The 57,671-nt window shown below is 60.3% G+C and carries 47 protein-coding genes and 2 pseudogenes (1 of these 49 running past the window's edge); 20 read left to right on the top strand and 29 right to left on the bottom strand.

Going from position 1 to position 57,671, the window contains the following annotated elements; genetic code table 11:
* From ubiE to PMI01S_RS32520, 11 genes and pseudogenes are all read left to right on the top strand, one after another.
* Positions 1-740: the 3' portion of a bifunctional demethylmenaquinone methyltransferase/2-methoxy-6-polyprenyl-1,4-benzoquinol methylase UbiE gene (ubiE, locus tag PMI01S_RS23520; protein ID WP_007948968.1), read on the top strand. The gene continues 31 nt to the left of window position 1, outside the view; 740 of the gene's 771 nt are visible here — the last part of the coding sequence; its start codon lies beyond the left edge, outside the window; it ends in the stop codon at positions 738-740.
* Entirely contained in the window at positions 740-1,363 is a 624-nt protein-coding gene (locus PMI01S_RS23515; protein ID WP_084322541.1) for a ubiquinone biosynthesis accessory factor UbiJ, read from the top strand. The genes ubiE and PMI01S_RS23515 overlap by 1 nt, the downstream gene beginning before the upstream one ends.
* The gene (ubiB, locus tag PMI01S_RS23510; protein ID WP_084322540.1) at positions 1,360-2,964 is read left to right on the top strand and encodes a ubiquinone biosynthesis regulatory protein kinase UbiB; all 1,605 of its coding nucleotides are present in this window, start codon (positions 1,360-1,362) and stop codon (positions 2,962-2,964) included. The genes PMI01S_RS23515 and ubiB overlap by 4 nt, the downstream gene beginning before the upstream one ends.
* A gap of 80 nt (positions 2,965-3,044) precedes the next feature.
* Positions 3,045-3,446, top strand: coding sequence for a phosphoribosyl-AMP cyclohydrolase (hisI, locus tag PMI01S_RS23505; protein WP_084322539.1), 402 nt, complete (start codon positions 3,045-3,047; stop codon positions 3,444-3,446).
* Positions 3,439-3,771 (top strand): phosphoribosyl-ATP diphosphatase, encoded by a 333-nt coding sequence (locus PMI01S_RS23500; protein ID WP_007899279.1) that lies wholly within the window; start codon positions 3,439-3,441, stop codon positions 3,769-3,771. Before hisI ends, PMI01S_RS23500 begins: the two co-directional genes overlap by 8 nt.
* 25 nt (positions 3,772-3,796) lie before the next feature.
* Entirely contained in the window at positions 3,797-4,075 is a 279-nt protein-coding gene (locus tag PMI01S_RS23495) for a twin-arginine translocase TatA/TatE family subunit (protein ID WP_084322538.1), read from the top strand.
* A 10-nt stretch (positions 4,076-4,085) separates the two neighbouring features.
* Positions 4,086-4,529: a Sec-independent protein translocase protein TatB gene (tatB, locus tag PMI01S_RS23490; protein ID WP_084322537.1), complete on the top strand. Its 444-nt coding sequence runs from the start codon at positions 4,086-4,088 to the stop codon at positions 4,527-4,529.
* Positions 4,526-5,320 (top strand): twin-arginine translocase subunit TatC, encoded by a 795-nt coding sequence (gene tatC / locus PMI01S_RS23485; protein WP_084322536.1) that lies wholly within the window; start codon positions 4,526-4,528, stop codon positions 5,318-5,320. The genes tatB and tatC overlap by 4 nt, the downstream gene beginning before the upstream one ends.
* Positions 5,317-6,024, top strand: coding sequence for a 16S rRNA (uracil(1498)-N(3))-methyltransferase (locus PMI01S_RS23480; RefSeq protein ID WP_084322535.1), 708 nt, complete (start codon positions 5,317-5,319; stop codon positions 6,022-6,024). The genes tatC and PMI01S_RS23480 overlap by 4 nt, the downstream gene beginning before the upstream one ends.
* 132 nt (positions 6,025-6,156) lie before the next feature.
* Positions 6,157-7,215: pseudogene (locus PMI01S_RS32525) on the top strand (methyl-accepting chemotaxis protein); the annotation flags it as partial.
* Positions 7,201-8,073 carry a methyl-accepting chemotaxis protein gene (locus tag PMI01S_RS32520; protein WP_371850936.1) on the top strand — a complete coding sequence of 291 codons (873 nt, stop codon included), beginning with the start codon at positions 7,201-7,203 and terminating at the stop codon, positions 8,071-8,073. The pseudogene PMI01S_RS32525 and the gene PMI01S_RS32520, both read left to right, overlap by 15 nt.
* Before the next feature lie 156 nt (positions 8,074-8,229).
* Here the strand turns inward: PMI01S_RS32520 and PMI01S_RS23470 are convergent, their stop codons facing one another.
* The 20 genes from PMI01S_RS23470 to hutC form a co-directional block, all read right to left on the bottom strand.
* Positions 8,230-8,964 carry an amino acid ABC transporter ATP-binding protein gene (locus tag PMI01S_RS23470; protein WP_084322533.1) on the bottom strand — a complete coding sequence of 245 codons (735 nt, stop codon included), beginning with the start codon at positions 8,962-8,964 and terminating at the stop codon, positions 8,230-8,232.
* On the bottom strand, positions 8,957-9,916 hold the full coding sequence (locus PMI01S_RS23465) for an amino acid ABC transporter permease (protein WP_084322532.1): 960 nt from the start codon (positions 9,914-9,916) through the stop codon (positions 8,957-8,959). Before PMI01S_RS23465 ends, PMI01S_RS23470 begins: the two co-directional genes overlap by 8 nt.
* 155 nt (positions 9,917-10,071) lie before the next feature.
* Positions 10,072-10,869, bottom strand: coding sequence for a transporter substrate-binding domain-containing protein (locus PMI01S_RS23460; RefSeq protein ID WP_084322554.1), 798 nt, complete (start codon positions 10,867-10,869; stop codon positions 10,072-10,074).
* A 189-nt stretch (positions 10,870-11,058) separates the two neighbouring features.
* Entirely contained in the window at positions 11,059-13,629 is a 2,571-nt protein-coding gene (gene mdoH / locus PMI01S_RS23455) for a glucans biosynthesis glucosyltransferase MdoH (RefSeq protein ID WP_084322531.1), read from the bottom strand.
* The gene (locus PMI01S_RS23450; protein WP_084322530.1) at positions 13,622-15,436 is read right to left on the bottom strand and encodes a glucan biosynthesis protein G; all 1,815 of its coding nucleotides are present in this window, start codon (positions 15,434-15,436) and stop codon (positions 13,622-13,624) included. Before PMI01S_RS23450 ends, mdoH begins: the two co-directional genes overlap by 8 nt.
* Before the next feature lie 321 nt (positions 15,437-15,757).
* Positions 15,758-16,195 (bottom strand): D-aminoacyl-tRNA deacylase, encoded by a 438-nt coding sequence (gene dtd, locus PMI01S_RS23445; RefSeq protein WP_084322529.1) that lies wholly within the window; start codon positions 16,193-16,195, stop codon positions 15,758-15,760.
* A complete protein-coding gene (pip, locus tag PMI01S_RS23440) occupies positions 16,192-17,163 on the bottom strand; it encodes a prolyl aminopeptidase (RefSeq protein WP_017336093.1) in 972 nt (323 codons plus the stop codon). The genes dtd and pip overlap by 4 nt, the downstream gene beginning before the upstream one ends.
* An 81-nt stretch (positions 17,164-17,244) precedes the next feature.
* Positions 17,245-18,198, bottom strand: a complete 954-nt coding sequence (locus PMI01S_RS23435) for an alpha/beta hydrolase (protein ID WP_084322528.1) — start codon at positions 18,196-18,198, stop codon at positions 17,245-17,247.
* 119 nt (positions 18,199-18,317) lie between these two features.
* Positions 18,318-19,265, bottom strand: a complete 948-nt coding sequence (locus tag PMI01S_RS23430) for a choline ABC transporter substrate-binding protein (protein ID WP_084322527.1) — start codon at positions 19,263-19,265, stop codon at positions 18,318-18,320.
* Between the two features lie 238 nt (positions 19,266-19,503).
* On the bottom strand, positions 19,504-20,307 hold the full coding sequence (hutG, locus tag PMI01S_RS23425) for an N-formylglutamate deformylase (protein ID WP_084322526.1): 804 nt from the start codon (positions 20,305-20,307) through the stop codon (positions 19,504-19,506).
* 10 nt (positions 20,308-20,317) lie between these two features.
* Positions 20,318-21,523, bottom strand: coding sequence for an imidazolonepropionase (gene hutI, locus PMI01S_RS23420; RefSeq protein ID WP_084322525.1), 1,206 nt, complete (start codon positions 21,521-21,523; stop codon positions 20,318-20,320).
* Positions 21,524-21,623: 100 nt separating this feature from the next.
* The gene (hutH, locus tag PMI01S_RS23415; RefSeq protein WP_084322524.1) at positions 21,624-23,156 is read right to left on the bottom strand and encodes a histidine ammonia-lyase; all 1,533 of its coding nucleotides are present in this window, start codon (positions 23,154-23,156) and stop codon (positions 21,624-21,626) included.
* Between the two features lie 120 nt (positions 23,157-23,276).
* Complete coding sequence (hutH, locus tag PMI01S_RS23410; RefSeq protein ID WP_084322523.1) at positions 23,277-24,800, bottom strand: histidine ammonia-lyase; 1,524 nt, start codon at positions 24,798-24,800, stop codon at positions 23,277-23,279.
* A gap of 170 nt (positions 24,801-24,970) precedes the next feature.
* The gene (locus PMI01S_RS23405) at positions 24,971-25,801 is read right to left on the bottom strand and encodes a quaternary amine ABC transporter ATP-binding protein (RefSeq protein WP_084322522.1); all 831 of its coding nucleotides are present in this window, start codon (positions 25,799-25,801) and stop codon (positions 24,971-24,973) included.
* Positions 25,798-26,649 (bottom strand): ABC transporter permease, encoded by an 852-nt coding sequence (locus PMI01S_RS23400; RefSeq protein WP_008058061.1) that lies wholly within the window; start codon positions 26,647-26,649, stop codon positions 25,798-25,800. Before PMI01S_RS23400 ends, PMI01S_RS23405 begins: the two co-directional genes overlap by 4 nt.
* 70 nt (positions 26,650-26,719) lie before the next feature.
* The gene (locus PMI01S_RS23395; protein ID WP_084322521.1) at positions 26,720-27,688 is read right to left on the bottom strand and encodes an ABC transporter substrate-binding protein; all 969 of its coding nucleotides are present in this window, start codon (positions 27,686-27,688) and stop codon (positions 26,720-26,722) included.
* Between the two features lie 69 nt (positions 27,689-27,757).
* Positions 27,758-29,230 (bottom strand): purine-cytosine permease family protein, encoded by a 1,473-nt coding sequence (locus PMI01S_RS23390; RefSeq protein WP_084322520.1) that lies wholly within the window; start codon positions 29,228-29,230, stop codon positions 27,758-27,760.
* A 126-nt stretch (positions 29,231-29,356) separates the two neighbouring features.
* Positions 29,357-31,039 carry a urocanate hydratase gene (hutU, locus tag PMI01S_RS23385; protein WP_084322519.1) on the bottom strand — a complete coding sequence of 561 codons (1,683 nt, stop codon included), beginning with the start codon at positions 31,037-31,039 and terminating at the stop codon, positions 29,357-29,359.
* A 446-nt stretch (positions 31,040-31,485) separates the two neighbouring features.
* Positions 31,486-32,055, bottom strand: a complete 570-nt coding sequence (locus PMI01S_RS23380; protein ID WP_084322518.1) for a HutD/Ves family protein — start codon at positions 32,053-32,055, stop codon at positions 31,486-31,488.
* Positions 32,052-32,762: a histidine utilization transcriptional repressor HutC gene (hutC, locus tag PMI01S_RS23375; RefSeq protein ID WP_174602685.1), complete on the bottom strand. Its 711-nt coding sequence runs from the start codon at positions 32,760-32,762 to the stop codon at positions 32,052-32,054. Before hutC ends, PMI01S_RS23380 begins: the two co-directional genes overlap by 4 nt.
* A gap of 305 nt (positions 32,763-33,067) precedes the next feature.
* Between hutC and PMI01S_RS23370 the strand changes: the two genes are divergently transcribed.
* Entirely contained in the window at positions 33,068-34,432 is a 1,365-nt protein-coding gene (locus PMI01S_RS23370; protein ID WP_084322516.1) for a formimidoylglutamate deiminase, read from the top strand.
* Positions 34,433-34,538: 106 nt separating this feature from the next.
* On the opposite strand, the gene PMI01S_RS23365 is transcribed toward PMI01S_RS23370, so the two are convergent.
* Together PMI01S_RS23365 and PMI01S_RS23360 are read right to left on the bottom strand one after the other, a co-directional pair.
* Positions 34,539-35,108 (bottom strand): lipocalin family protein, encoded by a 570-nt coding sequence (locus tag PMI01S_RS23365; protein ID WP_084322515.1) that lies wholly within the window; start codon positions 35,106-35,108, stop codon positions 34,539-34,541.
* A gap of 31 nt (positions 35,109-35,139) precedes the next feature.
* Positions 35,140-35,394: a hypothetical protein gene (locus PMI01S_RS23360; protein ID WP_007907841.1), complete on the bottom strand. Its 255-nt coding sequence runs from the start codon at positions 35,392-35,394 to the stop codon at positions 35,140-35,142.
* Positions 35,395-35,675: 281 nt separating this feature from the next.
* Between PMI01S_RS23360 and PMI01S_RS32515 the strand changes: the two are divergent.
* Together PMI01S_RS32515 and PMI01S_RS32510 are read left to right on the top strand one after the other, a co-directional pair.
* Positions 35,676-36,710, top strand: a pseudogene (locus PMI01S_RS32515) (HAMP domain-containing protein); the annotation flags it as partial.
* A 93-nt stretch (positions 36,711-36,803) separates the two neighbouring features.
* The gene (locus PMI01S_RS32510) at positions 36,804-37,568 is read left to right on the top strand and encodes a methyl-accepting chemotaxis protein (protein ID WP_371850935.1); all 765 of its coding nucleotides are present in this window, start codon (positions 36,804-36,806) and stop codon (positions 37,566-37,568) included.
* A 117-nt stretch (positions 37,569-37,685) separates the two neighbouring features.
* On the opposite strand, the gene PMI01S_RS23350 is transcribed toward PMI01S_RS32510, so the two are convergent.
* The 5 genes from PMI01S_RS23350 to PMI01S_RS23330 all read right to left on the bottom strand — a co-directional run bounded on the left by PMI01S_RS23350 (position 37,686) and on the right by PMI01S_RS23330 (position 47,310).
* Positions 37,686-38,288, bottom strand: a complete 603-nt coding sequence (locus PMI01S_RS23350) for a DUF924 family protein (RefSeq protein WP_084322513.1) — start codon at positions 38,286-38,288, stop codon at positions 37,686-37,688.
* Between the two features lie 3 nt (positions 38,289-38,291).
* Complete coding sequence (locus PMI01S_RS23345) at positions 38,292-39,302, bottom strand: class 1 fructose-bisphosphatase (RefSeq protein WP_007933966.1); 1,011 nt, start codon at positions 39,300-39,302, stop codon at positions 38,292-38,294.
* A 302-nt stretch (positions 39,303-39,604) separates the two neighbouring features.
* Positions 39,605-40,978: a DUF3999 domain-containing protein gene (locus PMI01S_RS23340; RefSeq protein WP_084322512.1), complete on the bottom strand. Its 1,374-nt coding sequence runs from the start codon at positions 40,976-40,978 to the stop codon at positions 39,605-39,607.
* On the bottom strand, positions 40,975-44,577 hold the full coding sequence (locus PMI01S_RS23335; RefSeq protein WP_084322511.1) for a DUF2339 domain-containing protein: 3,603 nt from the start codon (positions 44,575-44,577) through the stop codon (positions 40,975-40,977). Before PMI01S_RS23335 ends, PMI01S_RS23340 begins: the two co-directional genes overlap by 4 nt.
* 282 nt (positions 44,578-44,859) lie before the next feature.
* Entirely contained in the window at positions 44,860-47,310 is a 2,451-nt protein-coding gene (locus tag PMI01S_RS23330; RefSeq protein ID WP_084322510.1) for a glycogen/starch/alpha-glucan phosphorylase, read from the bottom strand.
* A 259-nt stretch (positions 47,311-47,569) separates the two neighbouring features.
* Here PMI01S_RS23330 and PMI01S_RS23325 point away from each other — a divergent pair, with 259 nt between their 5' ends.
* Positions 47,570-48,010 (top strand): YkgJ family cysteine cluster protein, encoded by a 441-nt coding sequence (locus PMI01S_RS23325; protein WP_090473876.1) that lies wholly within the window; start codon positions 47,570-47,572, stop codon positions 48,008-48,010.
* A gap of 212 nt (positions 48,011-48,222) precedes the next feature.
* Here the strand turns inward: PMI01S_RS23325 and typA are convergent, their stop codons facing one another.
* Together typA and thiI are read right to left on the bottom strand one after the other, a co-directional pair.
* On the bottom strand, positions 48,223-50,043 hold the full coding sequence (gene typA / locus PMI01S_RS23320) for a translational GTPase TypA (RefSeq protein ID WP_084322509.1): 1,821 nt from the start codon (positions 50,041-50,043) through the stop codon (positions 48,223-48,225).
* A 139-nt stretch (positions 50,044-50,182) separates the two neighbouring features.
* A complete protein-coding gene (gene thiI / locus PMI01S_RS23315; protein ID WP_084322508.1) occupies positions 50,183-51,637 on the bottom strand; it encodes a tRNA uracil 4-sulfurtransferase ThiI in 1,455 nt (484 codons plus the stop codon).
* A gap of 330 nt (positions 51,638-51,967) precedes the next feature.
* Between thiI and glnA the strand changes: the two genes are divergently transcribed.
* The 5 genes from glnA to ntrC all read left to right on the top strand — a co-directional run bounded on the left by glnA (position 51,968) and on the right by ntrC (position 57,532).
* A complete protein-coding gene (gene glnA, locus PMI01S_RS23305; protein WP_017336068.1) occupies positions 51,968-53,374 on the top strand; it encodes a glutamate--ammonia ligase in 1,407 nt (468 codons plus the stop codon).
* A gap of 279 nt (positions 53,375-53,653) precedes the next feature.
* Positions 53,654-54,166 carry a DUF4124 domain-containing protein gene (locus PMI01S_RS23300; protein WP_084322505.1) on the top strand — a complete coding sequence of 171 codons (513 nt, stop codon included), beginning with the start codon at positions 53,654-53,656 and terminating at the stop codon, positions 54,164-54,166.
* Positions 54,163-54,783, top strand: coding sequence for a DUF4124 domain-containing protein (locus PMI01S_RS23295; protein ID WP_084322503.1), 621 nt, complete (start codon positions 54,163-54,165; stop codon positions 54,781-54,783). Before PMI01S_RS23300 ends, PMI01S_RS23295 begins: the two co-directional genes overlap by 4 nt.
* A 230-nt stretch (positions 54,784-55,013) precedes the next feature.
* The gene (gene glnL, locus PMI01S_RS23290; RefSeq protein ID WP_084322501.1) at positions 55,014-56,099 is read left to right on the top strand and encodes a nitrogen regulation protein NR(II); all 1,086 of its coding nucleotides are present in this window, start codon (positions 55,014-55,016) and stop codon (positions 56,097-56,099) included.
* Positions 56,096-57,532 (top strand): nitrogen regulation protein NR(I), encoded by a 1,437-nt coding sequence (gene ntrC / locus PMI01S_RS23285; RefSeq protein ID WP_084322499.1) that lies wholly within the window; start codon positions 56,096-56,098, stop codon positions 57,530-57,532. The genes glnL and ntrC overlap by 4 nt, the downstream gene beginning before the upstream one ends.
* The last annotated feature ends 139 nt before the right edge of the window (positions 57,533-57,671 follow it).

The raw sequence follows: 57,671 nt of genomic DNA, 5'->3' as shown, positions 1-57,671 counted from the left end.
AACCCACCACTCACTTCGGTTTCAAAAACGTTCCGGAAAGCCAAAAAGCGGAAAAAGTCGCTGAGGTTTTCCACTCGGTAGCCGCCAAGTACGACTTGATGAACGACCTCCTGTCGGGCGGCATGCACCGTCTGTGGAAGCGTTTCGCGATCGAGCTGTCGGGCGTGCGCACCGGCAACCGCGTGCTGGACATTGCTGGCGGCACCGGCGACCTGACCAAAAAATTCTCGCACCTCGTGGGGCCAACTGGCCAGGTAGTGTTGGCCGACATCAACGAATCCATGCTTAAGGTCGGCCGTGACCGCCTGCTGGATCTCGGCGTGGCCGGCAACGTTGAATTCGTCCAGGCCGATGCTGAAAAGCTGCCGTTCCCGGACAACCACTTCGACTGCGTGACCATCGCGTTCGGTCTGCGCAACGTGACGCATAAAGAAGACGCCCTGCGTTCGATGCTGCGCGTACTCAAGCCGGGCGGCCGTTTGCTGGTGCTGGAATTCTCCAAACCGACCAACGCGCTGATGTCCAAGGCCTACGACGCCTACTCGTTCGCCTTCATGCCACTGATGGGCAAGCTGATCACCAACGACTCGGAAAGCTATCGCTACCTCGCCGAATCGATCCGCATGCACCCGAATCAGGAAACCCTGAAGTCGATGATGGTCGAGGCCGGCTTCGACCGCGTGACCTACCACAACATGACCGCAGGCATCGTCGCCCTGCACCGCGGCATCAAACCCTGATGTTGCTGGCCGGACTGCTCGCCAGCGTTGAACTCGGCCTGAACCGGGTGCTGCGCCTCGACAGCACGGCGCTGCCGCGGCTGGGGCATTTGAGCGGCAGAGTGATTGCCGTCGACTGCCGCAGCCCGGCGTTGCAATTGTTCATCCTGCCCAGCGACGAAGGCCTGATGCTCGCATCCCACTGGGAAACCGGTGCCGACTGCACCTTGCGTGCACCGGCCTCAAGCCTGCTGAAACTGGCGATGAGCAAGGACAAGACCTCGGTCCTGCATGAACCTCAAGTTGAACTCGACGGCGACAGCGGCGTGCTGCTGGAGCTGGCGGCGATCCTTCAGGACCTCGAACTGGACTGGGAGTACGAACTCTCGCGCTGGCTCGGCCCGGTCGCCACGCAACTGGTCGGCGGTCACCTGCGCAGCCGCGCACGCTGGTATCGGCAAGGGTTCGCCAGCCTCAATCAGAACCTGGGCGAATACCTGGCCGAAGAGTCGCGCACCCTCGTCGGTCAGCGCGAAGCCGAAGCCCGTTTCAGTGAACTGGACCAGATCAAACTCGATCTGGAACGTCTCGAGGCGCGTTTCGAGCGCCTTTCCCGATCCCTCGACCCAAGCGATAACGCATGAAGCTGCTTGCCGTCCGCCGTTTGTTGCGCATCCAGCGCGTTGTGATTCGCTACCGCCTCGATGACTTGCTGTTCGCCCTCCCGCTGCCGTGGTTTCTGCTGGCGCTGCGCTACGCCTTGCCGTGGCGCTGGTTCCCACGCAAGACGCTGGACCTGAGCCGCGGCGCCCGATTGCGCCTGGCGCTGCAGGACCTGGGCCCGATTTTCATCAAGTTCGGGCAGATCCTGTCCACTCGTCGCGACCTGCTGCCGGAAGACATCGCCGACGAACTGATGAAGTTGCAGGACCGCGTACCGCCGTTCGATTCGCAAGTGTCGGTCAGGCTGATCGAAGAACAGCTCGGCAAGAAAATCAGTGAAGTGTTCAGCCGCTTCGACGTCGAACCACTGGCTTCTGCTTCGGTGGCGCAGGTGCATGCCGCGCAGCTGAAAACCGGTGAAGAAGTCGTCGTCAAAGTCATCCGCCCCGGCCTGAAACCCATCATCGCGCAGGATCTGGCGTGGCTGTTCATCCTCGCTCGCGCCGCGGAAAAACTCTCCGCGGACGCACGCTTGCTGCACCCGGTGGACGTGGTCAGCGACTACGAAAAAACCATCTACGACGAGCTCGATCTGCTGCGCGAGGCCGCCAACGCCAGCCAGTTGAAGCGCAACTTCGACGGTTCGCCGCTGCTGTACGTGCCGCAAGTCTATTGGGACTGGTGCCGGCCGAAAGTGCTGGTGATGGAGCGCATCTACGGGATTCAGGTGACCGATCTGGCGACCCTCGCCGACCAGCGCACCGACATGAAAATGCTCGCCGAGCGCGGTGTGGAGATCTTCTTCACCCAGGTGTTCCGCGACAGTTTCTTCCATGCCGACATGCACCCCGGCAACATCTTCGTCAGCACCGTGAATCCGTGGAGCCCGCAATACATTGCGATCGACTGCGGCATCGTCGGCAGCCTGACCCCTGAAGACCAGGATTACCTGGCGCGCAACCTGTTCGCGTTCTTCAAGCGTGACTACCGGCGTGTCGCGCAATTGCACATCGACTCGGGCTGGGTGCCGGCGGAAACCAAACTCAACGAATTCGAAGCAGCGATCCGTACGGTGTGCGAGCCGATTTTCGAAAAACCGTTAAAAGATATTTCCTTCGGCCAGGTGCTGATGCGCCTGTTCCAGACTGCTCGACGCTTCAACATGGAAGTGCAGCCGCAACTGGTGCTGCTGCAGAAAACCCTGCTGAACATCGAAGGCCTGGGCCGTCAGTTGTACCCGGACCTTGATTTGTGGAACACCGCCCAGCCGTTCCTCGAACGCTGGATGCGTGAGCGCGTCAGCCCTAAAGCCTTGCTCGGCAACGTGCAGAGCCAGTTCGAACAACTGCCGCACCTGGCCAATATGGCCCGCGATCTGCTCGAACGCATGTCCCAGCCCCACGCCTACGACCCGCCACCACCGTGGCATCGTCGCCGGGACGACTGGTTCCTGCGGCTGCTCGGCACGGCTCATCTGGCCGGCGGCGCGATACTCGCCATTGGCGGGCCGTTGAACGAACTGGCTTACTGGCCGGCCGGAATCATGATGGCCGTCGGTTTGTATCTGGTCGTTCGCCGATAGCCAGTTGTGTGATCCACTGGCACACTGTTTGAACGTTGGGCTCTGCTAATGAAGTGCGGGGTCCGCTGTCGGAGTCGAAGATGAAAAACTGGCTGGACGAAATCAAGTGGGACGCCGATGGCCTGGTGCCGGCAATTGCCCAGGATCACAAGACCGGGCGCGTCCTGATGATGGCCTGGATGAACCGTCAAGCGCTGGAACTGACCGCCGCCGAAAACCGTGCCATTTACTGGTCACGTTCCCGTGGCAAGCTGTGGCGCAAGGGTGAAGAGTCCGGCCACGTGCAGACCCTGCATGAGATGCGCCTGGACTGTGACGCCGACGTGATCATCCTGATGGTCGAACAGATCGGCGACATTGCCTGCCATACCGGTCGCCAGAGCTGCTTCTACCGCGTCTTCGAGAACGGCGACTGGAAAACCGTCGACCCGGTCCTGAAAGATCCGCACGCCATCTACTCCGCAGGACATACCCATGAGTGACACCCTGACCCGTCTGGCCCAGGTGCTGGAAGAGCGCAAAGGCGCCGCCGCCGACAGCTCGTATGTCGCCAGCCTGTACCACAAGGGCTTGAACAAGATTCTGGAAAAAGTCGGCGAAGAGTCGGTCGAAACCATCATTGCCGCCAAGGATGCCGCCATCAGCGGTGACTGCAGCGATGTGATCTACGAGACCGCCGACCTATGGTTCCACAGCATGGTCATGCTCGCCCAACTGGGGCAGCATCCACAGGCTGTACTCGATGAACTGGACCGTCGTTTCGGTCTGTCCGGACACGCCGAGAAAGCCTCGCGCCCGTCCGCCTGAACAATTATTAGAGAGGAGCAGCAACATGGGCATTTTTGACTGGAAACACTGGATCGTCATCCTGGTTGTTGTCGTTTTGGTCTTCGGCACCAAGAAACTGAAAAACCTCGGCACTGACGTGGGCGAGTCGATCAAGGGCTTCAAGAAAGCCATGAGCGATGAAGACAAACCGGTTGACCCGACAGTGACCCCGGCCCAACCGGTGCCACCGGTTCAGCCACAGACCACACAGTCCGTGAACCAGCCGCACACCATCGACGTGCAGGCGCAAAAAGTCGAAGAGCCGATCCGCAAAGACGTGTGAGCACTGACTAATGTTTGGTATCAGCTTCTCTGAACTGCTGCTCGTCGGCCTCGTGGCCCTGCTCGTGCTGGGCCCCGAACGTCTGCCGGGTGCTGCGCGCACGGCGGGCCTGTGGGTCGGGCGCCTGAAGCGCAGCTTCAACGCGATCAAACAGGAAGTTGAACGTGAAATCGGTGCCGACGAGATCCGTCGGCAACTGCACAACGAGCACATTCTGTCGCTGGAACAGGAGGCGCGGAAGATCTTCACGCCGACTCAGCAGGAAGCCACACCGGTTCAACCTGTTGAGCCTGTAGCGGAGCAGACGATCCATGCTCCAACCGCTGCACCTGTTGCAGTGGCTGTAGAACCAGCGCCCGTCGTTGCAGCCACACCGGTTGAACCCGTTACTCCTGCGGCTGCGCCTGTTGCGCCGGCCCCTCATGACCCAACACTGCCGCCGCGAGCCCCATGAGCGATCTCCCAGAAAACGACCAGCACATGCCGCTGGTTTCGCACCTCACCGAGTTGCGTACCCGTCTGCTGCGCTGCGTAGCGGCGATCTTCATTATCTTCGCCGGGTTGTTCGCCTTCACCCAGCAGATCTACACCTTCGTCTCCACGCCACTGCGGCAATACCTGCCGGTGGGCGCGACGATGATCGCCACCGACGTGTCGTCGCCGTTCCTCACGCCGCTGAAGCTGACCATGATGGTGTCGCTGTTCCTGGCGATCCCGGTGATCCTGCATCAGATCTGGGGTTTCATTGCGCCAGGCCTGTACAAACATGAAAAACGCATCGCCGTACCCTTGCTGGTATCGAGCATCATGCTGTTCTACGCCGGCATGGCGTTCGCCTACTACCTGGTGTTCCCGCTGATCTTCAAATTCTTCGCCGCCGCCACCCCGGCCGGCGTGGAGATGATGACCGACATCAGCAGCTACCTCGACTTCGTCATGACGCTGTTCTTCGCCTTCGGCGTGGCGTTCGAAATCCCGGTGGCGGTGGTGCTGCTGGTATGGATCGGCGTGGTCGACGTCAAATACCTGAAAAAAATCCGCCCGTACGTGATCATCGGCTGCTTCGTGGTCGGCATGATCCTGACGCCACCGGACATCTTTTCGCAGACGCTGCTGGCCGTACCGATGTGGCTGCTGTTTGAAATCGGCATCCTGTTCGGCGGCCTGATCAGCAAGCGTGGCGAGCACCCGGACGACCAGCCGGTTGACGATCACAACGACCAGCCGCCAGCGACCCAGCCGTGAACCTGTTGCTCCTCATCGAGGCCGATTTCATTGCGGCCGACCGGGCGATCCTGCGTGATCGCCGGTTGACCCACATGCAGGAAGTTCACCGCTGTGAAGTGGGTGACACCCTGCGCGTCGGGCGTATCGGCGGCCTGATGGGTTCGGCCGAAGTGCTGCGCCTGGACGCCGATGAAGCCGAACTGCGCGTCACGCTCGATCAACCGCCTCCGGCCAAGCTGCCGCTGACCCTGGTATTGGCCCTTCCGCGGCCCAAAATGCTCCGTCGGGTGTTTCAGACCGTGGCGGCCATGGGTGTGCCGCGGATCGTGCTGGTGAACAGCTACCGCGTCGAGAAGAGCTTCTGGCAGACACCGTTTCTCGAACCTGAAGCGATTCGCGAGCAACTGATCCTCGGCCTCGAGCAGGCCCGGGACAGCGTGTTGCCTGAAATCGTCATCGAAAAACGCTTCAAACCGTTCGTCGAAGATCGCCTGCCGGCCATCACCGAAGGCACCCTTGGCCTGGTCGGTCACCCCGGAAATTACCCGCCCTGCCCCCGCGGCCTGGACGAACCGGTAACCCTGGCCATCGGCCCGGAAGGCGGCTGGATTCCTTACGAAATCGATTTACTCGGCAAATCCGGCCTGCAACCGGTGCAGCTCGGCGAGCGCATCCTGCGCGTCGAGACTGCCGTCACTGCATTGCTCGCACGTCTGTTCTAAACACCGCCGCTCCCATAAGTCATCTTTCACTTCGAATATTGCTGGCCGCACATCGGCCTGCACCTACAGAACCCCGCACCCCTGCCGATATACCTCCCATAAAACCAATTTGTGGTCCGAGGGAGTTGCAGCATGTACCGATGGCTAGCCGAGAAACTGGGAAACGTCAGCGTCAATCGCAAACTGGGTGTCGGCTTCGGTCTGGTACTGCTACTCACCTTGTTGATCACCTTCACCGGCTGGACCGGCCTGAGTGACGTCATCAGTCGCGGCGACAAACTGGGGTTCATTGCCAGTCTCAATGACCTGACCAAAGACTTGCGCCTGGCCCGCCTGGATTACGAAATGCGCCGTGGCGAACAAGGCCCGGGGGCCGTCAACGACCTGCTCGGGCAACTCGACACCGGGCTGAAGACCGCGCGTACACTGATCGAACAACCTGCCGATGCGGCCATGGTCGACCAGCAGTTGGCCGCGGTCAGCGAGTACAAACAAGCCTTTGCCGCCATGGTCCAGGCCGGCGCCAGCCGCGAAGATGCGCGCAGCAAACTCGGCGCCAACGCCGATAACGCCGTAGCACGCGTGACTGAAGTCGAGAAAGCCATGCAGCAGGGCGACAGCGTCGCCGATTTCAACAGTGTGGTTGAAGTCAGCAAATTACTTCAGCAAGCCCGCTATCAAGTTCGCGGCTACACCTACAGCGGCAAGGCCGACGCTGAACAACCGGCGCTGGATGCCATTACCAATGCCCTGAACAGCCTCGACAGCCTGCCATCGAAACTGCCGCAACAGCACACGGCCAATCTGCAACAGGCCAGCGAATCGTTCAAAGCCTATCGCGCCGCCGTCAGCCAGTTCCGCGACTCTCAAGTCGCCAGCGCCGCCGCACTCACACGCATGGCCTCCCAGGGCAACATCCTGCTCGACGTCAGCAAAAAGCTCACCGGCTCGCAAACCGTCGTACGCGACACCGACGCCGCGCACGCCAAGAACATGCTGTTGCTGGCCACTGCCCTGGCCTTGATCTTCGGTCTTTTCGCGGCATGGGCTATCACCCGACAGATCGTCATTCCACTGAGCCAGACGCTGAAAGTGGCCGAGCGCATCGCCGCCGGCGACCTGAGCCAGAACCTCGTGTCCGAGCGTCAGGACGAACTCGGTCAACTCCAGCGCGCCATGCAGAGCATGACCCTGGGCCTGCGCGAATTGATCGGTGGCATCAGCGACGGCGTCACGCAAATCGCCAGCGCCGCCGAAGAACTGTCCGCAGTGACCGAGCAGACCAGCGCCGGGGTCAACAGCCAGAAGGTCGAGACCGATCAGGTGGCAACCGCGATGAACGAAATGACTGCCACCGTGCAGGAAGTCGCGCGCAACGCCGAAGAAGCCTCTGAAGCCGCCCTTGCCGCTGACCAGCAGGCCCGCGAAGGTGACAAGGTCGTCGGCGAAGCCATCGCCCAGATCGAGCGCCTGGCCCTCGAAGTCGGTAATTCCACCGAAGCCATGGGTCACTTGAAACGCGAAAGCGACAAGATCGGCAGCGTGCTCGACGTGATCAAATCCGTCGCCCAGCAAACCAACCTGCTGGCGCTCAACGCGGCCATTGAAGCCGCCCGCGCCGGTGAAGCCGGACGTGGTTTTGCGGTGGTCGCCGACGAGGTTCGCAGCCTGGCCCAGCGCACCCAGAAGTCCACCGAAGAAATCGAAGAGCTGATCGTCGGCCTGCAAAGTGGCACCCAGCAAGTCGCGACCATCATGGACAACAGCCGCAGCCTGACCGACAGCAGCGTCGAACTGACCCGTCGAGCGGGTGGCTCGCTGGAAAGCATCACCCGCACCGTGTCGGCGATTCAGTCGATGAACCAGCAGATTGCCGCAGCGGCCGAGCAGCAGAGTGCGGTGGCTGAAGAGATCAACCGTAGCGTGCTCAACGTGCGCGATGTGTCCGAGCAGACCTCGGCAGCCAGCGAAGAAACCGCGGCCTCCAGCGTCGAGCTGGCGCGGTTGGGGACGCATTTGCAGATGCTGGTGGGCAAGTTCAGGGTTTGAGGTGATGCGGGGGCCTCGGTTCACTCAGGACCGAGGCGATGCCTTCGCGAGCAAGCCCGCTCCCACAGAGTTTTCGGTGTTCACTCTTTTTACGTTCCACCGTTAAACCCTATGGGAGCGGGCTTGCCCGCGATTACCATCTAACAGGCGCTGAAGCTATAGGACCTGACGAAGGAAAGCCTGAGCCCGCGGATCCTTCGGCGCATCGAAGAACTCGGCTGGCGAGGCGTCTTCCAGCAATTTGCCGTGATCGAAGAACAGCACCCGATCCGCCACTTCCCGCGCAAAGCCCATCTCATGGGTGACGCAGACCATGGTCATGCCTTCCACGGCCAGGGTTTTCATCACGTCCAGCACTTCACCGACCATTTCCGGATCCAGCGCCGAGGTCGGCTCATCGAACAGCATGACCTTGGGTTCCATCGCCAACGCCCGGGCAATCGCCACGCGCTGTTGCTGGCCGCCGGACAGGCGCGACGGATACTCGTTGGCCTTCTGCGCGATTCCAACCTTTTCCAGCAGCGCCAGCGCCTTGGCCTCACGCTCTTTCTTGCCGCGCTTGCGCACGACTTTCTGCGCCAGGCAGAGGTTTTCCAGCACGGTCATGTGCGGGAACAGGTTGAAATGCTGGAACACCATGCCGACTTCGCGACGGTAGGCATTCACGTCGGTTTTCGGGTCGGCCAGTTGCAGGCCGTCGATGCTCACCGAGCCTGAATCGAATTCTTCCAGGCCGTTGAGGCAGCGCAGGAAGGTCGACTTGCCGGAACCGGACGGGCCGATCACCACCAGCACTTCGCCCTTGGCCACGGCCGTGCTGACGTTGTCCACCGCGCGTACCACTTGGCCGCGGGTGTCGAAGACTTTTACCAGATCGCGGACTTCAATCACTTTGCGCGAGCCTCCGCTCAAGCCGGCTGGCGATTTTCGACAGCGGCAGGTTGATCAACAAATACAGGCCGGCCACGCAGAACAGGATTTCGAATGGCGAAAACGAGGTAGTGATGACTTCACGACCGCTTTTCAACAGCTCGGTAATCGCAATCACCGACACCAGCGAGGTGTCCTTAACCAGGCTGATGAACTGCCCGGCGAGCGGCGGCAGCACGCGTTTGAACGCTTGCGGCAGCACCACGTGGCGCATCGACTGGCCGGCGCTAAGGCCGAGGGAGCGTGCGGCTTCGTTCTGGCCGCGGGCAATCGATTGCACGCCGGAGCGGATGATCTCTGCCACGTACGCGCCGGTGAACAGAGAGAGCGCGGCGATCCCGGCGAATTCCCGTGACAGGTTCATCACGGTGCCGATGAAGAAGTAGAAAATGAAAATCTGCACCAGCAGCGGCGTACCGCGCACCAGTTCGACGTAGATCGTCGAGAGGTCACGCAGGGTCGGGTTGTTCGACAGACGACACAAGCCGGTGGCCAGGCCAATCAACAGGCCAAGCACGCCCGACACCACGGACAACCACAAGGTGGTCCAAAGCCCCCACATCAGGGGGCCTGCGGCCCAATGGCGAGTCACGCCGATCACGTCGCCCTCAGCCACGTCATCGCCCTGGGCAACTTGCAGGCTGTTGTCGTCGACGGTCAGATGCTGCTCGTCACCCGCGTCGTTGCGCAGGGTGACCTCAGCCTTGTCGCCCTTGCGCACCAGTTCGCTGACAGTGGAGATGTCGGCGGCGCGCTGGGATTCTTCGGCGTGGTAGGCGAAGTACTGTGGCACACGGTTCCAGCGCCATTCGTAGGACATCAGCGAGGTGGCGTAATACAACGCGCCGGCCAGGCCGATCAGCACCAGCACAGTCAACACGTGCCAGGGCCATTGGGCTTTTTTCTGTTTCATCAGGTAAGCAGGTTCCGGATTCTATGTCGCCAGGGAGGCCGCCATCGCCAGCAAGCCGGCTCCTACCGTTGATCCGGGTGAACACAATAGGTGTGTCCGACGCTAATCCTGTAGGAGCCGGCTTGCTGGCGATTGACGCGACTCGGTCTGAAGCCTTATTCCATGTCTTTCTGCCAAGCGGTGTCTTTGAACCACTTGTCATGGATGCGATCGTAGGTGCCGTCTTCGTGGATCTGGTGCAGGAAGTTGTTGATGAAGTTGATGCTGTCGTAGTCACCCTTCTTCAGACCAAAGGCCAGCGGCTCGTAGGTGAACGGCTTGTCGAGGAACACCAGCTTGCCGTTGCCGAACTTGTTCACCGCCACTACGTTGTAAGGCGCGTCATAGATAAAGGCGTCGGCCTTGCCGTTGACCACATCGAGCACGGCTTCCTGCTCGTTGTCATAACCGTGGTACTTGGCTTTGGAGATCAGCTTTTTGGCAACCATTTCGCCGGTGGTGCCAAGCTTGGAGGTGATGCGGTAGTCGGTGGTGTTCAGGTCTTTGTAGGACTTGATGGTGCCCTCCAGCTCCTTGCGGATCAGCAAGGTCTGGCCGACCACGATGAACGGTTCGCTGAAGTTCAGGCGCAGGTTGCGCTCCTGGGTCAGGGTCATGCCGCTGCCGATCATGTCGAACTTGTCAGTGAGCAGGGCCGGGATGATGCCGTCGTAACCGGTGGACACCAGCTCCAGCTTGACGCCCATGGCCTTGGTCATGGCTTTGAGGATGTCGACTTCGAAACCGATGATCTCGCCGCGCTTGTTGGTCATCTCGAACGGCATGTAGGTCGGGTCCATGCCGACTTTCAGCGTGCCGCGCTTGACTGCGTCATCGATGGCACCGGCCTGCGCCGCGCTGACTGCAACCAATGCCGTGACGCCGACCAGCAGCATCGAGAGATACTTCTTCATCATCATGTCCCCAAACCCATTGAGTTATGAGGCGCGCAAACGGCGGCTCCCCTCAGGAAACGCATCGATACGGACAAAAATTATCCGGGCGCACCAATTCGGGGACGGATCCTAACGTACTCGCTCGTTTGCACAAGTGTTTGGAAACGATGAGGCAAAAAAAACCTCGCTTTCGCGAGGTTCTCTTTGTCAGGCCAACTGCGGTTGCGCACTCAGCGGCTTGAGCGGCAGCAGCGGCGCATGGGGATCGGCTTTCACCGACTGGCGCCAGGCTCCCAGCCAATCCGGATGACCTTCGTTCCAGACCTGCTCATGCAAGCGCGCCAGGGCCACCGGATCGCTCAGCAATTGCACACGCTCATTGTTGGTCAAACCGTCAGGCCCGACTTTCAATGCATGGCGAACACGCTCGATCCGCAGCCATTCGATCGGCTCGGCCTCACGGTGACGCGACGTCGCCAGCGAGCAGGCCAGGGCGTTCTGCTGTGGATCGACCACCGCGCGGATGAAGCCGTCTTTCAGCGCGTGATAACGGTTTTCATGGGTGTACTGGTCAGTCGCCAGCAACGCCTGTGGCGGATTGTATTCCTCAGGGATCAGGAACAGGCTCTCGTCACGGGACTTGAGGCCCAGGCCCACGCGACTGGAGATCACCGACACCGGAATCGACAGCATCAACGAACCGACGATCGGCACCAGCCACCAGAGGAAGCTCGGGTTCAGCCAGATCACCAGCAGCGCCCAGAAGAAACCCAGCAAGGTTTGCGGACCGTGACGCTTGACGGCTTCGCTCCATGGCGTGGAGTCGTCGTCACGCTGCGGCGAGTTCCAGGTCGCGGCCCAGCCGAGGAACGCGGCAAGCACGAAGCGGGTGTGAAAAATCATCCGCACCGGCGCCAGCAACATGGAGAACAGCATCTCCAGCAGCATCGACAACGTCACCTTGAACTTGCCACCGAACTCTTTCGCGCCCTTGGCCCAGATCAGGATGATGCTCAACAGCTTCGGCAGGAACAGCAGCACGATGGTGGTCGAGAACAACGCGATCGCCTTGTCCGGGTGCCATTGTGGCCACAGCGGATAGAGCTGGCGCGGTTCAAGGAAATACTGCGGTTCCATCAGCGTGTTGACCGCCAGCAGCGCCGTCGACAGCACGAGGAAGAAGAACCACAGCGGCGCCGACAGGTAAGACATCACGCCGGTCAGGAACACTGCGCGGTGAACCGGGTGCATGCCCTTGACCAGGAACAGGCGGAAGTTCATCAGGTTACCGTGGCACCAGCGACGGTCACGCTTGAGTTCGTCCAGCAGGTTCGGCGGCAGTTCTTCATAGCTGCCCGGCAAGTCGTAGGCAATCCAGACGCCCCAACCCGCACGGCGCATCAGCGCTGCTTCGACGAAGTCGTGGGACAGGATCGCACCGGCGAACGCGCCTTTACCCGGCAACGGCGCCAGGGCGCAGTGCTCGATGAACGGCTTCATGCGGATGATCGCGTTGTGGCCCCAGTAGTGGGATTCGCCCAACTGCCAGAAGTGCAGGCCGGCGGTAAACAGCGGACCGTACACACGGGTCGCGAACTGCTGCATGCGCGCATACAGCGTGTCCATGCCCGATGCGCGCGGCGCGGTCTGGATGATCCCGGCGTCCGGCGTGGCTTCCATCAAGCGCACCAGACTGGTCAGGCACTCGCCGCTCATTACCGAGTCAGCGTCGAGCACGACCATGTACTTGTAGTCACCGCCCCAACGACGGCAGAAGTCGTCGAGGTTGCCGCTTTTGCGTTTTACCCGACGGCGACGGCGGCGATAGAAGATCTTGCCGAAGCCACCGGCTTCGCGGCAGACGTCCAGCCAGGCCTGCTGTTCGGCGACGCAGATGTCGGCATCGTTACTGTCGCTGAGGACGAAAAAGTCGAAGCGATCCAGGTCACCCGTGGCCGCAACCGACTCGAACGTCGCGCGCAGACCGGCAAACACCCGTGGCACGTCTTCGTTGCAGATCGGCATCACCAGTGCGGTGCGAGCGTCCTTGGCAATCGGCTCGTTGCCGGCACTTTTACCGGAAATGCGGTATTTATCGTGACCGGTGAGCAACTCGAGGAAGCCCATCAGCGCTGTCCAGAAACCGGCCGACACCCAGCAGAACAGAATCCCGAACATGATCAGGATGCTGGTCTGCAGCGCATACGGCAGCACTTGCGTGACGGTTTGCATCAGGGGTTGATGCAGGACTTCGTTCAGGTCGACGAACGACCAGCCCTGGTACGGCATGATGCCTTTCATGTACCAGCCGGCGACGATGGTTTGACCGAGCATCAGTACCAGCAGGATGTAACGGCGGATCGAACCGACCGTACGCCAGCGCGCGGCCGGCAATACATTCTCGTCTTTCGGCGGGGCTGGTGGATTGGTACGACCGGTCAGACGCCGCCAGCCACGCACCAGGATATTGGTGCGCCACGGCTCGGGCACGACTTTGGTCCGGCGGATCGGCGGAGTGGCCTTGAGGCAAACACGACCGCTGGCGTCGAGCACCAGCATTTCCGCTTCTTCCAGCTCTTCAGCAGTGTTCAGGGTCAAACGACGGCCCACCGAAGCTTGAGCAGCCTCGGTCGGCGAGTCGAACGTCGAGGACGACAGGCGCTGGTGCAGCTCGCTGAAGGACTGGCAGCCCGCGAGTTCCGCGCGCTGCTCGTCGGTCATCGGTAAATGCGCCAGATACTCGGCAAGAGTCTCTGGCTTTACTTGAGAATTACTCATCGGCAGGCAACTGGTAGCTCCAGGTCTCGGTCAGGACTTCTTCAGTCGCGGCCGATTCCGGTGTGGCTGGGGCCGCGTCCGCAGCAGCAGGCTGCTTGGCGTCTTTGTTGTCCTTGTCCTTGGCATCTGCGACTGGCTTGGCTTCGGCCTGCTTGGCCTCGGCGGCCTTCGCTTCCTTGTCCGCTTTCTCCGCTTGCCGGGCAGCAACCTTGTCAGCCTTGGCAACGGACGAATTGGACGCTGGAACCGAAGACTTGGCGAGATCGGCAGGCACAATGTTCTGAACCAGTGCCGCACGCATCTCGGTGGACTTGCCCGGATCCTTGATCTTCATCCGCAAGGTCAGGCGCCAGCCTTTGGTTTCAGGATTGTAACGCACGCTGTTCTCGACCAGCTCGGCGTTGTCGCCAACGCTGACCTGGCTGCGAACGTCCGCATCCGGGGCCAAGGCCGCCAGGGACGGGCCTTCGAAGTCCACCAGGTAGGCAACGCTGCCGTCCGGCTGGCGGATCAGGTTGGACTGTTTCACGTCACCCGTGGAACGCAGGGTCTGTTGGACCCAGGCGCTGTCCGGTGCATGAATCGCCGCTTCGTCGATGGTCCAGTGCATGCGGTAGCCGAATTCCAGCGGCTGGCCAGGCTCCGGCAGTTTTTCCGGGCTCCAGAACGCAACGATGTTGTCGTTGGTTTCGTCGGCGGTCGGAATTTCAACCAGGTCTACAGAACCCTTGCCCCAATCGCCTTTTGGCTCGATCCAGGCACTTGGACGCTTGTCGTAGCGGTCGTCGAGGTCTTCGTAGTGACTGAAGTCACGGCCACGTTGCAGCAAGCCGAAGCCACGCGGGTTCTCGATCGAGAAGTTGCTCACCGCCAGGTGTTTCGGGTTGTTCAGCGGGCGCCAGATCCACTCGCCGTTGCCGGCATGGATCGACAGACCGCTGGAGTCGTGCAGCTCGCGACGATAGTTCAGCACTTTGGAAGGCTGGTTGGCGCCGAACAGGAACATGCTGGTCAGCGGTGCAATGCCGAGCTTGGTGACCTTGTCACGCAGGAACATCTGGGCCTTGACGTCGACAACGGTGTCGCTGCCCGGACGCAGGGTCAGGCGATACGCGCCGGTGGCGCGTGGCGAATCCAGCAGGGCGAAAATGACCAGGTGCTTGTCACCCGGTTTCGGCTGCTGAATCCAGAACTCGGTGAAACGCGGGAACTCTTCGCCGGACGGCAACGCGGTATCGATGGCCATGCCGCGAGCGGACAAGCCATAAGTGTGCCCCTTGCCGACAACGCGGAAGTAACTCGCGCCGAGCATGGTCATGATTTCGTCTTGCTTGTCGGCCTTGTTGATCGGGTACAGCACACGGAAGCCGGCATAACCCAACTGTTCGGTGGCTTTTGGATCGAACTTGACATCGCCGAAATCGAAACGACTTGGGTCGTACTTGATCTCTTCGACGGTGTTGGCCGTGATTTCGTTGATTTTCACCGGAGTATCGAAGTGCATACCCTGGTGATAGAACGACAGTTTGAACGGGGTTTTCTGATCAGCCCATTCCGCTTTCTCGGTACGGAAACGAATTTTCTGATAGTCCGCGAATTTCATTTCGCGGAATTCGTTCGGCAGGTTACTGCGCGGGGCTTCGTATTTCTGCCCGGCCAGCTCTTTCGCCTTGGCCGACACGTCATCCAGACTGAATGCCCAAAGCTGGCCGGCGCTGAGCAGGCAAAGCAGGGCTGAGCCCGCTACCAGAGCGCTTCGTAACCGTTTGGCAGACAATTTTGGTGCAATACAGGGACTAACAATCACGAGCAACCCTCGCCGAAAACAGATCAAAAAACCAACGGCCAGTTAAAGGGCCTGTGAGGTAAACGGCATGAAAAACCCGTCCCTACAAACCACTCTTGCCAAGTTGGCGAGCATTGTTCCGACTCCTATGGGGCCAAATGATTCCCCAACAGGTCCAGGACAAGTCTCTACCTAAGTCAAAACGGACCAACGAACGCTGATCCCCGTAGCGCGCGATTATCTAGCAGGCCGCGTTACAACGCATCAGGCGCAACAAAGTATTTCTCGCGAAAAACCCCTGTTTTCAGTGAAAAAGCGCTTAAAAACTTGTTTCAAGCGCTTTCAGGTCTGTAACAGGAAGGTAACCGGGCCATCATTGACCAGGTGAACCTGCATATCCGCGCCGAATCTACCTGATGCCACAGTGCCATGCACCTGTTTCGCTTTCCCTAATAGATAGTCGAAAAGCTCCTCGCCCAGCGCCGGAGGGGCAGCAGTCGAAAAACTGGGGCGCAAGCCGCTTTTGGTGTCGGCGGCCAGGGTGAACTGAGAGACCAGCAGCAACCCGCCGCCGACGTCCGCCAAGGACAGATTCATCTTGCCTTCGGCGTCACTGAACACTCGATAGTTAAGCAGCTTATGCAAAAGTTTGTCGGCGCTGGCCCGAGTATCCTCGGGCTCGACCGCTACCAGTACCAGCAAACCCTGATCGACTGCACCGACCACCTCCCCCGCTACCTCGACTCGCGCGCCACGCACGCGTTGCAACAGGCCCTTCATGCTTCTTCTGGGGACAGGTCGAGCAAGCGCCGGGCCATCTGATCGGCGGCACGCACCAGTGCATCGGTAATGCCTGGCTCGGAAGCGGCATGCCCGGCGTCACGGATAACCTGCAATTCACTGTTCGGCCAGTTCTGATGCAATTCCCAGGCGTTGTCCAGCGGGCAGATCACGTCATAACGACCGTGCACGATCACGCCAGGCAAATGGGCGATCTTGCCCATGTCGCGGATCAACTGGTTCGGCTCGAGGAACGCATTGTTGGTGAAGTAATGGCATTCGATACGGGCAATCGACAACGCGCGCTGTGGCTCGGAGAACCGGTCGACCACCAGCGGGTTCGGACGCAAGGTCGCCGTCCGGCCTTCCCAGGTGGACCAGGCCTTGGCTGCGTGCATCTGGGCAATCTGGTCGTTGCCGGTCAGGCGCTTGTGGAAAGCGCTGAGCAGGTCTTCACGCTCGTCCAGCGGGATCGGCGCGATGTAGTCCTGCCAGTAATCGGGGAACAGTCGGCTGGCGCCCGCCTGATAGAACCATTCGATTTCCTGCGGGCGGCAGAGAAAAATCCCGCGCAGAATCAGACCGTGCACACGCTCCGGGTGGGTTTGCGCGTAGGCCAGCGCCAGGGTCGAGCCCCACGAACCGCCGAACAGCACCCATTTGTCGATGCCCAGGTGTTGGCGAATCCGCTCAAGGTCGGCGACCAGATCCCAGGTGGTGTTGTTTTCCAGGCTGGCGTGAGGAGTGGAGCGACCGCAACCGCGCTGGTCGAAGGTAACAATGCGGTAAAGGTTCGGATCAAAAAAACAGCGACTCTGTGCATCACACCCGGCGCCGGGGCCGCCGTGGATGAACACCACCGGCAAACCTTCCGGTGAACCGCTTTCGTCGACATACAGGGTGTGGGTTTCATCGACGGCCAGATCGTGCCGGGCGTGGGGTTTGATCTGCGGGTACAAAGTCTGCATTGCGCGCTCCGTAAGGGGTCGAGGTCATCCCTGGGGGGACTTCTATTATTCTGCCGTCCGGCATCATAAACCCGATTTACGTCAATGAGCATGCCCTTGCTGAGTCAGAGTTTTGCCTCCCGTTTTTTCAGCCAGATAGCCGAGCAGTGTTTCATAGAGCGCATCGACCTCGGCGACCTGGCCCCGCCCTCGCAAACAGCCATGAACCAGACCCTCGCCGTAATAAAGTGTCGCGGCAACGCCCGCGACGTTGAGTCTCTCGGCGTAATGCACACCGTCGTCGCGCAGCGGATCGAACTGCGCCACAGCGATCAGCGCCGGCGGCAAGCCACCGAGATCCTCGGCGAGCAACGGCATCGCGTAAGCGCCCGGCTGTCGACTGCCACGCAAGTACAAGGCGTGATAACAGTCCACGTCGCTGCTGCTGAGCAACGGCGCGTCGACGCATTCGCTGCGCGACGCCAGCCGCTGGTCGCCACCCAGTCCCGGATAGATCAGGACCTGTGCCGCTGGCAGTGGCTCACCCGCATCGCGCAATGCCAGGCAAAGCGCGGCGGCGAGATTGCCCCCGGCACTGTCGCCGGCCACCAGCGTACGCGCGGGGTCTAGTTGAAACGGCCCGGAGCGCAGGGCTCGCCAGACCTTCAGGCAATCGTCGAACCCCGCCGGAAACGGATGCTCCGGCGCCAGACGATAATCGACGGCGATCACCAACACGCCAAGCGTCGACGCCAGTTCGGCGCAGATGAAATCGTGGGAATCCAGATCCCCCACCACCCAACCGCCGCCGTGCAGATACACAATGCATGGACTACCGCCAGTCGACGGCGAAACCGGCGGCTGATACGAACGCACCGGCACACCGGCCAATTCGAAGTCCACGACATACAGCTCGGCGGGACGCGGCGGGGTGAACGCCCGGCACATCTCGCTGTAGGCCTGGCGCATCCCGGCGAGGCTACTGTCAGTGCTGTTGAAGCTGACGGTTTTCTCGACGAAGGCCAACATTTGTGCGGATAGCGGGTAAGTAGCCATGAGTCGGGTGCCGAGGTTTTGTGGAGAGTGGCGCAAACCTGTGGGCGCGAGGCCTGTGTGGCGAAGGGATTTGTCCCCTCGCCACACAGACCTCGCTCCCACAGGTTCTGCGGTGACGGTCAGTTTTTCAGGCTGGCCTGTACGGTCGCTACCCCATCCTTGCCGTCAAAACTGCTGACGCCGGCCAGCCAGCGCTGAAGATCTTCCGGGTGATCACGCAGCCATTGCCTGGCAACGTCCTGCGGCGTCTTGCGCTCCATGATCGGCACCATCAGCTGACTTTCCTGAGCGGCGGTGAACGTGAGGTTTTCCAACAAACGATTCACGTTCGGGCAACGTTCGGCGTAGTCCGGCGCCGTCACCGTGGAGACCGTGGCCGCCCCTTCGTTCGGCCCGTAAACATCTTCGCTGCCGGTCAGGTAGGTGATTTTCATGTTGATGTTCATCGGGTGCGGGGTCCAGCCGACGAACACCACGAATTCCTTACGATTCACCGCCCGCTGAACGGCGGCCAGCATGCCGGCCTCACCGGACTCGATCAGTTTGAAATCCTTCAAGCCGAAGTGATTGGTCTCGATCATGGTTTTGATCGTGGTATTGGCACCGCTACCCGGCTCGATGCCGTAAATCTTGCCGCCGAGCTTGTCTTTGAACCTGGCGATATCGGCAAAGGTTTTCAACCCTGCGTCGGCGACGTACTCCGGCACGGCGAGCGTTGCCTGGGCGTCGGCCAGACTCGGCTTGGCCATGACCTTCAGCTGATTGGCGGCCACGAACGGGGCAATGTTGTTGTCCATCGCCGGTTTCCAGTAACCGAGGAAGATGTCGAGGCGCTTGTCGCGGATGCCGGCGAAGATGATTTGCTGCACGGCGCTGGTTTGTTTGCTTTCGTAGCCAAGGCCGTTGAGCAACACATCGGCCATGCCGCTGGTGGCGATCACGTCGGTCCAGTTGACCACGCCCATGCGCACGGCTTTGCAGGAAGCGTCGTCGCTGGCCAGAGCACTGGTGCTCAGAAGAGCGGTACCGCAGAGGATTGAGAGACAGCGGGTGAACAGTCTTTTCATTGGGGGAGGTCTCGTGCGGCAGATTTATTATGGGCCCGGTGTCTTGTTGCACCGTGCTCAGAACATTACGCAGCAGCGTGAGACCAAAAGCGAACTGTGGCGACCGAGATTTGCACGGTGGCGACTAAGGTGAACGGATTAACTGTGGGAGCGGGCTTGCTCGCGAAAGCGGTGTGCCAGTCGACATCAATGGTGCCTGACACACCGCCTTCGCGAGCAAGCCCGCTCTCACAGGGGGTTATGCGTTGTAGTGTTTTTCGCCCCACGCCAGGAGCCCTTGCAGCAATTCCTTGAGCACCACTTGTGTCGGCTCCGCCAGGTCCGGGCGATAGCGGAACGGCTCGAATTCTTCCATGTAGGTGCACTGGCCCAATTCCAGTTGCACGGCATGAATGTTTTCCGCCGGATTGCCATAGTGCCGGGTAATGTGGCCACCCTTGAAACGACCGTTCAGTACATGGCTGTAGTCGCCGTGCCGTGCGCAGATCGCCTCCAGTTGAGTGGCCAACTGTGGATCGCAACTGGCACCGTTGAATGTGCCCAGGTTGAAGTCCGGCAGCTTGCCGTCAAACAGGTGCGGGATGATCGAGCGGATCGAATGCGCATCGAACAGCAACGCATAGCCGAATTCGGCTTTCAGTCGTGCCAGTTCGTTCTGCAGCGTGCTGTGGTAAGGCGTCCAGACCTGTTCCAGATAGGTCGCGCGTTCCGCTGCCGACGGTTCCATACCCTCACGGAACAATGGAATGCCGTCGAACAATGTCGCCGGGTACAGGCCGGTGGTCGCGCCTGCGTACAGAGGCTTGTCGTCGGACGGGCGGTTCAGGTCGATGACAAACCGCGAGTACTCGGCAGCCAAGGTGCTGGCGCCAAGTTCAGTGGCGAACTCGTAAAGTTTCGGAATGTGCCAGTCCGTGTCCGGCAGGCTTTTCGCGTCGGGGATCAACCCGGCTTCGACTGCCGGGGTCAGGCGCAGGCCGGCGTGGGGCATGCTGATCAGCAGCGGCACGCGGCCTTGTTTGAAGTTCAGAACCTTATCCACAACTGTTCTCCTAAACGCTCGTTTCAACGCCGTGACGCACGACGCGTTTCTCCAGATCACCGCCCAGCCAGTACGACAGGTCAGCGGGACGATCGATTTGCCAGGCGACGAAGTCAGCGACCTTGCCGGCTTCCAGCGAACCATGGGTGTCGGCCATGCCCAGCGCGGCGGCGGCATGAATCGTCGCACCGGCCAGGGCTTCTTCCGGGGTCATGCGCAAACAGGTGCAAGCCATGTTCAGCATCAAGCGCAGCGACAGCGCTGGCGAGGTGCCGGGATTGAGGTCGCTGGCGACGGCGATTTTCACGCCGTGTTTGCGTAGCGCGTCCATCGGCGGCAACTGGGTTTCACGCAGAAAGTAGAACGCACCCGGCAGCAACACCGCGACGGTGCCGGACGCGGCCATGGCGATGGCGTCTTCTTCGGTCATGAACTCCAGGTGGTCGGCCGACAGTGCGTGATAACGCGCCGCCAGACTCGAACCGTGCAGCGATGACAATTGCTCGGCGTGCAGTTTCACCGGCAAGCCCAGTTTTTGCGCAGTGACGAACACTCGCTCGACTTGTGCTGGCGAGAACGCCAGGTATTCGCAGAACGCGTCCACCGCATCCACCAGCCCTTCGGCGGCGAGCGCGGGGAGCATCTCGGCGCAGATGTGATCGATGTAGTCGTCCGCGCGGTCCACATACTCCGGCGGCAAGGCGTGGGCCGCCAGGCAGGTGCTGCGTACGCTGATTGGCAGTTCGGCACCGAGACGGCGGGCGACCTGCAGCATCTTGCGCTCGTTTGCCAGATCGAGGCCGTAACCGGATTTGATTTCGATGCTGGTGACGCCGTCACGCATCAGGCTTTTCAGGCGCTTGGCGGCGCTGGCGAACAATTCGTCTTCGCTGGCCGCGCGGGTTGCGCGCACGGTGCTGGCGATGCCGCCACCGGCTGCTGCGATTTCCGCATAGCTGACGCCTTGCAAACGCTGCTCGAATTCACCGCTGCGGTTACCGCCGAACACCGTGTGGGTGTGGCAGTCGATCAGGCCCGGGGTGACCCAGGCCCCTTTCAAATCGTTGACGGCCGGGTATTCGCCCGCCGGCAGTTCAGCGCGAGGGCCGATCCACTCAATGCGCGCACCGGACGTCACGATGGCCGCATCCTCGATGATCGAGTAGACGCCTTGCGCCATGGTTGCGACGTGGCAGTGTTGCCAGAGGGTTTTCATCCCGTAATCTCCACAATTTCAAAATCGTATCACCAGCAAGCCGGCTCCTACAGGGGATTGCGTTGTCCCTGTAGGAGCCGGCTTGCTGGCGATGGCGCCCTTACAGGCTAGGCAGCAACTTCGCCGACACCAATTCATTCAGGCAACGCGTCGCCAGCAGTTCAGTCGCTGCATTGATGTCCGGCGCAAAGAAGCGATCCTTCTCATAGAACGGCACTTCTTTACGCAAAATCGCCCGAGCCTTCTCCAGTTTTGGCGAGGTCTTCAGACCGTTACGCAGGTCCAGGCCTTGAGCCGCCGCCAACCATTCCACCGCGAGAATCCCGCGGGTGTTCTCGGCCATTTCCCACAAACGCTTGCCAGCAGCCGGGGCCATCGACACGTGGTCTTCCTGGTTCGCCGACGTCGGCAGGCTGTCCACCGAATGTGGATGGGACAACGCCTTGTTCTCGCTGGCGAGAGCCGCAGCAGTCACTTGAGCGATCATGAAACCGGAGTTCACGCCGCCATTGGCCACCAGGAACGGCGGCAGTTGCGACATGTGCTTGTCCATCATCAGCGAGATGCGGCGCTCGCTCAGCGAGCCGATTTCAGCGATGGCCAGGGCCATGTTGTCAGCGGCCATCGCGACGGGTTCGGCGTGGAAGTTACCGCCAGAGATCACGTCACCTTCAGCAGCAAACACCAACGGGTTATCCGAAACGGCGTTGGCTTCAACGGCCAACACTTCGGCGGCTTGACGGAACTGGGTCAGGCAGGCGCCCATGACTTGCGGCTGGCAGCGCAGGGAGTAAGGGTCCTGAACCTTTTCGCAGTTCTGGTGCGAGTCGGAGACTTCACTGCGCTCGCCCAGCAGGTCGCGGTAAGCGGCAGCGGCGTCGATCTGGCCTTTCTGGCCACGTGCGGCATGAATCCGCGCGTCGAACGGCGAACGCGAACCCAGCACCGCTTCGACGGTCAGGCCGCCAAGGGCCAGGGCGCCCGCGAACAGATCTTCACCTTCAAACAGACCGCGCAGGGCGTAAGCAGTGGACACCTGAGTGCCGTTAAGCAGCGCCAGGCCTTCTTTCGCGGCCAGGGTCAACGGCGTCAGACCGGCGACTTTCAGCGCTTCGGTCGCTTCCATCCACTCGCCTTTGTAGCGCGCCTTGCCTTCACCCAGTAGCACCAGCGACATGTGGGCCAACGGCGCCAGGTCGCCGGAGGCACCGACCGAACCTTTCAATGGAATGTGCGGGTAGACCTCAGCGTTGATCAGGGCGATCAACGCGTCGATGACCACGCGGCGAATACCGGAGAAACCACGGCTCAGGCTGTTGACCTTGAGCACCATGACCAGTCGGACCAGCGCGTCGCTGATCGGCTCGCCCACACCGGCGGCGTGGGACAGCACCAGCGAGCGCTGCAGGTTTTCCAGGTCTTCGCTGGCGATGCGGGTCGAGGCCAGCAGGCCGAAACCGGTGTTGATGCCATAAGCGGTGCGGTTCTCGGCGAGGATCTGTTCCACGCAGGCAACACTGGCTTCGATCTGTGCCGAGGCGTTGTTGTCGAGGGTGATCTTGACCGGTTGCTGATAGATATCACGCAGTTGGGCGAGGCTCAGTTGGCCGGGAATCAAATTTAGCGCAGTCACTTTTATTCTCCTTTTGAGAGTCTTTTTGTTAACTAACCAGACGCTCCGGAAATGTCCGTTGTCCGTCGCTTCCCGCCTTTTGGGGGGCTTGCGCCTTGGCACGCTGGTTTGATGTAGGAATCAGTTCAGGTTTGGCAAAGCCTTGTGCAGCAAATTCGAATCTTTCAAAACCCCGGCAGCCGCAGCGATATCCGGCGCCAGCCAGCGGTCCTGATCGTAGGCCGGAACCCGTTCACGCAGCAGACGCCAGGCGGTATCAGTGCCTGCGCCGAAGCGCTGCTCTTTGAGGAATTCAAATGCCTGAGCCGCCAACAGGTACTCGATGGCGAGGATCTGCGTGCAGTTTTCCAGCGCGCGATGGAGCTTCAGTGCGGCGTTGGTGCCCATGCTCAGATGGTCTTCCTGCAGGCCCGAGGTCACGTAGTTGTCGAGCACCGCCGGTTGCGCCAGTTGACGGTTTTCCGCACACAGCGAAGCGGCGACGTATTGCACGATCATCATCCCGGAGTTCACCCCCGGATTGGCCACCAGGAAGGCCGGCAGACCGCTGACGTGCGGGTTGATCAAACGGTCGAGACGGCGCTCGGCGATGGAGCCGATTTCCGCCATGGCAATGGCCAGCAAATCAGCGGCCATGGCCACGGACTGACCGTGCGGGTTGGCCTGGGACATGATGCGAAAATTGTCCGGCGTGCCCAGCAGCAACGGGTTGTCGGTGCAGCCGTTGAGTTCGGTTTCGATCTGTTGGATCGCGTGCGCCAGTTGATCCCGTGCAGCGCCGTGGACCTGCGGGATCGAACGGATGCTCAGCGCATCCTGGGTGCGGATGCCTTTGCTCGAAGCAATCACCTCACTGCCATCGAGCAGCGAACGCAGGTTGATGCCGACCTGCTGCATGCCCGGATGCGGCTTGAGGGCGATGATCTCGGCATCGAACGCTGCGATCTGGCCCCGCTGGGCTTCGAAGCTCATGGCGCCGATCACGTCGGCCCATTGCAGCAGGCGCGTGGCATCGGCAATCGCCAGGGAGCTGAGGCCGCTCATGCACGGCGTGCCGTTGACCAGGCACAAGCCGTCTTTGGCGCCGAGCTGAACCGGTTGCAGACCTTCTTCGGCCAGGGCCTGTTGCGCAGAAACAATCTGCCCGCGATAGCTGACATTGCCGACACCCAGCAGCGCGATGCCGATGTGCGCCATGTGGGTCAGATAACCCACCGAGCCCTGGGACGGCACTTGCGGGGTGATACCGCGATTGAGCAGCGCCAGCAGCGCTTCGACTACCCGGCGATGGATACCGGATTTGCCGTGGCTGTAGTTGCGGATGGCGGCGCACATGATCGCGCGCGTCTGTTCGTCAGTCAGTGGCGCGCCAACGCCACAGGCGTGACTGAGCAAGGTGTTACGCGACAGTTGGCTCAGCTGTTCGTCTTTCAGCGAGACGTTGCACAGCGCACCCAGACCGGTGTTGACGCCGTAAGCGCGTTCGCCGCTGGTGACGATGCGCTGGACGATCGCCTGAGCGTTCTCGATCCGCGCCCAGGCCTGGGCCGACAGCTCGAGCTGCGCGCCGTGGCGGGCGACTGCGACGACATCCTGCCAACGCAGAGGGGCGTCGGCGATAACGATTTTTTCAGCCTGGGACATCTTTGACCTCGTGCGTACAACCTGAATATTGATGCAGCTTTGCCGACGCCTTCGCGAGCAAGCCCGCTCCCACATTGGATCTGTGTCGAACACAAATTTTTAAAACACCAACAATCCAATGTGGGAGCGGGCTTGCTCGCGAAGAGGCCAGCACAGTCACCGCAAATGTCTTAAACCACCGCCGCCCGCCGCTGTACGAACCGGTCGACATACTCATCCGCCGGCGAATGCAGGATCTCTCGCGGCGTACCCACCTGAATCAGGCGGCCATCCTTGAGGATCGCGATGCGGTTGCCGATGCGCACGGCTTCGTCGAGGTCGTGGGTGATGAAGACGATGGTCTTGTGCAGGGTCTTTTGCAATTCCAGCAACTGATCCTGCATCTCCGCACGAATCAACGGATCGAGCGCACTGAACGCTTCGTCCATCAGGATGATGTCGGTGTCCGCCGCCAAGGCACGAGCCAGGCCCACACGCTGACGCATGCCACCCGAGAGCTGGTGCGGGTATTTGTTTTCGTAGCCCTTCAGGCCCACGGTGTTGATCCAGTGCAGCGCGCGCTCGGAGCACATCTGCTTGGTCTCGCCACGCACTTTCAGGCCGTAGGCGACGTTGTCCACCACAGTCTTGTGCGGCAGCAGGCCGAAGCTCTGGAACACCATGCTGATCTTGCGTCGGCGAAATTCGCGCAGGGCGTCCATGTCGTATTGCAGGATGTCCACGCCATCCACCAGGATAGCGCCGCTGGTCGGGTCGATCAGGCGGTTGAAGTGGCGCACCAGGGTCGATTTGCCGGAGCCGGACAGGCCCATGATCACGAAGATCTCGCCACTACCGATGCTCAACGACAGGTCGTTCACGCCGACCACGCAGCCGGTTTCGGCCAGCACCTGATCCTTGGTCTTGCCCTGGCCGATCATGCCCAGCGCTTCCTTGGAACGGTTGCCGAAAATCTTGAAGACGTTTTTGACTTCGATTTTGCTGATGGCTTGGTTGTTCATTTGCTCACCTCATGCCGTGCACGACCGTACGCCTGTGTAATGCGGTCGATCACCACTGCCAGAATCACGATCGCCAGACCGGCTTCAAGGCCACGTCCGACGTTGAGGGTCTGAATCCCCACCAACACATCTTCACCTAGGCCACGGGCACCGATCATCGAGGCAATCACCACCATCGACAGGGCCATCATGGTGGTCTGGTTGATCCCGGCCATGATGCTCGGCAGCGCCAGCGGCAGTTGCACACCGAACAGTTGCTGCCAGCGGTTGGCACCAAAGGCGTTGATTGCTTCCATCACTTCGCCGTCAACCTGGCGAATGCCCAGATCGGTCAGGCGGATCAGCGGTGGTGCGGCGTAGATCACGGTGGCGAAAATAGCCGGGACCTTGCCCAGACCAAACAGCATCAGCACCGGGATCAGGTACACGAAACTCGGCATCGTCTGCATGATGTCCAGCAGCGGCATCAGCACCGAACGCAGGCGATTGCTGCGCGCCGAGAGAATGCCCAGCGGAATGCCGATCAGCACCGAAATGACCGTCGCCACCATCATCAGCGCGAGGGTCTGCATCAGCTTGTCCCACAGGCCGACCGCGCCCACCAGGAACAGCAAACCGACAATGACGGCGGTGGTTACGACTTTACGGGTTGCGTGCCAGGCAACGCCCGCCACGATCGCCAGCATCAGCCACCAGGGCGCCGCACGCAGCAGCCCTTCAAGATTGACGATGGCCCACAACAGGGTATCGGAGATGCTGCGGAACACGTCGCCGTAGTTGGTGACCAGCGAATCGACCCAACCGTTGACCCAGTCGGCGATGGAAAAGGTAAAGCTTTCGGGAAACATAAGAGGCTCTCAATCAAGGGGTTGCGATCAAGCATCCGACTGCCGCTGACGACAGTCGGAGAGGCTCAACCTACAAGGCCGCGTCGATCTTTTTGGCTGCGTCTTCGCTCACCCATGCGTGCCAGACTTCAGGATGTTCCTTGAGGAAGATTTTCGCCAGTTTTGGTGACTCGATCCGCTCTTTGGCCATACGCCCGAGATTCTGGTTCAGCAGGTCGATCGGCAGGTTGACCTTTTCCAGCACAGCCACCAGTTCCGGGGCTTGCTCGTGGAAAGTCTTGGACAGGCCGACCTTGATGGTCACTTCCTTGTTCACCCCAGGTTTCTCTTCGAGCTTGACCAGGTCAACCTGGCCCATCAGCGGTGTTGGCGACCAGTAGTAGAACAGGATCGGCTCGCCACGCTTGTAGCTCGACAGCACGGCGGCATCCAGCGCCGGGCCGGTGCCCGGACGGAAGTTGGTGTAGCTGCTTTCCAGGCCGTAGCTCTTCAGCATTTCGCTGTTGTCCAGCTCACAGGTCCAGCCGGCCGGGCAGTTGTAGAAACGGCCCTTGGCTGGTTCTTCGGCATCCTTGAACACCGAGGCGTACTTGGCCAGGTCAGCAATGTTTTTCAGGTCCGGCGCCTTGGCTTCCAGCTTGCGCTTGGCGTCACCTTCGATCACGTAACGCGGCACGTACCAGCCTTCGACTGCGCCGACGACCGGGGCACCGACACCGACGACTTTGCCGGCCTTCTCAGCCTTGTTCCAGACTTCGCTGCGGCCGACCCATTCTTCGGCAAACACTTGAATGTCATTGCTGCTCAAGGCGTTTTCCATGGTGATGGAGTTGCCCGGCAGGCTGTCGGTCTTGCAGTCGTAACCTTTCTCCAACACGACTTGCAGCACGTCGGTCAGCAACATGGCGCTTTCCCAGTTCAGACCGGCGAATTTCACCGGCTTGCCCGATTCGCACCAACCGGCTGCCTGGGTGGCGCCGGCGCTGGCGAGCAGGCCCATGGAAAGCAATGTGGTCAGCAGGGTCTTGTTCGATTTCATTGTAGTGACGCTCCTAATCATGAATTGGCTTACGGCAGTCAAGAGGCATCCAGCCCTATCCACGTCCAATCAGGCCTGCGCCGCAGCGCGACCGGCCCCGCTTGTTTTAGGTTGTACAACGCTGTCCTGCTCGACCGGCAGAATCAGTTGATCGGGCACGGTGCCGTGCCATTTTTTCGCACACAGGTAATACAGGGCTGCAGGCAGCACCAGACCGATGATCCAGGAAATATCCACATCACCCAGAGCGGCCACCAGCGGACCGGTATAGAACTTGGTGGAAATGAACGGCAGCTGCACCAGCACACCGAACACATAGATGCTGATACCGAGCATGTTCCAGCGACCGTAGCGACCGTTCGGATCGGACAGCGCCGGCACGTCATAGCGTTCGCGGGTGATGCAGTAGTAGTCCACCAGGTTGATCGCGCTCCATGGCGTAAAGAACGCCAGCAAGAACAGGATGAACGACTTGAACGCACCGAGGAACGAGTGCTGGCCGAGCAACGCCATCAGGGTCGCAGCACCGACGATGACCAGCACGAACACCAACCGCTGCAAGCGCGTTACCTTCAGTTCACCACGGAAACCGCTGATGATGGTCGCAATGCACATGAAGCTGCCGTACGAGTTCAGCGTGGAGATGGTGACCTTGCCGAACGCGATGCTGAAGTACAGCAGCGCAGCAGTGGCACCGGTACCGCCCAGACCCACGATGTAGGCCACTTCGTGGCCGGCGAATTGCCCGTTGGCCGAGGCCGCGGCAAACACGCCGAGGATCATCGCCACCTGTGCGCCAATGACCGAACCCGCACCCGCGGCGAAAAAGGTTTTCACCGAGGAAGTCTTGCTCGGCAGGTAGCGCGAATAGTCAGCCACGTAGGGGCCGAAGGCGATCTGCCAGGACGCCGCGAGCGACACCGCCAGCAGGAAGCTGCTCCAGCTGAAGTGGCGGATTTGCAGGAGTGCGCCAACGTCCGTCTGGCTCATCAGACGGCTGAACAGGTAAACAAAGGCAATCACACCAATGACGCTGGCGACACGGCCAATGAAATGGATCACCCGATAACCGAGTACCGTGACCAGCACGATGACACTGGCGAAGATGAGGATACCGACGGTGTCACTGACGCCAAACAACTGGCCCAGCGCCTGACCGGACAGCACGGTTCCGGTTGCGGTGAAGCCGAGGTACATCAAGCAGACCAGCACGATCGGGATGGCCGCGCCATAAACGCCGAACTGCACACGGCTGGAAATCATCTGCGGCAGGCCAAGCTTGGGCCCTTGCGCGGCATGCAGCGCCATCACGCCACCGCCGAGCAGTTGCCCGATCAGCAAACCGATCAACGACCAAAACACGTCACCGCCCAGCACAACGGCCAGGGCCCCGGTGACAATCGCGGTGATTTGCAGGTTGGCACCCATCCACAGGGTGAACTGGCTAAACAGGCGACCGTGTCTCTCCGCTTCCGGGATGTAGTCGATCGAGCGTTTCTCGATCAAGGGTTTGCTGCCTGCACGATCGTTGTTAACAGCCATGATTCAACCTCTGTGGATTGTTATTCTGGGTTGGTGCAACCCTTGTAGGAGCCGGCTTGTTGGCGATTGGGCCTGACACACCGGGGTGTCTGAATCGCCAGCAAGCCGGCTCCTACAGGGCAAGCATTACTTGCCGGTAATCATCGGCAGGTTCAGGCCCTGTTCCTTGGCGCAGTCGATCGCGATCTGGTAACCCGCATCGGCGTGACGCATGACACCGGTCGCCGGGTCGTTGTGCAGAACGCGAGCGATACGCTCGGCCGCTTCGTCAGTACCGTCGCAGACAATCACCATGCCCGAGTGCTGGGAGAAGCCCATGCCGACGCCGCCGCCGTGGTGCAGGGAAACCCAGGTCGCGCCGCTCGCGGTGTTGAGCAAAGCGTTGAGCAGTGGCCAGTCGGACACGGCGTCGGAACCATCCTGCATGGATTCGGTTTCGCGGTTCGGGCTGGCGACCGAACCGGAGTCCAGGTGGTCGCGACCGATCACGATGGGCGCAGACAGCTCACCGCTACGCACCATTTCGTTGAACGCCAGGCCTAGCTTGGCGCGCAGACCCAGGCCAACCCAGCAGATACGAGCCGGCAGACCCTGGAAGCTGATGCGCTCGCGGGCCATGTCCAGCCAGTTGTGCAGGTGGGCGTCGTCGGGGATCAGTTCTTTGACCTTGGCGTCGGTCTTGTAGATGTCTTCAGCGTTGCCCGACAGTGCAGCCCAACGGAACGGGCCGATGCCACGGCAGAACAGTGGACGGATGTAGGCCGGTACGAAGCCTGGGAAATCGAATGCGTTTTCCACGCCTTCTTCCTGGGCCATTTGACGGATGTTGTTGCCGTAGTCGAAGGTCGGGATGCCTTGTTTTTGGAAGTCGAGCATCGCCTTGACGTGCACGGCCATGGACTGCTTGGCGGCCTTGATCACGGCAGCCGGTTCGGTCTTGGCGCGGGCGCGATATTCGTCCCAGGTCCAGCCAGCTGGCAGGTAACCGTTGAGTGGGTCGTGGGCGCTGGTCTGGTCGGTGACCATGTCCGGGCGTACGCCGCGCTTGACCAGTTCCGGCAGGATTTCAGCCGCGTTGCCCAGCAGGGCGATGGAGATCGCCTTGCCTTCTTTGGTGTATTTGGCGATGCGGGCCAAAGCGTCATCGAGGTCTTTGGCCTGTTCATCGACGTAACGGCTTTTCAGGCGGAAATCGATACTGACCTGCTGGCATTCGATGTTCAGCGAGCACGCACCGGCCAAGGTGGCAGCCAGAGGCTGCGCACCACCCATGCCGCCCAGGCCCGCGGTCAGTACCCACTTGCCTTTGAGGTCATCGTTGTAGTGTTGGCGACCGGCCTCGACGAAGGTTTCGTAGGTGCCTTGGACGATGCCCTGGCTGCCGATGTAGATCCAGCTGCCGGCGGTCATCTGGCCGTACATGGCCAGGCCTTTGGCGTCGAGTTCGTTGAAGTGTTCCCAGCTCGCCCAGTGTGGCACCAGGTTGGAGTTGGCGATTAGCACGCGCGGTGCATTGGTGTGGGTCTTGAATACGCCGACCGGCTTGCCGGATTGCACCAGCAGGGTCTCGTCGTCATTCAGGTTGGTCAGGCTTTCGACGATCTTGTCGTAGCATTCCCAGTTACGCGCCGCACGACCGATACCACCGTAAACCACCAGTTCTTTAGGGTTCTCGGCGACTTCCGGGTCGAGGTTATTCATCAGCATGCGCAGTGGCGCTTCAGTCAGCCAGCTCTTGGCGGTCAGCTTGTTACCGCGGGCAGCGCGGATTTCAACGTCACGAAACTTAGTGGGTTTAATGTCAGTCACGAAAAAGACTCCTCAGCGATCAATCCAAACCAACCCTGGCGGTGGGTAAGCCAGCCTGTGCGCGTCAAAGCGACACAAGCGAATCAGTGGACGCTGCGGAGAGTCTCGGTCGACTCATACGCATACGTCTTTACTTGTACATACAAGCATATGCAATCAAGCGGCCAACTTGTTGGATGCGTGTTCAAGAAAAATTCTGAAAGGGGCGCAAAGCCTGTAAATCAAGGGCTCTGAGGAAGATGAAATTTTTCGGGGGGATTTTGCGAAGGGATGATGGCTTGTTACTTCAGCGTGATTTTGCGCCACGCTGGGGCGTTCGGTAACAAAGTGGTGCGCTTTCGGGAACGCTCAAAAGCAAAAGATCGCAGCCTTCGGCAGCTCCTGCAGGGTGTACTCATGCCACCGTAGGAGCTGCCGAAGGCTGCGATCTTTTTGAGATTCGGATATCAGCGTGAAGTCAGCTCGATCACGCAGCAGGCGCCGTTACTGGAGACATCCAGCAGGCCGGTGTTACCGATGAGTTGCAGGCAATCATGACGACCGAGTTGCGAAGCAGCGTTACCGACCTTTACCTCAAGCGCCTCGCTCACACTGAACACCAGCACAGTCCCGGCCTCGCTGAAAAACCGCTGCTCGCCGTCCAGCCACTGCAACCGCGCGCTGTAACGCAGTGGCGCATAAATCAGGTTGAAGTCGCGAATCGGGCCACCCAGCAACGTGCAGGACACCTGGCTTTCGCCGCTGAAGGCAAACGGGTCCAGTGGTAACAACGGCCGCGTGGCCTGGCCATCCACCGACAAGGTCATGCCGTCACCCTGCAACACGGTGATGATCCGCTCGTAACCGGCGAAGGTAGAAAACCCGCCCGACTCGCCGATATCGGCAATCGACAGGCGCCAGCCGAAACCATCAAGGCCAGTGCCCGCGTCGCGGGTGATTTCTTCAGTGCTGCCGCCACCGTTTTTCCACGGCATGCGTGGATAATCTTTGGCGCGTAAAACTTTCACTTCGCTCATTTATGAAACCGACCTTCCAGACGATGACGGGAACCGGGGTGGATCAAACGGGCGGCGGTCACTGGCTGACGACCGGACCAGGTGCGGCGACGGATCAGCAGGCACGGCTCGCCTTTTTCAATCTGCAGCAATTTGCACTCGCTGGCCTCGGCCAGAATCGCCTCGACCACGTGCTCGCCTTCGGTCAGCGGCGCGACCTGGTTCAGATAGGCGTAAGGCGTTTGCAGGGTGAAATCCTGCTTGAGGTAGTCGGGCGCCACCAGCGCGTTGACGAAACGGTCTTCGATTTGCACCGGAATATCGTTTTCGAAATGCACGATCAGCGAGTGGAAGACCTTCTGGCCTTCACGCATGTCCAGGGCCAGGGCGCGCTCGGAACCGGCGGCCTCTTCTTCAAGGGTGATCACCTGGCACGTGTGGCGATGGCCACGGGAGGCGATTTCGTCGGCGATGTTGTGCACTTCAAACAGTGCGGACTGGCTTTTCGGTTCGGCGACGAACGTGCCGACACCCTGCATGCGCACCAACAGACCGTCGGCGGTCATCTCGCGCAGTGCGCGGTTGATGGTCATACGGCTGAAGCCCAGCTGGCTGACCAGCTCGCTTTCCGACGGAACGCGGTAGTGCGGCGGCCAGTTTCCACTGTCGATTTGCTGGGTGATCATCTGTTTGACGCGAGCGTACAAGGGCGCCGGACTGTCGCCCATGTTCGCGGCCAACGGTGACACTGGTGGCGGAGTCGGCACGGTTAATCCTTGTTCATTTGGTGAGGGTAATGTGGCTCGCGTGGTCAGTTCTGTCAGTCAATTTCGGCGCCGGAAATCCAGATCCTGCGTTGCTGCTCCTCGCCCTAGCCAGCTATGACTCGTCGCAGCGCCTTGGCTCTGAATTTCCGGCATCCGAACTTGAACTGACGAACTGACCACACGAGCCACATAGCTTGCCGGAGTTTACCGGGCAGGCAAACGTCTGTATATGTATATACAAATAACACACGATGGGGTGCTGAACCATGTCCGCCTTCTTTGCCGAACGCGCGCTGCTGCCTAGTGGATGGGCCAACAATGTACGTCTTGAGGTCAGCGCCGACGGCGTTTTGACCCATATCCAGGCCGATTCCAACGCAGATGGCGCCGAACGGCTCAGCGGTCCGCTGCTGCCGGGGATGCCGAATCTGCACTCCCACGCGTTCCAGCGGGCCATGGCCGGATTGGCCGAAGTGGCCGGTAATCCGAACGACAGCTTCTGGACCTGGCGCGATCTGATGTACCGGCTCGTCGGAAAGATCAGCCCCGATCAGCTCGGCGTGATTGCCCGTCAGCTGTACATCGAAATGCTCAAGGCCGGTTACACCTCGGTCGCGGAATTTCATTACGTACACCACGACACCAGCGGCCAGCCGTATGCGGATCCAGCCGAACTGGCGCTGCGCATCAGCCAGGCCGCCAGTTCCGCCGGTATCGGTCTGACCTTGCTGCCGGTGCTCTACAGCCATTCCGGTTTCGGTGGCCAGACGCCAAACGACGGCCAGCGTCGCTTTATCAACAGCACTGAAAACTACCTGAAGCTTCAGTCGCGCTTGCAGCCGATCCTGGCGCAGCAACCAGCGCAGTCGCTGGGTTTGTGTTTCCACTCATTGCGCGCGGTCACACCCCAGCAGATCAGCGAAGTGCTGGCGGCCAGCGACAAGCAGTGCCCGGTGCACATTCACATCGCCGAACAGCAGAAGGAAGTCGACGACTGCTTGAGCTGGAGCGGTCGTCGCCCTCTGCAATGGCTGTATGAGAACACCGAAGTCGATCAGCGCTGGTGCCTGGTCCACGCAACCCACGCCAATCCGGAAGAAGTCACGCTGATGGCCAAGAGTCGCGCCATCGCCGGCCTGTGCCTGACCACCGAAGCCAACCTCGGCGACGGGATTTTCCCGGCCGTGGACTTCCTCGCCCAGGGCGGGCGCATGGGCATCGGCTCCGACAGCCATGTGTCATTGAGCGTGGTGGAAGAATTGCGCTGGCTGGAATACGGCCAGCGTTTGCGCGATCAACGACGTAACCGGCTGTATGGCGCGGAACAACCGATGGTGGGTCGCACGCTGTATGACGCGGCTCTGGATGGCGGCGCGCAGGCGTTGGGTCAACCGATCGGTGCGCTGGAGGTAGGCAAACGGGCGGATTGGCTGGTGCTGGACGGTAGCGATCCGTACCTGGCCACCGCCAGTGGCGACGGGATTCTCAATCGTTGGTTGTTTGCCGGTGGCGATCGCCAGGTGCGCGATGTGCTGGTCAATGGCCAGTGGGTTGTGCGGGATGGGCGTCATGCCGGGGAAGAAGAAAGTAACCGCGCGTTCACCCAGGTCCTGCGAGAACTCTTGGGTTGATAACAAACCCTTGTAGGAGCCGGCTTGCTGGCGATGATATGTCAGCGACATTGAAGTCGACTGACACTCCATCGCCAGCAAGCCGGCGCCTACAAGGGTTGCATCATCAGTTGGAAGTCTTGGCCATCTGCGTATCCGTCGCACGCCAGATCAGCCGCGTCGTGTCATACCCCTGCTGACGCGCCTTGCTCAGCAGTTCTTCACGCACTACACCGTTGACCGTCGGGGTTCGCGACAGCAGCCACAGATACCGGCGGCTCGGGTCGCCGACGATGGCGGTCTTGTAGTCTTCGCTGACGTACAGCACCCAGTACTCACCCTTCGCCACACCCGGAATCAGTCGCGAGAACCAGGTGTCGAACTCGACCCACAGCTTGTCGGTCTTGCCCGGCACTTGCGGATACGCCGTGCCCTTGGCTTCTTCCCATTGCCAGTCCGCCGTCAGGCAGCGATTCAGCACCAGGATGTTGCCGTCCGGTTTGAGGGTGTAATGAGCTTCGGATTGCGCACAGTTGCGCTGGAAATACATTGGCAGACGCGCCAATTCGTACCAGGTCCCTTGGTATTTCTTCAGATTGACGCTGTTGACGGTTTTCGGCGCCAACGGATCTTCGCCAGAAGTGGCGCAGCCGGCCAATACCAGGCCGGCAAAAAGGAGGATCAATAACCGCTTCATTGTTTTTCTCCCGCGAGCGTACCGCCCCGGTTTACTTCAGGCCTTGGCCAGAAAACATCAACACTTTGTCACCGGCGTACTGCACGCTGATAAAGCTGTTCTTGTCGCCCCAGGTGCAACTGGACATGCCGAGCGCGCCCGAGCAGTCGGTGGGTTTGCCCAGCAAGGTTTCAACCTCGGCCTTGGGCATGCCTGTCGACAGCTTCGAATAATTTTCCTGATTGATCTTGCCGCACGCGGCCAACAACACGCAGAACGAAAGCAAAGCGATAGAACGCAGCGACATGGTGTAGCTCCTGGGGTGAAGGGAATGGCATGGCTGCCAAGCTGAAGCTTAGAAGAGAAAACCCCATTCTGGTTCCCTGACCAAGCGCCTATTTATCGGGCCGCTCGTCTGCCTTTTGCCGAAAAATCAGCCACTTTCATTTGCTGCCGAGCATTTCGTCGGTTTTGGCAAAAGTCGCCTCATCTTTGGCGCCGGCCAGTCGACATAAGAGCAGCGCAAAGCCCCTTCCTGTGGCACATTGGCACCCCTTGTTGACCAGCCCCTCCGCGGTAGCTCATTTAATGACCAGAAACATGAAGTTCAGCCACAAAATCCTGTTGGCTGCTGCCCTCGTGGTGGCCGTTGCATTCGCCTGTTTTATCCTGTTCAACGACTACCGCCAGCGGCAAACCCTGCGCAGCAATACCGAATCGTCAATGCAGGAACTCGGCAGCCTGACCACCAGCAACATCCAGACCTGGCTGGAAAGCCGCATTCAGTTGCTGCAGTCGCTGTCCCAGCAAATCGTGGTGGATGGCAGTGCACAGGCCAACCTCAAGCGCGCCATCGACCTGCCCGCCTACACCAGCAACTTCCAGCTGAGCTATTTTGGCGGCACCGACGGCGTGATGTTTTCGGTCCCGGCCGGCAATCGCGCCGCCGATTACGACCCTCGCGCACGCGGCTGGTACAAGGCAGCCAACAGCGCGCAACAGACCATCGTCACCGAACCGTACATCGCTGCATCCTCCGGCAAACTGGTGATCACCGTCGCCACGCCGGTGCAGCGCCAGGGCCAGATGATCGGTGTCGCGGGCGCCGACATTGACCTGTCCAGTGTCAGCGCGATCATCAACTCGCTGAATTTCGGCGGTCATGGCCATGCGTTCATCGTCAGCGCCGACGGCAAGATCCTGATTCACCCGGACAGCAAACTGGTCCTCAAGAGTCTGGCCGAGGCCTACCCGAACGGTGCCCCGCAAGTCAGCCCGGGCATGAAAGAAGTCGAGATCGACGGCAAGCGCCAGTTCATCTCCTTCACCCACGTCAACGGCGTGCCGTCGGCGAATTGGTATGTCGCGCTGGTGCTGGATCAAGACACAGCGTTCTCGATGCTCAGCGAATTCCGCACCTCGGCGATCATTGCCATGGTCATCGCCGTGGTGATCATCATCGCGTTGCTGGGCATGCTGATCAGCTTCCTGATGCAGCCGCTGCTGACCATGGGCCGCGCCATGCATGACATCGCCGAAGGCGAAGGTGACCTGACCAAACGTCTGACTATTCACGGCCATGACGAATTCGGTGCGCTGGGCACCTCGTTCAACCGTTTTGTAGAGCGTATTCACACCTCGATCCGCGAAGTGTCCTCGGCCACCGGCCAGGTCAACGAAGTCGCACTGCGCGTCGTCGCCGCGTCCAACTCGTCGATGTTCAACTCCGATCAACAAGCCTCGCGCACCAGCAGCGTGGCCGCGGCGATCAACGAACTGGGCGCCGCCGCCCAGGAAATCGCCCAGAACGCCGCCCTCGCCTCGCAGCACTCGAGCGACGCGCGTGCCTTGGCCGAAGACGGTCAGCAGGTGGTGGATAAAACCATCGCGGCGATGCAGCAGCTCTCGGCGAAGATCAGTGATTCGTGCGGCAACATCGAGACGCTCAACAGCAACACGGTAAACATCGGGCAGATTCTGGAAGTGATCACCAGCATCTCGCAGCAGACCAACCTGCTGGCGTTGAACGCCGCCATCGAAGCAGCCCGGGCCGGTGAAGCCGGACGCGGTTTTGCCGTGGTTGCCGATGAAGTGCGCAACCTGGCGCATCGCACGCAGGATTCGGCGCAGCAAGTGCAGAAGATGATCGAGGAACTGCAAGTCGGCGCTCGCGAAGCGGTGAGCACCATGACCGACAGCCAGCGCCAGAGCGAAAGCAGCGTCGGCATCGCCAACCAGGCTGGCGAGCGTCTGGGCAGCGTGACCCAGCGGATTGGCGAGATCGACGGGATGAACCAGTCCGTGGCGACGGCGACCGAAGAGCAGACCGCGGTGGTGGAATCGATCAACGTCGACATCACTGAGATCAACACACTGAATCAGGAAGGTGTGGAGAACTTGCAGGCGACGTTTTGTGCCTGTTCTGACCTTGAACAGCAGGCCGCGAGGTTGAAGCAGTTGGTGGGCAGTTTCAGGATTTAAGCCTTTCTTACGGGCCCCTTCGCGAGCAAGCCCGCTCCCACATTGGATTTGCGTCGATCACAAAATCCCTGTGGGAGCGGGCTTGCTCGCGAAGGCGGCATCAGCCGCGATGAAGATTTAGAACCTTGACCCAGGCCCTGAAAGAAACGCCAACTCCTCAGCCGTAGACTCCCTTCCCAACACCGCATTGCGATGCGGAAATCGTCCAAACCGTGCAATCACTTTCTGATGCCGTTCGGCGTAATCCAGGTTATCGGCAAACACTGCCCGATCAGCCTCAGGCTGCTGCGCCACCAGATCGATAAACCGCGAAACCGCTTCGTTCTGCACCGACAGATTCTCGCAGTGCTCAAACACCAGGTAGATAAACACCCGCTGAATCGGCCGCAACTGCCGATCGAAATCCGCAGCAATGCCTTGCGCCACCAGTGCCTGAGCCCTGAGATCGCCTGAAAAGGATTTGGGAGTGTCGCGATAGATCATTCGCGGGAGTTGATCGAGCAGCAGCACCAGGGCCAGCCAACCGTCGGGGCGTTGCGCCCAGTCAGTCAATCCGCCGGCCAGTGCCTGCTCGACCCAGTCCCCGAAGCGCGTCCGCGCTTCGAGGTCCTGGCTGTCGCGCTTGCCGAACCATAACTTGCCCTTCTCAGCCGCTGTTTCGTTGGGTGATTCGGCGTTTCCGAACCACCATTCGAGCAACGGCTGCCAGGGCGCGGTCATGGTTTATTCCTTGTGATAAGCCGTGACGCGTGCGACTTCTTCTTTCGAACCGAGGAACACCGCTACGCGCTGGTGCAAGCCTTCCGGCTGAATGTCGAGGATGCGCTGGTGACCATCGGTGGAAGCACCGCCGGCCTGCTCAACCAGGAACGACATCGGGTTGGCTTCGTACATCAAGCGCAGTTTGCCCGGCTTCGACGGCTCGCGGCTGTCGCGTGGGTACATGAACAGACCGCCACGGGTCAGGATGCGGTGCACGTCGGCAACCATCGCGGCGACCCAACGCATGTTGTAGTTCTTTTTCAGCGGGCCTTCGTCGCCAGCCAGCAATTCGTCGACGTAACGTTGCACCGGCGCTTCCCAGTGACGCTTGTTGGACGCGTTGATCGCGAACTCCTGCGTGGACTCCGGGATCGTAATGTCTTCATGGGTCAGCACGAAGCTGCCCATTTCACGGTCCAGGGTAAAGCCTTTCACGCCATTGCCCAGGGTCAGCACCAACATGGTCTGTGGACCGTAAATCGCATAACCGGCGGCAACCTGCTGAGTGCCTGGCTGCAGGAAGGCCTTTTCGTTCAACGGCTCGTTCTGGGTCAGGTATTCGTTCGGGCAACGCAGCACCGAAAAGATCGTACCGACCGGCGCGTTGATGTCGATGTTCGACGAACCGTCCAGTGGGTCGAATACCAGCAGGTATGCGCCTTTCGGGTATTTGCCCGGGATCTGGTAGGCATTGTCCATTTCTTCGGACGCCATGCCGGCCAGGTGACCGCCCCATTCGTTGGCTTCGAGCAGGATGTCGTTGGACATGACATCAAGCTTCTTCTGCACTTCACCTTGGACGTTTTCGGTGCCCATGCTGCCCAGAACACCTCCCAGGGCGCCTTTGGACACGGCGTGGCTGATTTCCTTGCAGGCACGCGCCACCACTTCGATCAGGAAGCGCAGATCGGCAGGAGTGTTGTTGCTGCGGGTCTGCTCAATCAAATAGCGACTCAGGGTAACGCGGGACATGGAAGGCTCCGGTGGAATGGGGGGGCTAAAAACCCGCGCAGTTTAACGCGAGTCGGGGCGCATTTCCTCCTATCAGACGTGGAACACCCAATAGAGTTCATGTGCCGGGTTTAGCGTAGTTCGAAACCGGCCGGATGTCGGCCGGCGACGGGCGGCAGTTTTGATATCTTCTCAGCCTGAAAGTCAGCCTTCGCGGGCAAGCCCGCTCCCACAAGGTTTTGTGTCGTATGTGGAAATTGCGAACGACGCGAAACCTGTGGGAGCGGGCTTGCTCGCGATTTGGCGCGCAGCGCCAGCCATCCTCAGGAGTTGGCCGGAGGTTTGCGCAGCAGACTGAATGCCATCGCCGCCAGAAACAGAACACTCAGCAACAACACCGCCCACAACCCGAACTTCTTCCAGTTGGTCCCGACCTGCGAAGTCGACGTGACTGTCGATGTCGGTGTCGCGACCACCCCGCTGTCCACCGTCGCCTTGCCCAATGCCGCCCACTTCGCCGCGCTGTAATCCGGAATCAATGTCGACAACGGCAGGTTCGCCGCCTTCGCCGTCGCACTGCCCAACACCAGCGTATAAGGCCCGGCACCGCGCGCCAGGAACACCAGTTGCGTCGAGCGCACGGCAAACTTCACAGTCGGCGCTTCGGCACCCAGGCCACCGCCCCGCTCGTCCACCGTCAACTTCAACTGCTGCACCGTTTGCCCTGGCAACTGCAATTCGTTCTGCACCACATCCTGCCCACTTTGCGTCAGGCGATAGAGCAAGCCGCTGCTCAGCGGCTGCCACGGCAGGCTGCTGTCCCGACGACCGGACAAGGTCGCCGGCGCCAGGCTGTTCGGCTGACTCAGCTCGACCTGCAAGCGCTCGACATTCAGTCCCATGGGCAATTGCCAGGTGTATTCCCCGGCCTTCACGCTGCTGCCGGCCAACGGTTGCGACCAGACCAACGGCAGCGGCAGGCTGCGGGTGCTGGCGCTTTCCAGTTGCACCGATGTCAGCGTCGGCGCCGACTGCGGCGTGCTCCACAACAAACGCAGATAGCGCGCCGTTTGCCCCGGCAAGCCGACTTCATGTTGCTCGACCCGCTCGTCGGCAAAAGTCAGTCGTGCTACCTGCCCGTCACCCCACGACTGCCAATGCAGCAAGTCGTCGCTGGCTTCGATACTGAAACGCTGGAAGCCATCGCGCTCGCTGGTCCAGTCGAGGATCAACTGCTGCAGCGGCGCCTTTATGCCGCTGACGTCGAGCAACCAGCCACGCAGCACTTCTTCGCCCACCTCCAGCTGACTCGACGGCTGCACTTCGACCAGCGTGCCATTGGCGTTCGATTGCACCCGCACACTCGGTGCTCGCTCGGTGTCGTCCGCAGAGTTGTACAGCGGGAACCACTTCACGTCGGTCAGGGTACGGTTTTCGCGGGTTGGCGCTGCTTCTCGCGCCAAGGCATAGGCCTGAGCCTCACCCGCTGCGTTGAATACGCGCACGTCGCTCAGATCGGTCTGCAGCGCATTCAATTGCACGGCAAAGGGCAATTCGAGGCGATACCACGGCCCCTCGCCATTCACGGTCAACGGCACTTGCGTGGCGAAATCCGACGGTTTTTCCTGCGCGCCGGCCGACAGCGCCACACCCATGGCAATAGCGCCCAACCAGACCAGGTTCAGCTTCGAACTCAAGATGACACTCCTTCGGTTTGCGGGGCCGGTTTTTCTGAATCCGGCGCAGCGTCGGCACGTTTGGGTGGCAACGGGGCGAAATAACCCACCACCAACAGCAACACACCCACGCCGATAAACGAGACGATCCGCGCCAGCCCGCCACGGTTACTCAATTCGACAAAGAACAATTTGGCTACCACGATGCCGATCAACGCCGCGCCAATCAGCCAGACTTCGCGACGATGCCGTAGATGGCCGCCGATCATCAGACTCAGGGCCATCAAGGTCCAGACGATCGACAGACCGGCCTGCACCTGCATCGACGCGAGCAGCAAATCCAGCTCGAACGGTACGCCGCCCCAATGGTGAGCCGTGCGGTTCACCAGCGAGGTAAAGAACGCGAACAGCGAAACGCCGGCGATCAGTTGCGTGGCGTGATCGAAGGTGTCCTTGCGGATCGCCAGTTGCGTCACCGCGCTACGAGCCCAGGCATAAACCCCGAACAGCGCAAACAGCAGGCCCAATTCCAGCGGATTGATCAGCGGCACGTAAGGCAACGGTTCGGCAGTGCCGTCGCTGACGATGTTCGCCAGCCAGAACCAGCCGAGCATCAGCACCGCCAGTGGCGTCGCCGCGTACAGTCGATATTCGCGCGAGTAAGCCGATACCGGCCAAGGCCAGTGGCGTGGCGCAGCCATCAGCACCAGGTAAAGGCTCGGCAGCATTGCCCAACCCAACCAGCGCCAGGCGTTGTACTGCTCGGACAGCAACATCAGGCCGTAACGCAGCTCCAGCGCCAGCACCCCGATCAACAGCCAGCAACCGAGCACATGAGCAGTGCTCAGGGCCCGCGCCGGCAGCATCGGCGCCAGACGCCGCAGTGAGATGAAATGCACGACGAACACCGCCGTCCAGGCCAGCCAACCGAAATCCGCCGCCGGGTGATAACGCGAGTGCCAGGCTGCGAGCAACACCACACCCGCCGCCGGTATCAGCAAGGTGCAGAGCAAGCCCAGCGACGGCCACGTCAGGCGCAACGCCAATACCGCCCACAACGCCACGCTCACCGCTGCAACTGTCAGCAGCAAGGTCGCTTGAAGATTCACTGGTGCAAACCGCAGCACTTCACTGATCCACGCCAGCGCCCACCAACCGGCGCCCCACACCAGCAGCACTTCGGACAAGCGCTGCAAGCTCAGCCCATCAAACGCCGAAGCATGGTTGCCGAGCTGCAAGCGCCAGGCCCCGACCAACGCGGCCAATCCCAACACCAACGGCGTCCAGAAACCGCTGTGCGCCAATGGTTTCAATCCTTCGCTGGCCAGGGGCCCCAGCAGATCCGGCCCGGCGAACAGGAACGCCGCCCCGCCGATCACCTGGAGCAGCAGACCGAAGACAAAACTCACGCGCTGCTTCAAGTACAGGCTCAGCCAGATGATGAACAAACCACTGGCCGCCCACACCGCGCTCGCGGTTTGCCACGGCAGCACGAACAGCACCGCCAGATTGATCAGCACCAGACCGGCCAGCAACACCACCGACAAACCGCGCAACAATCGAACGTCGCTACGCACCATGTCATCGCGCGCTGCCAGCAACATACCGGCGATCAACGCCAGACCGATCAGGGACGCGCTGAGCAAGCCGTTCCAACCAGCACTGAACACCGCGCCGGACTCACCGTTCGCGCCTTGCAGCCGCAGCAGGAACAACGCTCCTCCCAACAACTGCACAGCGAACGCGGTAAACAGGAACGTGCGCGATTGCAGACGCAGGCCGACAAACAATGTCGCCAGACCGGCCAACGCCCAACTGATTGCGGTGCCGTGGGTGAAAAAGAACAGCGGCGCCAGCAGATAGAGAAAGGTCAGGCCGAGGCACGCCAACACCGGCAAGCCTTTGCGCTCCCACGCCGACGTCTGCTCGGGCAAGGCGTTGCGCAATTGGTAGAAGCTGAACAGCAACGCCATGCCGAGCATCAACGCACCCAGCGGTGCGCCATCGAGCAGGCTGGCTTCGCCGATCCGCAGCTCGCTGAGAAACGCCAGCGCCGACCCCAGTTGCAGCAGCAAGGCAAAGGCGCGGGCCAGTGGTCGTTGCTGACGCAGGCCGAGCCAGAAAATCCCCGCGCCTTCCACGGCCCAGGCGGCGGAAGTCCAGCGTGCATCGAGGCCCAATGGAATCGCCAGGCTGGCGAAGATCACGCCCAGCGCCAGACAGGTTTCCGCCAGCAGCAGCGCGCGTCCGCCCATCAGCAGACGCGCAAGCCCCATGTAGATCATGCCCAGTGCGAGGGCGCTGAAGGCGGCGGCAAATTCCAGGTGCTGCACCAGCGCGAACTGCAAACCGAAACCCACCAACGGCGGGCCGAACAGCATCGTGCCGTCGACGTAATCGCCTTTACGCGCCGACCAGCGCAGCAGCGCCTCGCGGCTGTCGTCCTCGGGCGCATCGCTCATTTCCAGCAACTTGCGTCGCGTGAACAGCAGGCCGATAGCCAGATACATCAGGAAGAACAGAATCAGGAACGGTTCGGTGCTCCACAGCAATTCCGGCGTATAGGAGCGCAGGCCCCAGGCGAAACCGATGCCGAAGGTGCCGACGAAGCCGATCAGGTTGAGCAGCCGCCAGGCCTTGAACCAGGCGATGGCGAGAATGCCGGCGTTGAGCAAGGCAAAGTAGCTGAATAGCGCGACGTGGTTGCCGGCGCCGGTAGACGTCAGGATCGGTGCAGCGAAACCGCCCAGCGCGGCAGCGCACGCCAGGCCAAGGGAATCCTGGGTGATTGCCAGAATGGCGGAGAACACCGTCACCGCCACCAGCAGGCCGAGCGCTGCCGTCGGATCGAGCAGTGGATGCAAACGCATCGCTGCGAACACCGTCAGGTACAGCACAGCAATCCCGGTGCCTTGCAGCATCAGCGCATAGTGGTGGTTGCGATGGCGCAGCCACCAACCGAGCCCCAGCAAACCCAACGCAGCCGCCGCGACCCCGGCGTAACGCAGTTCGATCGGCACCACCATGCCTTCGGTGGCATAACGCAGCAAAAACGCGAGGCCGAGGAACAACAGCACCACGCCGACCCGCAGCACCGTGTTGCCCCCGAACAGCCAGTTACGCGCACCGCTGATGGCCCTTTCGATGAAGTTCGGGCCGCGCGGAACGGCAGGTTGCTGCGGCTCGCGGGCGACGGGCTCGGCTTTCCAGACATCGTCGGGCAAGGGACGGCTGGCTTGCGTCGCCGTTGCGGTGATCGGTTCGAGTTGGGGCGGAAGCTCCCAGACCATCTCCGGGGTTGAGACAGAAATATCTTCGAGAATGAACACAGGAGAGGGGGCGGGGTCACTGGCAACCGGCTCCTCGGCAACCGGTTCGCTGGCTTCAGGTGCCTTGACGCCAGACACCTCCAGCAAGGCCAGGCGTTGCTGGACGGCATTCATCGCCACTTGCGCCTGCTCCAGCAGAACGCGTTGTTCAGCGGCCTGTGAGCCCAAACGGCCGATGCGAATGGCCTGGCCGATCCCCAGCCCGAGCAACGCGCCCAACAGCGCGTCGCTGAACGACTCGTCGAGTATCCAGCCCAGCACCAGCCCAATCAGCATGAACATCCATTGCATGGTCGATATCCCTAAGCAGCCCCGCTGCGGGGCGAATCCGGGTGATACAACATCTGATCCAGTCTAGTGACCAGACACCCGGAATCCAGTGTGAGCGCAGATTGAATCTGCACCACAAATTGGGAGCGGGCTTGCTCACGAAGAGGCCATCACATTCAACATTGATGTCGAATGTCAGTCCGCTTTCGCGAGCAAGCCCGCTCCCACCAGGATCAAGTTGATGCTTAGTATATCGGCCAGGCCCAACAACCGTCGGACCTTGCTCGCAATTATTGCTAAAAGTTACTCCAATGCTTTCCAGATATCCGTGGCGTACTCGCGAATGGTCCGGTCGGAGGAGAACCAGCCCATCCGGGACGTGTTCAACACCGCCGAACGCCACCACTCGTTCGAATCGTGCCAATGGGCTTCCACGCGCATCTGCGCATCCCAGTAGGAATCGAAGTCGGCGCAGACCAGGAAGCGGTCGTAGTCGATCAGCGAATCGATCAAGCCGGTATAGCGGGACGGGTCATCCGGCGAGAACACCCCGCCGCGAATCGCTTGCAGCACGTCATTGAGCCGGTGAGACGCGGCAATGTCCGGCGTCGCATTGAACTCATGATTCTGTTTGCGCGCTTCAACCTGCTGCGCACTGAGGCCGAAGATGAACATGTGCTCGGCGCCAATGCGTTCGCACATTTCCACGTTGGCGCCGTCCAGGGTGCCGATGGTCAGCGCGCCGTTGAGGCCGAATTTCATGTTACTGGTGCCCGAGGCTTCAAAACCTGCGGTGGAAATCTGCTCCGACAAGTCCGCCGCCGGAATGATGCTCTCCGCCAGGCTGACGTTGTAGTTGGGCAAGAACACCACTTTGAGCAAACCACGCACAGTCGGGTCGTTGTTCACTACCCGGGCAATGTCGTTGGTGAGCTTGATGATCAGCTTGGCCTGGTGATAACTGGCGGCGGCCTTGCCGGCGAAGATTTTCACCCGCGGTACCCAGTCGATTTCCGGCTCGGCACGGATCGCCTGATACAGCGCGACGGTGTGCAGCAGGTTGAGCAACTGACGTTTGTATTCGTGGATCCGTTTGACCTGAACGTCGAACATCGCCGCCGGGTTGACCGCGACCCCAAGCCGTTCATGAATGATGTACGCCAGGGCTTTCTTGCTGTGCAGGCGCTGCTCGGCGAAGGCCTTGCGGAACGCGGCTTTTTCAGCGAACGGTTCCAGATCAAGCAAACGCTGTTCCGGGTTATCCAGCAGATCAGGGCCAAGGGCGTCGACCAGCATCGAGGTCAACTCCGAGTTGGCCTGATACAACCAGCGGCGGAAGGTAATGCCGTTGGTCTTGTTGTTGATTCGCTCCGGGTAGATCTTGTGCAGTTCCGAGAACACGGTTTTGCGCATCAGCTGCGTATGCAGCCCGGACACGCCGTTGACGCTGTGGGAGCCGAGAAACGCGAGGTTGCCCATGCGCACACGGCGTCCGTTGTCCTCTTCGATCAGCGATACCGCACGCAGTACGTCGAAATCGTGAACGCCTTTGGCCCGCAGCGAGTCGATGTGCTGGGCGTTGATCAGGTAAATGATCTGCATGTGCCGCGGCAGCATCCGCTCCATCAAACCGACCGGCCAGGTTTCCAGCGCTTCCGGCAACAGCGTGTGGTTGGTGTACGAGAGCGTGTCGACGGTGACTTGCCACGCGGCGTCCCACGCCACGTCGTAGACATCGACCAGTTGACGCATCAGCTCGGCCACGGCAATGGACGGGTGAGTGTCGTTGAGCTGGATCGCCGCGTGATCGCCCAGGGTCAGTACCGAGGTGTGCATGTTGCGGTGGCGGCGCAGCAAATCCTGGAGAGACGCCGCGACAAAGAAGTATTCCTGGCGCAGGCGCAGTTCCTGGCCGGCTTCGGTACTGTCCGCCGGGTAGAGCACACGGGAAATGCTTTCCGCCCGGGCCACTTCCGCGACCGCGCCCAAGTGGTCGCCGGCGTTGAAACGCTCAAGGTGCAAATCTTCCACTGCACGGGCACGCCACAAGCGCAGCGTGTTGACACTCGCGCCGCGCCAGCCGACCACCGGGGTGTCATACGCAATGGCGCGCACGGTTTCCGCCGGGGACCAGACTTGCCTGGACTTGCCGTTTTCGTCGGTAACGGTTTCGACACTGCCGCCGAAGCCGATCGGGTAAACGACTTCTGGCCGTTCGAACTCCCATGGGTTACCGAAATCCAACCAGTGCTCGGTCTGCTCCTGCTGCCAGCCATCGACAATCGCCTGACGGAACAAGCCGTGCTCATAGCGAATGCCGTAGCCGTGGCCGGCGATGCCGAGCGTCGACATACTTTCCATGAAGCACGCCGCCAGACGACCGAGGCCGCCGTTACCCAGGGCCGCATCGGGCTCCAGCAGGCGAATGCGCTCAATGTCGACGCCAAGCTCGGTCATCGCTTCGCGGGCAACGTCGAGCAGGCCGAGGTTGCTCAGGCTGTCGTAGAGCAGCCGGCCGATGAGAAATTCCAGGGAGAGGTAATAAACCCGCTTCTGACCTTTGCGGTAGATCTGCCGGGTGTGATCCATCCAGTGCTCGACCATGTGATCGCGCGCGGCCAGCGCAATGGCTTCGAACCAGTCGTGGTCAAAGGCGTGATCCGGGTCTTTACCCACCGCATAGGTGAGCTTGGTCAAGACGGCGTCGCGAAATGCGGCCACCTCTGCTTCGCGAACAAGTGGTTCTTGAGTCATCGATAGGACCTCGAGCGAGCGTGAAGTAGTTGAGCCTAGACGGTCAGACAGACGGCGTTGGCTCTGGTTCGGCAGTTTTTCCTGATAGTGCGAGATAGGCCGGCATTACATTGTCGTGTGCCCGAATCAATGCAGGGGCCGTGCCGGTTTAACGATGTTTATTGGACGGCAAAGAAAAAATCTGGCGAAAGGTTGTTCAAAAATCCACCAGTCCCGGTATGATCGCGCGCCCTGATACACACGCTGGTAACAACCGATGATGAAGCCCAACCTGATCGCCGCCGCAGAGATCGATCGTCTCGATACCTGGGCCAAATATTCTGCGCCGATGTGCGGCTCGTGTGTATCCAGCTGCTGCACCCTGCCGGTCGAGGTCAAGATCAAGGATCTGATCCGCATCGGCATCGTCGACGAGTTCGAGCGCGGAGAACCGGCGAAGAACATCGCCAAGCGGCTGCAGAAGGAAGGGATCGTCGAGCGCTACAGCCAGAAAACCGAGATCTTCACCCTCCAACGCATGAGCAACAACGATTGCCTGTACCTGGATCGTAAGAGCCGTCTGTGCACTATTTATGAAAAGCGCCCGGATACCTGCCGCAATCACCCGAAAATCGGGCCACGGCCGGGGTACTGCGCTTACAAGCCGAAGGAAGTGGCGCGCGAGACCAGCAGCAGCCGTCGGCCTCTCGAGAAATTCTGATCCGGAATCTCGCTGCCTGACGGGGCCTCATCGCTGGCAAGCCAGCTCCCACAAGGCTCAGAGTCGTACACAAAATATGTGAACACCCCAATCACTGTGGGAGCTGGCTTGCCAGCGATGAGGACGGCAACAACACCACACAAACCCCAGACAAACAAAAACGCCCCCGACCTTGCGGTCGGGGGCGTTTTTTTGTCAGCTAACTAAATGACTCAGTTACCGGACTTCTTGGCAGCGCGGGTACGCTCGCTTTCGCCCAGGATCTTCTTGCGAAGACGGATGGACTTAGGAGTCACTTCGCACAGTTCGTCTTCTTGCACGAACTCAAGCGCTTGTTCCAGGGTGAAACGGATAGGCGGAACCAGAGCGATGGTTTCGTCTTTACCCGAAGCACGCATGTTGTCGAGCTTCTTGCCTTTGGTTGGGTTGACGCCCAGGTCGTTGTCGCGGCTGTTGATGCCGACGATTTGACCTTCGTACACGTCTTCACCGTGACCCAGGAACAGTTTGCCGCGAGCTTGCAGGGTTTCCAGCGAGTAAGTCAGAGCCTTACCGGTAGCAACCGAAACCAGCACGCCGTTCTGACGGCCGGACATGTCGCCGGACTTCATCACGTCGTAACGGTCGAAGATCGAGGTCAGGATGCCTGCACCGGAGGTCAGGGTCAGGAACTCGTTACGGAAACCGATCAGGCCACGGGCCGGGATGTTGTACTCAAGGCGCACACGGCCCTTGCCATCCGGAACCATGTTGGTCAGGTCGCCCTTACGGATACCGATCTGTTCCATGATCGAACCTTGCGATTCTTCCGGCAGGTCGATGGTCACGTTTTCGTACGGTTCGTGCTTCACGCCGTCAACCATACGGATGATCACTTCCGGACGACCAACACCCATTTCGAAGCCTTCGCGACGCATGGTTTCGATCAGTACCGAGAGGTGCAGCTCACCACGGCCGGAGACTTTGAACTTGTCAGCCGAGTCGCCTTCTTCAACGCGCAGAGCAACGTTGTACAGCAGCTCTTTGTCCAGACGTTCCTTGATGTTACGGCTGGTCACGAACTTGCCTTCTTTACCGCAGAAAGGCGAGTCGTTTACCTGGAAGGTCATGGAAACGGTTGGTTCGTCAACGGTCAGCGGCTTCATCGCTTCGACGTTCAGTGGGTCGCACAGAGTGTCGGAGATGAACAGCTGGTCGAAGCCGCTGATGCAGACGATGTCGCCGGCAGCTGCTTCTTCAACGTCGATACGGTGCAGACCGTGGTGACCCATCAGCTTCAGGATACGACCGTTACGCTTCTTGCCGTCGGCGTCGATAGCGACAACCGGAGTGTTCGGCTTGATGCGACCACGAGCGATACGGCCAACGCCGATAACACCCAGGAAGCTGTTGTAGTCCAGAGCGGAGATCTGCATCTGGAACGGACCGTCACGGTCGACTTTCGGCGCAGGTACGTTGTCGACGATCGACTGGTACAGCGGGGTCATGTCTTCCGCCATGGCGGTGTGTTCCAGACCGGCAATACCGTTCAGGGCCGAAGCGTAGACGACTTTGAAGTCCAGCTGTTCTTCGGTGGCACCCAGGTTGTCGAACAGGTCGAAGATCTGGTCCAGAACCCAGTCCGGACGCGCGCCTGGACGGTCAACCTTGTTGATGACCACGATCGGACGCAGGCCGGCTTCGAAAGCCTTCTTGGTCACGAAGCGGGTTTGCGGCATAGGGCCGTCTTGAGCGTCAACCAGCAGCAGAACGGAGTCAACCATCGACATTACGCGTTCAACTTCGCCGCCGAAGTCGGCGTGGCCCGGGGTGTCCACGATGTTGATGTGGTAGCCGTTCCAGTTGATGGCGGTGTTTTTCGCCAGAATGGTAATACCGCGCTCTTTCTCCTGGTCGTTGGAGTCCATCACGCGCTCGTCGTTGAGCTCGTTGCGCTCCAGGGTGCCGGATTGACGCAAGAGTTTGTCTACCAGGGTGGTTTTACCATGGTCAACGTGAGCAATGATGGCGATGTTGCGTAGATTTTCGATCACTTGTGTATCTCGATCAGAGGATTCGGTGTGCTGACAAGTCTTGGCAGCGATTAACAGTAGAGTCAGGCCTTGCCGTTACAGCTTGACGGCAGAGTCGGGGGGCCGATGACGCAGGCCACAGGCAAACAGCCCCGGGCTCTTAGCTCGGTCGATAAACGCGCACATTGGCATGCCCCTCACTGAGCAAATGGTGGGCATGCAGGCGACTCATCACGCCTTTGTCGCAATACAGCAGGTACTGGCGAGTAGGGTCCAGTTCCTTGAAACGAGCGTTCAATGCATAAAACGGCATCGTCTGTACCTCAATGCCTGCGAGTTCCAGCGGATCGTCTTCAGCGGCATCCGGGTGACGGATGTCGATGATGATCTGGCCCGCCAGTGCTTCGCTGACTTCTTCGATCTGCAAGTCCTGGCCCAATTCGTCGATCACGCGATCGATCGGCACCAGTTTGGCGTTCTCGAGCGCACGCTCAAGGACCGCCATGTCGAATTCTTTCTCTTCATGCTCCACGCGCGGCCGCTTGGCGTGGGTCTTGGGGTTCACCGAGATGACCCCGCAATACTCCGGCATGTGCTTGGCGAAGTCGGCAGTGCCGATTTCGTTGGCCAGGTCGATGATGTCCTGCTTGTGACTGGCGATCAGCGGACGCAAGACCAGCTTGTCGGTCACGCAGTCGATCACGGACAGGTTCGGCAGCGTCTGGCTGGAAACCTGGGAAATCGCTTCACCGGTAACCAGCGCTTCGATGTCCAGCCGATCGGCAATACGGGAAGCAGCGCGCAACATCATACGCTTCAAAACTACACCCATATGACTGTTATCGACTTTCCCGAGAATTTCTCCCAGTACTTCCTCGAACGGCACACTGACAAATAACACGCGTTGGGAGCTGCCGTACTTCTTCCAGATGAAGTGCGCGACTTCCATGACGCCCAGTTCATGGGCCCGCCCGCCCAGATTGAAGAAGCAGAAATGGCTCATCAGGCCGCGGCGCATGATCTGGTAAGCGGCAACAGTGGAATCGAAGCCGCCGGACATCAGTACAAGCGTCTGCTCCAGTGCACCCAGCGGATAACCGCCGATGCTGTTGTGCTGGCTGTGGATCACAAACAACCGTTTGTCGCGAATTTCGATGCGGACTTCGATTTCCGGCTCTTTAAGCGAGATTCCGGCGGCACCGCACTGGCGACGCAGTTGGCTGCCGACGTATTTCTCGACATCCATCGAACTGAATTCATGCTTGCCGGCACGCTTGCAGCGCACCGAAAAAACCTTCCCGGCCAGCGAGTCACCGAAGTGCAGCTTGCACTTGGCGACGATGTCATCGAAGTCGCCCAACGGGTATTCGTCGACCTGCAGGAAATGCGCGATGCCCGGCATGCAGCTCAGGCGGTCGGTCATGTCCTTCAGTACTTTGGGCTCAGTCACGCGGGTTTCAAGCTCGAGATTGTCCCACACACCGTTCACCACCACGGCCGGGTCCAGGTCACGGAGCACGGTGCGGATGTTTTTGGCCAACTGGCGGATGAAACGCATCCGTACCGGGCGGCTCTTGATGGTGATCTCGGGGAAGACTTTTACGATTAGTTTCATGAAAACAGCGCGCGCTGGGCCAGCCGAAAAAGGGGGGCGCGGATTATAGCGGAAATTGCTCAAGGTTTAACCAGTTAATGTGCAGAAGGTTTTCGACGCACCAAAACAGGTCATTTACTGGTTTCAACGCAACATTGTAGGGCGACATTTTGCCCCGCAATGCGATTTGTGCCTTTATAAGCGTGATATTGGGGCAAAAAACCCATGGTGGGGCACTGGCATGCAATTTGCTCCCTTGTGAGGCAGGTTGCCTTGGCAGAGTATTCGCGCCGGCATCACCCACATTCTAAGGGCATCCACTACTAAGCCCGAAGCCACCCGGAGGACACTATGTCGAAGTCGGTTCAACTCATCAAAGATCATGACGTCAAGTGGATTGATCTGCGCTTCACGGACACCAAAGGCACTCAGCACCACGTGACCATGCCGGCTCGCGACGCGCTGGATGAAGCTTTCTTCGAAGAAGGCAAAATGTTCGACGGTTCCTCCATCGCTGGCTGGAAAGGCATCGAAGCCTCCGACATGATCCTGATGCCGGACGACAGCACCGCTGTCCTCGACCCGTTCACCGAAGAGCCGACCCTGATCCTGGTTTGCGACGTGATCGAGCCTTCGACCATGCAAGGCTACGACCGCGATCCACGTGCGATCGCCAAGCGCGCCGAGGAATACCTGAAGTCGACCGGTATCGGTGACACCGTATTCGTTGGTCCGGAACCAGAATTCTTCATCTTCGACGAAGTGAAGTTCAAGTCCGACATCTCTGGCTCCATGTTCAAAATCTTCTCCGAACAAGGTTCGTGGATGTCCGACCAGGACGTGGAAGGCGGCAACCGTGGCCACCGTCCAGGCGTCAAAGGCGGCTACTTCCCTGTTCCGCCGTTCGACCACGACCACGAAATCCGTACCTCCATGTGCAACGCCATGGAAGAAATGGGCCTGGTCATCGAAGTTCACCACCACGAAGTGGCGACTGCCGGTCAGAACGAAATCGGTGTGAAGTTCAACACCCTGGTAGCCAAGGCTGACGAAGTTCAGACCCTGAAGTACTGCGTGCACAACGTGGCTGATGCCTACGGCCGCACCGCCACCTTCATGCCTAAGCCTCTGTACGGCGACAACGGCTCGGGTATGCACGTTCACCTGTCCATCGCCAAAGATGGCAAGAACACCTTCGCTGGCGAAGGCTATGCCGGCCTGTCCGACACCGCTCTGTACTTCATCGGCGGTATCATCAAGCACGGTAAGGCCCTGAACGGCTTCACCAACCCGTCGACCAACTCCTACAAGCGTCTGGTCCCAGGTTTTGAAGCTCCGGTAATGCTGGCCTACTCGGCTCGCAACCGTTCCGCTTCGATCCGTATTCCTTACGTGTCCAGCCCTCGCGCTCGCCGTATCGAAGCCCGCTTCCCGGATCCGGCAGCCAACCCATACCTGGGCTTCGCTGCACTGTTGATGGCTGGCCTGGACGGCATCCAGAACAAGATCCACCCTGGCGACGCAGCTGACAAAAACCTGTACGACCTGCCGCCTGAAGAGGCGAAAGAGATCCCACAAGTTTGCGGCAGCCTGAAAGAAGCCCTGGAAGAGCTGGACAAAGGTCGCGCGTTCCTGACCAAAGGCGGCGTGTTCTCCGATGACTTCATCGACGCTTACATCGCCCTGAAAAGCGAAGAAGAAATCAAGGTCCGCACCTTCGTACACCCACTGGAATACGAGCTGTACTACAGCTGCTGATCCGGTAGCGCTGCAGCACGCGGCGCGACAAAAAAAGAGGCCTCCTTCGGGAGGCCTTTTTTATGCCCGCAATTCAGCGGGTGAACATTCCCCCTGTAGGCGCCGGCTTGCTGGCGATAGCGATCTTGTGGATGCCATCGCCAGCAAGCCGGCTCCTACAAGGGGGGTTATGCGGTGTTTGGGGGATTTCGGTAAATCATGCCCAGATGTTTACAACTTGGGCCAACCGTCGCCACTGACCTATGCTGCAATCCAACGCTTTCGTTTCTGGTCGATTTTATGGGTCGTGGTTTTCTATTGATGCTGTTGTTGACTGCCCTGCCCGCCGCCGCAGCGCAGATCTATAAGTACACCGACGCCGCCGGCAACACCGCCTACAGCAATCAACCGCCCGACGGCGTGAAGGCGCAGCCGGTCGAGTTACCGCCACTCAATAGTGTCGAGCGCCAGGCGCCTCCTGCCCCACCTGCCGAAGCCACCAGCAGCGAACAGTCGCGCAGCGCCTACGAGGTGCTGGAGTTGACCAACTTACCCACCACCGAAGCGCTGCGCGCCAACAACGGCACCTTCACCGTCAACGTGCTGATCAAACCCCGCCTGCAAGGTCCGCATTTGTTCAGGTTGTTGCTGGACGATCAGCCTTACGGCCAGCCGAGCAATGTGCCGATCCTGCAACTGGTCAACATTGACCGCGGCACTCACAGCCTCGCCGTCCAGGTGATCGAGGGGGAAGACGTCGTCCAGCAGAGCCCGATCGTGACTTTCACCGTTCAGCGGGTGCACAAGCCGTGAGGTTGTGGCTGTTGATCGCCTGCCTGATCGCGCTGCCCGTATCGGCCGAAGTCTTCACCTACATCGACGCCCAGGGCAATCGGGTCTTCACTGACCAACCCGGCTCTCGCAACGCCAAACGCGTGCCAATGACGCCGAGCAACCGCATGTCCGCCAATCCGACCGGCGCAGCGCCAGTGATCGCCGAGAAAAAAACCGAAACCAGCCCCCCGTTCCGCTACGACCTGCTTAGAGTGCTGGTGCCCGAACCCGACGCCACGATTCGTAGCAGCGCTGGCGAGTTGATCGTCAGCGTCACCAGCGAACCCCGCCTGCAACCGGGTCATCGCTACCGTTTATTGCTGGACGGGCAGCCCACCGCTGCCCCCGGTCCGAGCCCGGTATTTGCCTTGGGCAACATCGACCGCGGCAGCCATAAACTGTCGGTAGAAATTCTCGATGAGCACGGCCACACCGTCGAGCGTACGGCCAATCAACCTTTCCACATGCTGCGCATCTCCCTCGCGCAGAAACGTCAGGTCAACCCCTGCACGTTGACCGACTACGGCCAACGACCGGAATGTCCGCTCAAGGACAAACCCGAAGAAGAAAAAAATCCCTTCCTGCGCTTCTTTTAGCGCCGTTCAGCTTTGCGCACTATATTGGTGCAATAGGTTGCACCGTACCCATAATCCAACCCATTTTGGTTCGAAAGTACCCGCGAAAGCTGGCAGAACGCCACGCAAACGAGCGTAAAACGCCCATTTCAGGCCTTTAACGCTTCTTTTCGGAGCCTTGGTTTGGTTTTTGCATTTTCCTCGCATCAGCGCTTTATTCATGCGCGCGCCCTGCTCCAAAAGAGGTCCCGATGACCATTAGCGACGCACTACACCGTTTGCTACTCGACAACCTCACCACCGCCACCATTCTGCTCGATGCCGAACTGCGCCTCGAGTACATGAACCCGGCGGCGGAGATGCTCCTGGCCATCAGCGGTCAACGCAGCCATGGGCAGTTCATCAGCGAGTTGTTCACCGAATCCACCGAAGCACTCAACTCCCTGCGTCAGGCGGTCGAGCAGGCGCATCCATTTACCAAACGCGAAGCGATGCTCACAGCCCTCACCGGCCAGACGCTGACCGTCGATTACGCGGTAACACCGATCCTGGCCAACGGCGCCACCATGCTGCTGCTGGAAGTCCATCCGCGGGACCGCTTGTTGCGGATCACCAAGGAAGAGGCGCAGCTGTCGAAGCAGGAAACCAGCAAGATGCTGGTGCGCGGCCTGGCTCATGAAATCAAGAACCCTCTGGGCGGGATTCGCGGCGCAGCCCAGTTGCTCGCCCGCGAACTGCCGGAAGAAAGCCTGCGCGATTACACCAACGTCATCATTGAAGAAGCCGACCGCCTGCGAAATCTTGTGGACCGCATGCTCGGCTCCAACAAATTGCCGTCGCTGGCCATGTGCAACGTCCACGAAGTGCTGGAACGTGTCTGCCACTTGGTCGAGGCGGAAAGCCAAGGCTGCATCACGCTGGTGCGCGACTACGACCCGAGCATTCCCGACGTCCTGATCGACCGCGAGCAGATGATTCAGGCCGTCCTGAACATCGTGCGCAACGCGATGCAGGCCATCAGCAGCCAGAACGAGCTGCGCCTGGGCCGCATCAGTTTGCGCACCCGCGCCATGCGCCAGTTCACCATCGGCCACGTGCGCCATCGCCTGGTGACCAAGATCGAAATCATCGACAACGGTCCCGGCATTCCCGCAGACCTGCAGGAAACCATCTTCTTCCCCATGGTCAGCGGCCGCCCGGACGGTACCGGGCTGGGCCTGGCCATTACCCAGAACATCATCAGCCAGCACCAGGGCCTGATCGAGTGTGAGAGCCACCCAGGCCACACCACCTTCTCGATCTTTCTGCCACTGGAACAAGGAGCCACATCGACATGAGCCGTAGTGAAACCGTGTGGATCGTCGATGACGACCGTTCTATCCGTTGGGTCCTGGAAAAAGCCTTGCAGCAAGAAGGCATGACCACGCAAAGCTTCGACAGCGCCGATGGCGTGATGAGCCGTCTCGCGCGCCAGCAGCCGGATGTGATCATCTCGGATATCCGCATGCCGGGTGCCAGCGGCCTGGACCTTCTGGCGCGGATTCGCGAGCAACACCCACGGTTGCCAGTGATCATCATGACCGCGCACTCCGATCTGGACAGCGCTGTCGCGTCCTATCAGGGCGGCGCGTTTGAATACTTGCCCAAGCCGTTCGACGTGGACGAAGCGGTGTCGCTGGTCAAGCGCGCGAACCAGCACGCCCAGGAACAGCAAGGCCTGGAAGTCGTTCCAACCCTGACCCGTACCCCGGAAATCATCGGTGAAGCACCGGCGATGCAGGAAGTGTTTCGCGCCATCGGGCGCTTGAGCCACTCCAACATCACCGTGCTGATCAACGGCGAATCCGGGACCGGTAAAGAGCTGGTGGCTCACGCCCTGCACCGTCACAGCCCACGAGCGGCTTCGCCGTTCATTGCGCTGAACATGGCGGCGATCCCGAAGGATCTGATGGAGTCCGAACTGTTCGGCCATGAAAAAGGCGCGTTCACCGGCGCGGCCAATCTGCGTCGCGGGCGTTTCGAGCAGGCGGACGGCGGCACACTGTTCCTCGATGAAATCGGCGACATGCCGGCAGACACGCAAACCCGTTTGCTGCGCGTGCTGGCCGACGGCGAGTTTTACCGTGTAGGCGGCCATGTGCCGGTGAAGGTCGATGTGCGAATCATCGCCGCCACGCACCAGAATCTGGAAACCCTGGTGCACGCCGGAAAATTCCGTGAGGACTTGTTCCACCGCCTCAACGTGATCCGCATTCATATACCGCGCCTGTCGGACCGTCGCGAAGACATCCCGACGCTCGCCAAGCACTTCCTCAGCCGCGCCGCGCAAGAATTGGCTGTGGAGCCGAAGCTGCTGAAAAGTGAAACAGAGGAATACCTGAAGAACCTGCCGTGGGGCGGCAACGTGCGTCAGCTGGAGAATACCTGCCGCTGGATCACGGTGATGGCTTCGGGTCGCGAAGTGCACATCAGCGACCTGCCACCGGAATTGCTGAGCCTGCCGCAGGATTCAGCGCCGGTGACCAACTGGGAGCAAGCGCTGCGCCAGTGGGCCGATCAAGCGTTGGCGCGTGGCCAGTCGAGCCTGCTCGACAGCGCGGTGCCGGCGTTTGAGCGGATCATGATCGAGACTGCGCTCAAACATACGGCTGGCCGTCGTCGTGATGCCGCGGTCTTGCTGGGTTGGGGGCGCAATACCCTGACGCGCAAGATCAAGGAATTGGGGATGAAGGTGGATGGTGGAGATGATGATGAAGGGGAAGAGGGTTAATCAGCCTTCAGATCTTCGCTGACAGTTACATCCCTTCGCGGGCCATCACTTTTTTTGGCCAACATCGAACCAATGTGGGAGCGGGCTTGCTCGCGAAAGCGGTTGATCAGTCAACATTGATGTTGACTGACACGACGCC

Origin of the sequence: Pseudomonas migulae NBRC 103157 (assembly GCF_002091715.1) — a bacterium.
GTDB classification, from domain to species: Bacteria; Pseudomonadota; Gammaproteobacteria; order Pseudomonadales; family Pseudomonadaceae; genus Aquipseudomonas; species Aquipseudomonas migulae_A.
Note: the sequence above shows the minus strand (reverse complement) of the source record. Positions and strands in the feature narration are given on the sequence as shown.

Coding starts and splice junctions, on each gene's coding strand:
- PMI01S_RS23515 (WP_084322541.1), top strand. CDS start 740: ATGTTGCTGGCCGGACTGCTCGCCAGCGTTGAACTCGGCCTGAACCGG.
- ubiB (WP_084322540.1), top strand. CDS start 1,360: ATGAAGCTGCTTGCCGTCCGCCGTTTGTTGCGCATCCAGCGCGTTGTG.
- hisI (WP_084322539.1), top strand. CDS start 3,045: ATGAAAAACTGGCTGGACGAAATCAAGTGGGACGCCGATGGCCTGGTG.
- PMI01S_RS23500 (WP_007899279.1), top strand. CDS start 3,439: ATGAGTGACACCCTGACCCGTCTGGCCCAGGTGCTGGAAGAGCGCAAA.
- PMI01S_RS23495 (WP_084322538.1), top strand. CDS start 3,797: ATGGGCATTTTTGACTGGAAACACTGGATCGTCATCCTGGTTGTTGTC.
- tatB (WP_084322537.1), top strand. CDS start 4,086: ATGTTTGGTATCAGCTTCTCTGAACTGCTGCTCGTCGGCCTCGTGGCC.
- tatC (WP_084322536.1), top strand. CDS start 4,526: ATGAGCGATCTCCCAGAAAACGACCAGCACATGCCGCTGGTTTCGCAC.
- PMI01S_RS32520 (WP_371850936.1), top strand. CDS start 7,201: ATGCAGAGCATGACCCTGGGCCTGCGCGAATTGATCGGTGGCATCAGC.
- PMI01S_RS23465 (WP_084322532.1), bottom strand. CDS start 9,916: ATGAAACAGAAAAAAGCCCAATGGCCCTGGCACGTGTTGACTGTGCTG.
- PMI01S_RS23460 (WP_084322554.1), bottom strand. CDS start 10,869: ATGAAGAAGTATCTCTCGATGCTGCTGGTCGGCGTCACGGCATTGGTT.
- mdoH (WP_084322531.1), bottom strand. CDS start 13,629: ATGAGTAATTCTCAAGTAAAGCCAGAGACTCTTGCCGAGTATCTGGCG.
- dtd (WP_084322529.1), bottom strand. CDS start 16,195: ATGAAGGGCCTGTTGCAACGCGTGCGTGGCGCGCGAGTCGAGGTAGCG.
- pip (WP_017336093.1), bottom strand. CDS start 17,163: ATGCAGACTTTGTACCCGCAGATCAAACCCCACGCCCGGCACGATCTG.
- PMI01S_RS23435 (WP_084322528.1), bottom strand. CDS start 18,198: ATGGCTACTTACCCGCTATCCGCACAAATGTTGGCCTTCGTCGAGAAA.
- PMI01S_RS23430 (WP_084322527.1), bottom strand. CDS start 19,265: ATGAAAAGACTGTTCACCCGCTGTCTCTCAATCCTCTGCGGTACCGCT.
- hutI (WP_084322525.1), bottom strand. CDS start 21,523: ATGAAAACCCTCTGGCAACACTGCCACGTCGCAACCATGGCGCAAGGC.
- hutH (WP_084322523.1), bottom strand. CDS start 24,800: ATGTCCCAGGCTGAAAAAATCGTTATCGCCGACGCCCCTCTGCGTTGG.
- PMI01S_RS23405 (WP_084322522.1), bottom strand. CDS start 25,801: ATGAACAACCAAGCCATCAGCAAAATCGAAGTCAAAAACGTCTTCAAG.
- PMI01S_RS23400 (WP_008058061.1), bottom strand. CDS start 26,649: ATGTTTCCCGAAAGCTTTACCTTTTCCATCGCCGACTGGGTCAACGGT.
- PMI01S_RS23395 (WP_084322521.1), bottom strand. CDS start 27,688: ATGAAATCGAACAAGACCCTGCTGACCACATTGCTTTCCATGGGCCTG.
- PMI01S_RS23390 (WP_084322520.1), bottom strand. CDS start 29,230: ATGGCTGTTAACAACGATCGTGCAGGCAGCAAACCCTTGATCGAGAAA.
- PMI01S_RS23380 (WP_084322518.1), bottom strand. CDS start 32,055: ATGAGCGAAGTGAAAGTTTTACGCGCCAAAGATTATCCACGCATGCCG.
- hutC (WP_174602685.1), bottom strand. CDS start 32,762: ATGGGCGACAGTCCGGCGCCCTTGTACGCTCGCGTCAAACAGATGATC.
- PMI01S_RS23370 (WP_084322516.1), top strand. CDS start 33,068: ATGTCCGCCTTCTTTGCCGAACGCGCGCTGCTGCCTAGTGGATGGGCC.
- PMI01S_RS23365 (WP_084322515.1), bottom strand. CDS start 35,108: ATGAAGCGGTTATTGATCCTCCTTTTTGCCGGCCTGGTATTGGCCGGC.
- PMI01S_RS23360 (WP_007907841.1), bottom strand. CDS start 35,394: ATGTCGCTGCGTTCTATCGCTTTGCTTTCGTTCTGCGTGTTGTTGGCC.
- PMI01S_RS32510 (WP_371850935.1), top strand. CDS start 36,804: ATGTTCAACTCCGATCAACAAGCCTCGCGCACCAGCAGCGTGGCCGCG.
- PMI01S_RS23350 (WP_084322513.1), bottom strand. CDS start 38,288: ATGACCGCGCCCTGGCAGCCGTTGCTCGAATGGTGGTTCGGAAACGCC.
- PMI01S_RS23345 (WP_007933966.1), bottom strand. CDS start 39,302: ATGTCCCGCGTTACCCTGAGTCGCTATTTGATTGAGCAGACCCGCAGC.
- PMI01S_RS23335 (WP_084322511.1), bottom strand. CDS start 44,577: ATGCAATGGATGTTCATGCTGATTGGGCTGGTGCTGGGCTGGATACTC.
- PMI01S_RS23330 (WP_084322510.1), bottom strand. CDS start 47,310: ATGACTCAAGAACCACTTGTTCGCGAAGCAGAGGTGGCCGCATTTCGC.
- PMI01S_RS23325 (WP_090473876.1), top strand. CDS start 47,570: ATGAAGCCCAACCTGATCGCCGCCGCAGAGATCGATCGTCTCGATACC.
- thiI (WP_084322508.1), bottom strand. CDS start 51,637: ATGAAACTAATCGTAAAAGTCTTCCCCGAGATCACCATCAAGAGCCGC.
- glnA (WP_017336068.1), top strand. CDS start 51,968: ATGTCGAAGTCGGTTCAACTCATCAAAGATCATGACGTCAAGTGGATT.
- PMI01S_RS23300 (WP_084322505.1), top strand. CDS start 53,654: ATGGGTCGTGGTTTTCTATTGATGCTGTTGTTGACTGCCCTGCCCGCC.
- glnL (WP_084322501.1), top strand. CDS start 55,014: ATGACCATTAGCGACGCACTACACCGTTTGCTACTCGACAACCTCACC.
- ntrC (WP_084322499.1), top strand. CDS start 56,096: ATGAGCCGTAGTGAAACCGTGTGGATCGTCGATGACGACCGTTCTATC.